Annotated in this window: 57 protein-coding genes, 1 tRNA gene and 1 pseudogene (1 of these 59 cut by a window edge); 32 read left to right on the top strand and 27 right to left on the bottom strand. The window is 59.5% G+C overall.

Annotated elements, in window-relative coordinates:
- Positions 1-913: the 3' portion of a thymidine phosphorylase gene (deoA, locus tag JNB91_RS10670; protein ID WP_220325491.1), read on the top strand. 398 nt of this gene lie to the left of the window's left edge; 913 of the gene's 1,311 nt are visible here — the last part of the coding sequence; its start codon lies off the left edge, out of view; the stop codon is at positions 911-913.
- Positions 914-922: 9 nt separating this feature from the next.
- Here deoA and JNB91_RS10665 read toward each other — a convergent pair whose 3' ends face one another.
- The 7 genes from JNB91_RS10665 to JNB91_RS10635 form a co-directional block, all read right to left on the bottom strand.
- Entirely contained in the window at positions 923-1,456 is a 534-nt protein-coding gene (locus JNB91_RS10665; protein WP_220325490.1) for a TIGR02281 family clan AA aspartic protease, read from the bottom strand.
- Positions 1,457-1,572: 116 nt separating this feature from the next.
- Entirely contained in the window at positions 1,573-2,202 is a 630-nt protein-coding gene (upp, locus tag JNB91_RS10660) for a uracil phosphoribosyltransferase (RefSeq protein WP_220325489.1), read from the bottom strand.
- A 100-nt stretch (positions 2,203-2,302) separates the two neighbouring features.
- Complete coding sequence (locus JNB91_RS10655; protein ID WP_220325488.1) at positions 2,303-3,283, bottom strand: adenosine deaminase; 981 nt, start codon at positions 3,281-3,283, stop codon at positions 2,303-2,305.
- Positions 3,280-4,500, bottom strand: coding sequence for a phosphopentomutase (locus tag JNB91_RS10650; RefSeq protein WP_220325487.1), 1,221 nt, complete (start codon positions 4,498-4,500; stop codon positions 3,280-3,282). Before JNB91_RS10650 ends, JNB91_RS10655 begins: the two co-directional genes overlap by 4 nt.
- 134 nt (positions 4,501-4,634) lie before the next feature.
- Positions 4,635-5,228: a TadE/TadG family type IV pilus assembly protein gene (locus tag JNB91_RS10645; protein ID WP_223218136.1), complete on the bottom strand. Its 594-nt coding sequence runs from the start codon at positions 5,226-5,228 to the stop codon at positions 4,635-4,637.
- Entirely contained in the window at positions 5,225-5,821 is a 597-nt protein-coding gene (locus JNB91_RS10640; protein WP_223218145.1) for a TadE/TadG family type IV pilus assembly protein, read from the bottom strand. Before JNB91_RS10640 ends, JNB91_RS10645 begins: the two co-directional genes overlap by 4 nt.
- Before the next feature lie 122 nt (positions 5,822-5,943).
- Positions 5,944-6,351 carry a pilus assembly protein N-terminal domain-containing protein gene (locus JNB91_RS10635; RefSeq protein WP_220325486.1) on the bottom strand — a complete coding sequence of 136 codons (408 nt, stop codon included), beginning with the start codon at positions 6,349-6,351 and terminating at the stop codon, positions 5,944-5,946.
- A gap of 396 nt (positions 6,352-6,747) precedes the next feature.
- Here JNB91_RS10635 and JNB91_RS10630 point away from each other — a divergent pair, with 396 nt between their 5' ends.
- The 10 genes from JNB91_RS10630 to JNB91_RS10585 all read left to right on the top strand — a co-directional run bounded on the left by JNB91_RS10630 (position 6,748) and on the right by JNB91_RS10585 (position 16,081).
- The gene (locus JNB91_RS10630) at positions 6,748-6,936 is read left to right on the top strand and encodes a Flp family type IVb pilin (protein ID WP_220325485.1); all 189 of its coding nucleotides are present in this window, start codon (positions 6,748-6,750) and stop codon (positions 6,934-6,936) included.
- A 97-nt stretch (positions 6,937-7,033) separates the two neighbouring features.
- Entirely contained in the window at positions 7,034-7,555 is a 522-nt protein-coding gene (locus JNB91_RS10625; RefSeq protein ID WP_220325484.1) for an A24 family peptidase, read from the top strand.
- A gap of 119 nt (positions 7,556-7,674) precedes the next feature.
- The gene (gene cpaB, locus JNB91_RS10620; RefSeq protein ID WP_220325483.1) at positions 7,675-8,475 is read left to right on the top strand and encodes a Flp pilus assembly protein CpaB; all 801 of its coding nucleotides are present in this window, start codon (positions 7,675-7,677) and stop codon (positions 8,473-8,475) included.
- Between the two features lie 8 nt (positions 8,476-8,483).
- Positions 8,484-9,983 carry a type II and III secretion system protein family protein gene (locus JNB91_RS10615; RefSeq protein WP_220325482.1) on the top strand — a complete coding sequence of 500 codons (1,500 nt, stop codon included), beginning with the start codon at positions 8,484-8,486 and terminating at the stop codon, positions 9,981-9,983.
- A gap of 59 nt (positions 9,984-10,042) precedes the next feature.
- Positions 10,043-10,729 (top strand): CpaD family pilus assembly protein, encoded by a 687-nt coding sequence (locus tag JNB91_RS10610; protein ID WP_220325664.1) that lies wholly within the window; start codon positions 10,043-10,045, stop codon positions 10,727-10,729.
- A gap of 30 nt (positions 10,730-10,759) precedes the next feature.
- Positions 10,760-12,052, top strand: a complete 1,293-nt coding sequence (locus tag JNB91_RS10605) for a CpaE/TadZ family protein (RefSeq protein WP_222857504.1) — start codon at positions 10,760-10,762, stop codon at positions 12,050-12,052.
- 33 nt (positions 12,053-12,085) lie between these two features.
- Positions 12,086-13,579, top strand: a complete 1,494-nt coding sequence (locus JNB91_RS10600; protein WP_220325481.1) for a TadA family conjugal transfer-associated ATPase — start codon at positions 12,086-12,088, stop codon at positions 13,577-13,579.
- 21 nt (positions 13,580-13,600) lie between these two features.
- Positions 13,601-14,614, top strand: coding sequence for a type II secretion system F family protein (locus tag JNB91_RS10595; RefSeq protein ID WP_220325480.1), 1,014 nt, complete (start codon positions 13,601-13,603; stop codon positions 14,612-14,614).
- A gap of 46 nt (positions 14,615-14,660) precedes the next feature.
- Positions 14,661-15,599 (top strand): type II secretion system F family protein, encoded by a 939-nt coding sequence (locus tag JNB91_RS10590; RefSeq protein ID WP_220325662.1) that lies wholly within the window; start codon positions 14,661-14,663, stop codon positions 15,597-15,599.
- Between the two features lie 50 nt (positions 15,600-15,649).
- Positions 15,650-16,081 (top strand): GFA family protein, encoded by a 432-nt coding sequence (locus JNB91_RS10585; RefSeq protein WP_430736265.1) that lies wholly within the window; start codon positions 15,650-15,652, stop codon positions 16,079-16,081.
- Positions 16,082-16,084: 3 nt separating this feature from the next.
- Here the strand turns inward: JNB91_RS10585 and JNB91_RS10580 are convergent, their stop codons facing one another.
- Complete coding sequence (locus JNB91_RS10580; RefSeq protein WP_223218135.1) at positions 16,085-16,930, bottom strand: tetratricopeptide repeat protein; 846 nt, start codon at positions 16,928-16,930, stop codon at positions 16,085-16,087.
- A gap of 132 nt (positions 16,931-17,062) precedes the next feature.
- On the opposite strand from JNB91_RS10580, the gene JNB91_RS10575 reads away from it, so the two are divergent.
- The 4 genes from JNB91_RS10575 to JNB91_RS10560 all read left to right on the top strand — a co-directional run bounded on the left by JNB91_RS10575 (position 17,063) and on the right by JNB91_RS10560 (position 20,328).
- Positions 17,063-18,463, top strand: coding sequence for a leucyl aminopeptidase family protein (locus tag JNB91_RS10575; RefSeq protein WP_220325478.1), 1,401 nt, complete (start codon positions 17,063-17,065; stop codon positions 18,461-18,463).
- A gap of 54 nt (positions 18,464-18,517) precedes the next feature.
- Positions 18,518-18,868 carry a MarR family transcriptional regulator gene (locus JNB91_RS10570; protein WP_220325477.1) on the top strand — a complete coding sequence of 117 codons (351 nt, stop codon included), beginning with the start codon at positions 18,518-18,520 and terminating at the stop codon, positions 18,866-18,868.
- Positions 18,869-18,879: 11 nt separating this feature from the next.
- Positions 18,880-19,725: a C40 family peptidase gene (locus JNB91_RS10565; protein WP_220325476.1), complete on the top strand. Its 846-nt coding sequence runs from the start codon at positions 18,880-18,882 to the stop codon at positions 19,723-19,725.
- Between the two features lie 234 nt (positions 19,726-19,959).
- On the top strand, positions 19,960-20,328 hold the full coding sequence (locus tag JNB91_RS10560) for a hypothetical protein (RefSeq protein ID WP_220325475.1): 369 nt from the start codon (positions 19,960-19,962) through the stop codon (positions 20,326-20,328).
- Between the two features lie 136 nt (positions 20,329-20,464).
- Here the strand turns inward: JNB91_RS10560 and JNB91_RS10555 are convergent.
- The 3 genes and pseudogenes from JNB91_RS10555 to JNB91_RS10545 form a co-directional block, all read right to left on the bottom strand.
- Positions 20,465-20,551, bottom strand: a tRNA-Leu gene (locus tag JNB91_RS10555).
- Positions 20,552-20,643: 92 nt separating this feature from the next.
- Entirely contained in the window at positions 20,644-20,976 is a 333-nt protein-coding gene (locus tag JNB91_RS10550; protein ID WP_220325660.1) for an Rdx family protein, read from the bottom strand.
- A 39-nt stretch (positions 20,977-21,015) separates the two neighbouring features.
- Positions 21,016-21,846 (bottom strand): annotated as a pseudogene (locus JNB91_RS10545) (NAD(P)-dependent oxidoreductase); the annotation flags it as partial.
- A 252-nt stretch (positions 21,847-22,098) separates the two neighbouring features.
- On the opposite strand from JNB91_RS10545, the gene JNB91_RS10540 reads away from it, so the two are divergent.
- Positions 22,099-22,407, top strand: coding sequence for a hypothetical protein (locus tag JNB91_RS10540; protein WP_220325474.1), 309 nt, complete (start codon positions 22,099-22,101; stop codon positions 22,405-22,407).
- Between the two features lie 95 nt (positions 22,408-22,502).
- Here the strand turns inward: JNB91_RS10540 and JNB91_RS10535 are convergent, their stop codons facing one another.
- A complete protein-coding gene (locus tag JNB91_RS10535) occupies positions 22,503-24,281 on the bottom strand; it encodes a methyl-accepting chemotaxis protein (RefSeq protein ID WP_220325473.1) in 1,779 nt (592 codons plus the stop codon).
- A 246-nt stretch (positions 24,282-24,527) separates the two neighbouring features.
- On the opposite strand from JNB91_RS10535, the gene JNB91_RS10530 reads away from it, so the two are divergent.
- Positions 24,528-24,767, top strand: a complete 240-nt coding sequence (locus JNB91_RS10530) for a hypothetical protein (RefSeq protein ID WP_220325472.1) — start codon at positions 24,528-24,530, stop codon at positions 24,765-24,767.
- 60 nt (positions 24,768-24,827) lie between these two features.
- Here JNB91_RS10530 and JNB91_RS10525 read toward each other — a convergent pair whose 3' ends face one another.
- Together JNB91_RS10525 and JNB91_RS10520 are read right to left on the bottom strand one after the other, a co-directional pair.
- Positions 24,828-27,764 (bottom strand): PAS domain-containing protein, encoded by a 2,937-nt coding sequence (locus JNB91_RS10525; RefSeq protein ID WP_220325471.1) that lies wholly within the window; start codon positions 27,762-27,764, stop codon positions 24,828-24,830.
- 761 nt (positions 27,765-28,525) lie between these two features.
- Positions 28,526-29,872, bottom strand: a complete 1,347-nt coding sequence (locus JNB91_RS10520; protein WP_220325470.1) for an NAD(P)/FAD-dependent oxidoreductase — start codon at positions 29,870-29,872, stop codon at positions 28,526-28,528.
- A 348-nt stretch (positions 29,873-30,220) separates the two neighbouring features.
- Here JNB91_RS10520 and JNB91_RS10515 point away from each other — a divergent pair, with 348 nt between their 5' ends.
- Positions 30,221-30,784 carry a hypothetical protein gene (locus JNB91_RS10515; protein ID WP_220325469.1) on the top strand — a complete coding sequence of 188 codons (564 nt, stop codon included), beginning with the start codon at positions 30,221-30,223 and terminating at the stop codon, positions 30,782-30,784.
- A 66-nt stretch (positions 30,785-30,850) separates the two neighbouring features.
- On the opposite strand, the gene lepA is transcribed toward JNB91_RS10515, so the two are convergent.
- Positions 30,851-32,671 carry a translation elongation factor 4 gene (gene lepA / locus JNB91_RS10510; protein WP_220325468.1) on the bottom strand — a complete coding sequence of 607 codons (1,821 nt, stop codon included), beginning with the start codon at positions 32,669-32,671 and terminating at the stop codon, positions 30,851-30,853.
- Positions 32,672-32,743: 72 nt separating this feature from the next.
- Entirely contained in the window at positions 32,744-34,015 is a 1,272-nt protein-coding gene (locus JNB91_RS10505) for an MFS transporter (protein ID WP_220325467.1), read from the bottom strand.
- Positions 34,016-34,171: 156 nt separating this feature from the next.
- Between JNB91_RS10505 and JNB91_RS10500 the strand changes: the two genes are divergently transcribed.
- Together JNB91_RS10500 and JNB91_RS10495 are read left to right on the top strand one after the other, a co-directional pair.
- On the top strand, positions 34,172-34,747 hold the full coding sequence (locus JNB91_RS10500; RefSeq protein ID WP_220325466.1) for a helix-turn-helix domain-containing protein: 576 nt from the start codon (positions 34,172-34,174) through the stop codon (positions 34,745-34,747).
- Positions 34,748-34,766: 19 nt separating this feature from the next.
- Positions 34,767-35,288, top strand: a complete 522-nt coding sequence (locus JNB91_RS10495) for a GNAT family N-acetyltransferase (protein WP_220325465.1) — start codon at positions 34,767-34,769, stop codon at positions 35,286-35,288.
- 35 nt (positions 35,289-35,323) lie between these two features.
- On the opposite strand, the gene JNB91_RS10490 is transcribed toward JNB91_RS10495, so the two are convergent.
- From JNB91_RS10490 to JNB91_RS10480, 3 genes are all read right to left on the bottom strand, one after another.
- Complete coding sequence (locus JNB91_RS10490; protein WP_220325464.1) at positions 35,324-36,391, bottom strand: alpha/beta hydrolase family protein; 1,068 nt, start codon at positions 36,389-36,391, stop codon at positions 35,324-35,326.
- A gap of 138 nt (positions 36,392-36,529) precedes the next feature.
- Positions 36,530-37,765, bottom strand: a complete 1,236-nt coding sequence (locus tag JNB91_RS10485; RefSeq protein ID WP_220325463.1) for an MFS transporter — start codon at positions 37,763-37,765, stop codon at positions 36,530-36,532.
- A 31-nt stretch (positions 37,766-37,796) separates the two neighbouring features.
- A complete protein-coding gene (locus tag JNB91_RS10480; RefSeq protein WP_220325462.1) occupies positions 37,797-38,414 on the bottom strand; it encodes a TetR/AcrR family transcriptional regulator in 618 nt (205 codons plus the stop codon).
- 153 nt (positions 38,415-38,567) lie between these two features.
- Here JNB91_RS10480 and JNB91_RS10475 point away from each other — a divergent pair, with 153 nt between their 5' ends.
- Both JNB91_RS10475 and JNB91_RS10470 read left to right on the top strand, forming a co-directional pair.
- A complete protein-coding gene (locus JNB91_RS10475) occupies positions 38,568-38,735 on the top strand; it encodes a hypothetical protein (protein ID WP_220325461.1) in 168 nt (55 codons plus the stop codon).
- A gap of 171 nt (positions 38,736-38,906) precedes the next feature.
- Positions 38,907-40,118, top strand: a complete 1,212-nt coding sequence (locus tag JNB91_RS10470) for an MFS transporter (protein WP_220325460.1) — start codon at positions 38,907-38,909, stop codon at positions 40,116-40,118.
- Between the two features lie 45 nt (positions 40,119-40,163).
- On the opposite strand, the gene JNB91_RS10465 is transcribed toward JNB91_RS10470, so the two are convergent.
- Together JNB91_RS10465 and rpsU are read right to left on the bottom strand one after the other, a co-directional pair.
- Positions 40,164-40,382: a hypothetical protein gene (locus JNB91_RS10465; RefSeq protein ID WP_220325459.1), complete on the bottom strand. Its 219-nt coding sequence runs from the start codon at positions 40,380-40,382 to the stop codon at positions 40,164-40,166.
- A gap of 60 nt (positions 40,383-40,442) precedes the next feature.
- Positions 40,443-40,679, bottom strand: coding sequence for a 30S ribosomal protein S21 (rpsU, locus tag JNB91_RS10460; RefSeq protein WP_220325458.1), 237 nt, complete (start codon positions 40,677-40,679; stop codon positions 40,443-40,445).
- Positions 40,680-40,816: 137 nt separating this feature from the next.
- Between rpsU and JNB91_RS31130 the strand changes: the two genes are divergently transcribed.
- Positions 40,817-40,942: a hypothetical protein gene (locus JNB91_RS31130; protein WP_262928002.1), complete on the top strand. Its 126-nt coding sequence runs from the start codon at positions 40,817-40,819 to the stop codon at positions 40,940-40,942.
- A gap of 82 nt (positions 40,943-41,024) precedes the next feature.
- Here JNB91_RS31130 and JNB91_RS10455 read toward each other — a convergent pair whose 3' ends face one another.
- Together JNB91_RS10455 and JNB91_RS10450 are read right to left on the bottom strand one after the other, a co-directional pair.
- Positions 41,025-42,128, bottom strand: a complete 1,104-nt coding sequence (locus tag JNB91_RS10455; RefSeq protein ID WP_220325457.1) for a TRAP transporter substrate-binding protein — start codon at positions 42,126-42,128, stop codon at positions 41,025-41,027.
- Between the two features lie 172 nt (positions 42,129-42,300).
- On the bottom strand, positions 42,301-43,407 hold the full coding sequence (locus JNB91_RS10450; protein ID WP_220325456.1) for a TRAP transporter substrate-binding protein: 1,107 nt from the start codon (positions 43,405-43,407) through the stop codon (positions 42,301-42,303).
- A 251-nt stretch (positions 43,408-43,658) separates the two neighbouring features.
- On the opposite strand from JNB91_RS10450, the gene mbfA reads away from it, so the two are divergent.
- A complete protein-coding gene (mbfA, locus tag JNB91_RS10445) occupies positions 43,659-44,645 on the top strand; it encodes an iron exporter MbfA (protein ID WP_220325455.1) in 987 nt (328 codons plus the stop codon).
- A gap of 6 nt (positions 44,646-44,651) precedes the next feature.
- Here mbfA and JNB91_RS31410 read toward each other — a convergent pair whose 3' ends face one another.
- From JNB91_RS31410 to JNB91_RS10430, 3 genes are all read right to left on the bottom strand, one after another.
- A complete protein-coding gene (locus JNB91_RS31410) occupies positions 44,652-46,214 on the bottom strand; it encodes a sensor histidine kinase (protein ID WP_220325454.1) in 1,563 nt (520 codons plus the stop codon).
- Positions 46,215-46,355: 141 nt separating this feature from the next.
- Positions 46,356-46,970, bottom strand: coding sequence for a transglutaminase-like cysteine peptidase (locus JNB91_RS10435; protein ID WP_223218134.1), 615 nt, complete (start codon positions 46,968-46,970; stop codon positions 46,356-46,358).
- Positions 46,971-47,090: 120 nt separating this feature from the next.
- Positions 47,091-47,906, bottom strand: coding sequence for an alpha/beta hydrolase (locus JNB91_RS10430; protein ID WP_220325453.1), 816 nt, complete (start codon positions 47,904-47,906; stop codon positions 47,091-47,093).
- A 182-nt stretch (positions 47,907-48,088) separates the two neighbouring features.
- Between JNB91_RS10430 and infC the strand changes: the two genes are divergently transcribed.
- The 8 genes from infC (at position 48,089) to pheT (ending at position 54,503) form a co-directional block, all read left to right on the top strand.
- Positions 48,089-48,625: a translation initiation factor IF-3 gene (infC, locus tag JNB91_RS10425; protein ID WP_220325658.1), complete on the top strand. Its 537-nt coding sequence runs from the start codon at positions 48,089-48,091 to the stop codon at positions 48,623-48,625.
- A gap of 209 nt (positions 48,626-48,834) precedes the next feature.
- The gene (gene rpmI / locus JNB91_RS10420; protein WP_112454548.1) at positions 48,835-49,038 is read left to right on the top strand and encodes a 50S ribosomal protein L35; all 204 of its coding nucleotides are present in this window, start codon (positions 48,835-48,837) and stop codon (positions 49,036-49,038) included.
- 40 nt (positions 49,039-49,078) lie between these two features.
- Entirely contained in the window at positions 49,079-49,483 is a 405-nt protein-coding gene (gene rplT, locus JNB91_RS10415) for a 50S ribosomal protein L20 (RefSeq protein ID WP_148146077.1), read from the top strand.
- Between the two features lie 120 nt (positions 49,484-49,603).
- Entirely contained in the window at positions 49,604-50,428 is an 825-nt protein-coding gene (locus JNB91_RS10410; protein ID WP_220325452.1) for a BUD32 family EKC/KEOPS complex subunit, read from the top strand.
- 22 nt (positions 50,429-50,450) lie between these two features.
- Positions 50,451-51,533, top strand: coding sequence for a phenylalanine--tRNA ligase subunit alpha (gene pheS / locus JNB91_RS10405; RefSeq protein ID WP_220325451.1), 1,083 nt, complete (start codon positions 50,451-50,453; stop codon positions 51,531-51,533).
- 4 nt (positions 51,534-51,537) lie between these two features.
- Positions 51,538-51,774 carry a DUF4160 domain-containing protein gene (locus tag JNB91_RS10400; RefSeq protein WP_220325450.1) on the top strand — a complete coding sequence of 79 codons (237 nt, stop codon included), beginning with the start codon at positions 51,538-51,540 and terminating at the stop codon, positions 51,772-51,774.
- Positions 51,755-52,030: a DUF2442 domain-containing protein gene (locus JNB91_RS10395; protein ID WP_223218133.1), complete on the top strand. Its 276-nt coding sequence runs from the start codon at positions 51,755-51,757 to the stop codon at positions 52,028-52,030. The genes JNB91_RS10400 and JNB91_RS10395 overlap by 20 nt, the downstream gene beginning before the upstream one ends.
- A 37-nt stretch (positions 52,031-52,067) precedes the next feature.
- Positions 52,068-54,503, top strand: coding sequence for a phenylalanine--tRNA ligase subunit beta (gene pheT / locus JNB91_RS10390; protein WP_220325449.1), 2,436 nt, complete (start codon positions 52,068-52,070; stop codon positions 54,501-54,503).
- Here pheT and JNB91_RS10385 read toward each other — a convergent pair.
- Complete coding sequence (locus JNB91_RS10385; RefSeq protein ID WP_220325448.1) at positions 54,500-54,895, bottom strand: tautomerase family protein; 396 nt, start codon at positions 54,893-54,895, stop codon at positions 54,500-54,502. The two genes, pheT and JNB91_RS10385, sit on opposite strands and share 4 nt — an antisense overlap.
- Positions 54,896-55,096 lie beyond the last annotated feature (201 nt).

Below are 55,096 nucleotides of genomic sequence, written 5' to 3'. Positions count from 1 at the left end.
GCCGGATCAGGCGCGTTTTTACAAGGTCGTGCAGCAAGTCGGCTGTGCGATCGTCGGCCAGACATCGGATCTGGCACCCGCCGACCGCCGGCTCTACGCTATCCGCGATGTCACCGCGACGGTCGAATCCGTGCCGCTGATCACCGCCTCGATCCTGTCGAAAAAGCTTGCCGCCGGCCTGCAGACGCTACTGATGGATGTGAAGGTCGGCTCGGGCGCCTTCATGCAGGATATCGGCGAGGCCCGGATTCTGGCCCGCTCGCTGGTCGATGTGGCAAACGGCGCGGGCGTGCCAACCGTTGCACTCATCACCGATATGAACCAACCGCTGGCCGATGCTATGGGCAATGCGCTGGAAGTGATGAACTGCGTGGATTTTCTCGCCGGCCGCAAGGCAGGGACACGACTTGAGACGATCGTCATGGCTGAAGTCGCCGAGATGCTGGTGCAGTCGTCCCTCGCATCAACTGTGGAAGAGGGCAGGGACATGGCGCGCTCGGCTCTCTCCTCCGGCCGGGCGATGGAAATTTTTGCCCACATGGTTCATGCGCTCGGCGGTCCTGCCGATCTCTGCGAGCATCCGGAAGCTTTTCTGCCGAAAGCACCCGTCATTCTGGACGTGCTTGCCCCGGCCACCGGTTATCTTGCCGCCTGTGATGGTCGCGCCCTCGGGCTTGCCGTGGTGGATATGGGCGGCGGCCGCCGCAAGACAACCGACACGATCGACCACAGCGTCGGCTTCGATCACATCCTGCCGCTGGGGTCTGCTGTCGAAAAAGGGCAACCGATCGCACGCGTTCACGCATCATCCCGCGAACAGGCGAAACGCGCAGGCGAGGCTTTTCTCGCAAGCTACACGATCTCGGAAAGCGGACCGGAACCGTCGCCGATCATCATCGAGCGGATCGGTTGATCGCCGGCCTCAATTGGCAAGCGTCAGGCTGCCACCCTTGACCTGGTAGGATTTCAGCTTGGTCAGAAAACTCATGCCGACCAAAGTGGTGCTCAGCGCTTCGTCGCGCAGCACCATGGCATCGACGTCACGTACTCGCACATTACCGATCTCCACGCGGTCGAGCACGACATGCGCGGCTAACGTCTGCCCGTTCGCCGTCTGCATCGGGTAGCGGAAGTCGAGGCTGTTGGCACCATAACCCAGCGTCCGGGCCGTGCGTTCATTGATCGCCACCACCGAAGCGCCGGTATCCACCAGGCCGGTAACGGATTTGCCGTTCAGCCGGAACGTGCCGATGAAGTGGCCGCGCCCATCGGCGTTGAGAACCATCGTCCCCGGCGTAAGCGATGGGGCCTGCGGAGTTGCCACAGTCTGCGGAGCTTGAGAGGGAGCCTGTACCACCGGCTCCTGCTGTGCCGGGCCTGTGTGTTCGAGCAGGGCAGGGATCTGCGTCGCCACGACGATGGCGACGGCTGCGAACATGGCGGTGCGAATAAGCATGGGTCGATCCCTTACATTCAGGCAAAACATGCTAGGCCGCAATGGTTACGAAAAAGCGGCCTGACCCTTTCGGATCGGCCGCCTTCTTCATCATTGGTTAGGAAACCCTGAAAACCTTATTTCGTACCGTACATGCGGTCGCCGGCATCGCCGAGACCCGGCACGATATAGCCCTTCTCGTTCAGGTGGCTGTCGATCGACGCCGTATAGATCTTCACGTCAGGATGCGCTTCCTGGAAATTCTTGATGCCTTCCGGTGCCGCCAGCAGGCAGAGGAAGCGGATATTCGTCGCACCGCGCTCCTTGAGCTTCTGGATCGCGGCGATTGCCGAATTGCCGGTCGCCAGCATCGGATCGACGACGATCAGCAGGCGCTCGTCGAGGCCATCGGGAGCCTTGAAGTAATATTCCACCGGCTGCAGCGTATCGTGGTCGCGGTAAAGACCGATGTGGGAAACGCGGGCCGAAGGTACCAGCTCCAGCATGCCTTCCAGAAGACCGTTGCCGGCGCGCAGGATTGAAACGAAGACCAGCTTCTTGCCTTCCACGATCGGCGACTGCATTTCGGTGATCGGCGTTTCGATCGTCTCCATGGTGAGGTCGAGATCGCGGGTCACTTCATAGCAGAGCAGCATCGAGATTTCCCGCAGCAGCCTGCGGAAACCGGCGGTCGACGTCTCCTTTTTGCGCATGATCGTCAGCTTGTGCTGCACCAGCGGATGATTGATGACTGTGACGCCGTCCATGACCTTTTATCCTTTTCGTTGCTTGTCTCTTCTTTTTCGAAAAACGTCCTGTTCTGCAAGGGGCGAGATCATGCTCTCCGCACCATCCCCAGCCTGAACCTCAAGTTTGCGCGTCGAAACGCTGCAGCAATCCCGCTTTCGTGCCGTCGTCCACGAATGCCGCCTCAAGCGCCGTGCGGGTCATCTGGTTGATCTCCGCATCTCTCATCCCCGTCACCTGCGCGGCGATCTCGTATTCGCGGGCAAGCGACGTGTCGAAGAAGGGCGGATCGTCGGAATTGATGCAGACCCTCACTCCAGCGTCCTTCAGCCGTTTCAGGGGGTGGCTGTCGAAATCGGCAAACACGCCAAGCGCGATATTCGAACCGGGGCAGACTTCGAGCACGGTGCCGAGTTCCGCCAGCCGTGCCACCAGCGCTTCGTCTTCGACAGCCCTGACACCGTGGCCGATACGGGCTGGCTTTACCAGATCCAGTGCATCGATAACGCTGAATGGCCCGCACACTTCTCCTGCATGGATGGTGAGCCCCAGTCCCGCATCGCGGGCGATGTCGAAGGCGCGGGCATAATCGGCCACCCGCCCCATCCGCTCTTCGCCGGCCATGTTGAAACCGGTAACCAGAGGATTTTTCGCTCGCGCCGCATATTCGGCTGCCGAAATGACCCGATCAGGCCCGAAATGCCGCTCGCCCGTGACGATGATCCGCGCCTCTATGCCGGTCTTCTCTTTCGCGGCAAGAATTCCGTCGCAGATACCGGCGAGATAGGCATCCGCGCCAAGCCCGATCCGGTCGCCATGGTCCGGCGAAACGATGATCTCGCTATAGATCGTGTTGATTGCGGCGAGTTCTGACAGATAGGTCTCGGTCAGAAGCGCATAGTCCTCTTCCGTTCTGAAAAGAGCAGCAACCGCGTCATAGGCGATCAGGAATTCAGAAAAATCGCGCCATTGATACGCGCCGTCCCGCAGGAATGCGCTGGTGTCTACGCCATATTTGCGTGCCTGCTTTTCCGTCACGCTCGGCGGCGCGGCACCTTCGATATGGCAATGGATTTCGGCCTTCAGAAGATGCTGCGTCACAGGAAACTCCATCCATGCCGCCCGGCGGGAATGCTAAGATGCGCCGCGATCGTTTCGCCGATATCGGCATAGGACGACCGAACCCCGATCGAGCGGGTGCGGATGCCGGGGCCGAAGGCCATGATCGGCACGCGCTCGCGGGTATGGTCGGTGCCGCGCCAAGTCGGATCGCAGCCATGGTCGGCGGTCAGAATTACCAGATCACCCGGTTTCAGCCTGCGGTGAAAATCCGGCAGGCTCAGGTCGAAGGCTTCGAGCGCTGCGGCATAACCCGGCACATCGCGCCGATGACCATAGATCATGTCGAAATCGACGAAATTGGTGAAGACCAGATCGCCATCCGCGGCCTCGTCCATGGCGGCAAGCGTCGCGGAAGTCAGCGCCGCATTGCCGTTTGCCTTGATCACGCGCGAAACGCCCTGATGCGCAAAGATATCGCCCACCTTGCCAACGGCGTGAACGCTGCGGCCGGCCTCCACCAGCCGGTCGAGCAATGTCGGCTCCGGCGGCAGCACGGAGAAATCGCGCCGGTTGCCGGTCCGTTCGAAAGTCTCCGCCGTCTCGCCGGTAAAGGGGCGCGCGATCACGCGGCCTATATTGAGCGGATCGAGCAGGCCGCGCACCACCTGGCAAAGCTTGATCAGCCGCTCCAGCCCGAAATGCGTCTCATGTGCGGCGATCTGGAAGACGCTGTCGCTCGACGTGTAGCAGATCGGTTTTCCGCTTCTGATATGCTCCTCGCCAAGCCTTTCGATGATTTCCGTTCCCGAAGCGTGGCAGTTGCCGAGAATACCGGGGATTTCGCCATCCTGGCAGATCGCCTCCACCAGTTCCGGCGAAAACGCATCGCCTTCAGTCGGGAAATAGCCCCAGTTGAACATGACGGGCGTGCCGGCAATCTCCCAATGCCCCGAGGGCGTATCCTTGCCGTTCGATTGTTCGCTCGCCGCGCCATACAGCCCGAACAGCCGTTCGGGCAGCGGCATCCCCGCCGGGTAATTACCGCTCGCCATCTTGGCGATATCCATCAGCCCGAGCGACGTCATGTTGGGAAGTTTCAGCGGTCCTTGCCGCAGGCCTGCCCGGTCGGCGGCGCCTGCAGCGCAGAATTCAGCGATATGGCCAAGTGTGTTGGATCCCAGATCGCCATAATCAGCTGCGTCACGCGCGCCACCAACGCCGAAGGAATCCAGTACAAAGAGAAAGGCCCGCGCCATCTGTCACCAGTGATTTGATTGCCATTTTGTCCGGCCTCGTGACCGGACTGAATCGACGAACATATAGTTCGTGGATGCGGTTGGCAAAGACCTCGGTCAGTTGGAGAGAGGGCTGGCGTCGTGGACTTGAAGCCTCAGCACCCGTCGCAGGTGATGCTCGTCCCTACACGCTGGCGATAGTAGAATTCGCGGTTCAGCGTAATTGTCTGCAGGTTGCTCGGCATCAGCCCCGGCATGAACATCAGAAGTTGATGCGTGACGGAAACCTCAGCCCGAACCAGAAACGTGCTGGGAGCACGCATGTCGGTTGGTACATTGACCGAAGAGCCGTTGGAATAGGGCCGCATCCCATCCTGCGCCCAGGACCAGGCGACGGTCGGGTTGCTGGAGGCGTCGAGCGTTACGCCGGTAATCTTCACCTTCAGGTTTTGAGGCTTGTAGGGCGTGAAGATCGCGTTGGCGACGCTGGTCATCTGCTGCAGGTCGCTTGTGGTTACCTTTGACTGTTGTGTCACCAGGTCCGCGACCGTGCTGGCCGTTCGGGTCACGCGTTTCGATACGCTAAGCCCGATCGTCAATTCGAAAGACGTGATGTAGAGGAAAAGCAGAAGCGGTGCGATGAGCGCGAATTCCACGCCGCCTATCCCCCGGACATCTTTGGTGAAGCGCCGCATCTGGTCAGTCAGCGGCAGGCTTGAGAGAATTTCTCGCAATCTCGCCTGCATCATGGATAATCCTCGTTCTTGAAGGCTGAGGTTTCCACGATTAGGAAATATTTGGAGCCGCCTGTCGGACCGACATTGGCAATATAGGGACGAAGCAGGTCGGTCGTCACGTCCCATTTGTAATAGGCGCGCAGCATGTTCCTGGTGCCTGAGCCGCCCGGTGCAAAACTGAGGCCCGTCGTATTCAGGTCCCCGTTTGCCATCGGGATCGTCGTCGGCATGTCGGAGAAGTTGGTATAGGGTTTTGCGTCCAGCCAGAGTTTGTTGGGGGTCGCGATCTCCGCTTCGCTGCACTGGATCAGGATCGAGATTTCAGCACAGAAGGCACGACGGAACTGGGTTTGGTTCATGTAAGTGGTTGCAGCCGAACTGGTCACTGTAATGTTGCCGGTCCGCAGCTTACGGCCCATCGTATCGACGCCATTGGCTACCAGCTGCTCGGCCGTATAGGCGACGAATGTCTCGATGATGGCGAAAACGATCAGGAAATAAGGGATGGCGAGAAGAGCGAATTCGATCGCCGCCGCCCCGTCTTTCGAGCGGAATAGCTTTTTCAAGCCGGATTTTTTTGACTTCGGCGCAGTCGAGCCGGCCATTGGCGAATGATCCTGATGCATCTCTTCCTGTCCACTTGCGCGGCGGAAGTGATTACGGACCATAATCAACGATTATTGAAAATCCGTTTCCCGACTGATGCAAATTGGTGCATTCTTGGGTGTCAGGGCGTCTTGCTGGTTGTGTCGAATTCGGCGTGCTGTTCGCAGTTCGGCGTGCAGGAAAGCACGGTGCGTTCCGTCTGCTTGAACACCCGCACGGTATTTCCCTCATCGATGGAAACCAGAACACGCTCGTCGGCAATCGCATTGCCGTCCTGGTCGAGAAGCACGAGATTGGTGGTACCGAAGCTGCGTCCGGTCAGGACGATCGTCGTTGAATCCGCAACCGTCGCATCCGCCACTTCCGAATTGCCGACGATGACCTTGGCAACCGGCCGGTCAAGCTTCAGCACGCGCGCCTGATTCATGAAGACGCGCAGGATATCTTGCCCGTTATCGGCAGCATATGCGCCGCCGGCAATAAGGCTGGAAGCAAGCGTGAAGGCGGCTAGTACGAGACGCAGCGCCATTTTAATGGTCCTCAGGCGGATTTCGATGTGAACAGAAGATGACGCTGATTGGTGAATGAAGCCTTAAGCGGCCGCGAAAGCTCCACTTGTCTCATATTGACCTTCGTCAACCACCGGCAAAGCGGTTGCAACAGGCGTCCGGAAAACAATTAACTCACTGAATTATATGTACTTAGAAAGCCGGTGTCGGCATGTTGCCGATACTGGAAAAAACACTGCATTTCCGTCAGGATCTATTTACCACAGTGCTCGTAACTGCCCCGTTTAATAATCCGGTAACGCTCCTCTTTAAGTGGTTGGCAATCGTCCGCCTGTAATTTCCACATCAACCGAGCAACGGAAAAACAAGTTGTCGGTCAAGTGCTGAACAACAATTGTGTGGAGTAGGAGAGTCACATGTCCAAGATTTTCGCTCGTTTCCGTGAAGATGAATCCGGCGCAACTGCCATCGAATATGGCCTGATCGCCGCCCTTATCTCTGTTGCTATCATTGCTGGCGCTTCGACGCTCGGCAATTCGCTGAACAGCCAGTTCGCCAACATTTCGACCAAGCTGAGATGCGGTGCCGGCACGACTTCTTGCTGAACCTAGTAGCTGCATTCGGGTAGCACTTATGACAACGGTTGAAGCCGTCCGGTGTCGGGCGGCTTAAACCTTTTTCAGCGATATCGGAAAAAGCTCAATGCTGAATGACATTGTCGCCATATCTGTGCTTGCAGCCTTTCCCGCCGCTCTTGCCGCTGCGGCGATGAGCGACTTTCTGACGATGAAAATATCAAACCGGCTATCGCTCGCTCTGGTTGCCGCGTTTTTCGTCCTGGCTCCGCTTGTCGGTTTGCCATGGGCTGATCTGGGCATGAGCCTCGGAGCGGCCCTCGTCGTTTTTGCCGTATGCTTTGCGCTCTTCGCCGCCAATGTCATGGGTGGCGGCGACGCCAAGCTCTTGACCGCGGCCAGCCTCTGGTTCGGATTTGACCAGTCGCTTGTCACCTTCCTCGTTCTGGTTGCCTATGCAGGCGGCGGGGTGACGCTGCTCTTTCTGCTTTTGCGTGCCCGTGCTGACCTTGTGATGTCGATCGGCATCCCGCTTCCCGTCTCGGTTGTCGGCACCAAAAAGATCCCTTATGGCATCGCCATCGCGCTGGGGGGCTTGATCGCCTTCGGAGCATCGCCCGTCGCAATACTGGCGCTCAAGGCGTTCTGAAGCTGCTGATCACTATCGCAACCTTGCGTTAACCAGCATTGTAAGCTTCTCATTAACTATAATTACACCATTGCCGCCCATTCTGTCGGGAAGATCAAAGATTCTTCTGGGACATGGCAATGAAGCCCGCTCGCATCATCATCCTGACGGTGGCCGTCGTGGCAGCAGGCCTCGCTGGCCTCTTGGCCATGAACATGTCTGGCCCTCAGGCACCGCAGCTGGTGGAAACGGTCGTCAAGGAGCCGACGGTCGGCGTTCTGGTGTCAGCCGATAATCTGCCTGTCGGCAGTCGTTTGAATGACAAGTCGGTCGAATGGCTGGACTGGCCGCGCGGTGCTGTCGCCGAAGGCCTTATTACCAACGAGGCGCGGCCAGATGCGATCAAGGAGTTTGAAGGCTCCGTCGTCCGCCTGCCGATTTTCAAGGGTGAGCCTTTGAGGGCTGAAAAAGTGGCGGACTCTTCCAGCCGCATCATGTCCTCGCTTCTGCCGTCGGGCAAGCGCGCGGTCGCCACCGAAATCTCGGTTGCGACGGGTGCTGGCGGCTTTGTCCTGCCCAATGACCGGGTCGATGTCATCATGGTTCGCCAGAACAAGGATGCCGGTGGCGGTTATGTCACCGAAAACGTCCTGAACAACGTCCGCGTCCTGGCCATCGACCAGAACATCCAGGAAGCGCCGGATGGCAGCAAGGCCGTCGTCGGCACGACCGCAACCCTTGAGCTTACGCCGGATCAGGCAAAGGTCATCGCGGTGGCCCAGCAGATGGCGGAGCGACTGACGCTCGCCCTGCGGTCCGTGGCGGATGCGCAGGAAGCAGATACCGATGCCGCCGACTACCTTCTGCATGGAGGTGGCAAGGCGGATATCCAGGTCATTAAGTCGGGGTCGATCATCACCGGCTCGACGCAGGCCAATTGAACGGAGCGATGAGGTTTATGATTTTGAAACGCAAGACCCGCGCAACCGTATCGACCGGCCTGGCAGTCTGCCTGGCCTTTGCCGGTATTCCGGAAAGCTTCGCTCCATCCTTCTTCGGTGTTACGGCCGCGGCCGCCGCCGATGGCGGCGTTATCCGCATCGCACAGGGCGGTGTCGGAGCCAAGCGCCGCCTGACGATCGGCCTGAACAAGGCTCTTGTCATCGACCTGCCGTCCGATGCCCATGACATTCTGGTCGCCGACCCATCGATGGCCGATGCTGTTACTCGCACGTCGCGGCGCATCTATCTGTTTGGCAAGACGGTCGGTCAGACGAACATTTTCGTCTTCGGCCCGGGCGGCGAGGAGATCGTCACCCTCGACGTGGAGATCGAGCGCGATATTTCCGGCCTCGAGGCAAATCTGCGTCGCTTCCTGCCCGATTCAAATATCAAGGTCGAAATCGTTTCGGACAATATCGTGCTCTCCGGTTCGGTACGCACGCCGCAGGATTCGGCCAAGGCAGCCCAACTCGCCACCGCTTTCCTCAAGGGCGGTGAGGCGACCACGCGAGAGATTACGGCGACGAGCGGCAATAACGGCGGCGATTCCGCAATTTACGCCGAAGGCCGTCAGACCTCCCAGGTCGTCAACCTTCTGTCGATCGAAGGCGAGGATCAGGTAACCGTGAAGGTCACGGTGGCTGAAGTCCGCCGCGAGATCATCAAGCAACTCGGCTTTGATAACATCTTCCGACGTAATGCTTCTGGCTCGGGATCAGGCTTATCCGTGCTTCGTGCTGACACCGGTAGCGACGGTATTGTGGGCCAATTGGCGGGTAACCTCGGCAAATTTAACTTTGACATGGTCATGAACGCTTTAGAACAGGCCGACGCGGTACGAACCTTGGCGGAGCCGACGCTTACGGCAATCTCTGGCCAGTCGGCCACGTTCAATTCTGGTGGTGAAAAACTTTATACGACGACTGGCGTTGATGGCGTAACGACCGTTACGCCTTATCAATACGGCGTATCACTCGGTTTCACGCCGACCGTACTGTCTTCTGGACGCATCAGCCTTCGTATCCAGACCAAGGTGTCTGAGCCCATTGCGAACGCTACTGGCATAGTCGATGAGTATCGCAAACGCGACGCGGAAACGGTTGTGGAACTACCATCGGGTGGTTCCATAGGCCTGGCAGGCCTTCTTCAGGATGAAATCCAGCAAAACATGGACGGAACCCCGGTCGCGTCGAAGGTTCCCTTGCTTGGCGCGATGTTCAGAAACAAGCGTTACGAGCGCAACGAGACCGAACTGGTCATCATTGCGACGCCTTATCTCGTCCGTCCGGTCAATCGTAACGAGCTCTCGCGTCCCGACGACAATTTCCAGCCCGCCAGCGATGCAGAAAGCGTGTTCTTCGGCCGGGTCAACAAGATCTACGGTCGCAAGGAGGCGTCTCCGCCGCCGGCGCCTTATCAGGGCAATGTCGGGTTCATCTACAAATGACCAGAAAAGCTCAGCTCAAAAACCTCGGCGGCAGCCGTTCGCAGGAAAGGCATCCATCCATGGATCCGAGAAAGACAACGCGATATTCGACGGGCCGCCTTTCGGCTGCGCTCGTACTCGGCGCGGCCGCGCTGCTGTCTTCCTGCGCCGGCAAGGACAGCATGACGACCGGTTCGCTGCCGGATGATTACCGTACACGCCATCCGATCGTCGTCGGTGAAGCCGAAAAGAAGATTGATATCCCGGTCGCGGCTGGTGATACCGGCCTCACGAATGGCCAGTCGGAAGTCATCGCCGGTTTCGTTGCGGAATATCGCCGCTCTTCATCCGGCATCATCCAGATTGTCACCCCGCGCGGTTCCGCCAACGAGGGTGCCGCCGCGTCGGCCGCTGCTGCCACGCGCAAGCTGATGGTGAAAATGGGGGTTCCAGCCCAAAAAATTCTGCTGTCCGGTTTTCCATCGGAATTTGGTGAATCGGCGCCGATCCGCCTGACCTATGTGGCGATTGCGGCGAAGACCGATCAATGCGGAACCTGGCCGGCCGACATGACGCTGAATACGTTCTCCAATAAGAATTACTACAATTTCGGCTGCGCCACCCAAAGCAATCTCGCCGCCCAGATCGCCAACCCGAACGATCTTCTCGGGCCCCGCCGCATGACGCCGCCGGACGGCGAGCAGCGCGGAGAAGTGATCGAGCGCTATCGCGGGGCGTTTACTGAGCTCAAGGACATGGACGAATGATGAAGCGTAAAGGTTTCAGGGCCTGATCCGATGATAAGCACCGTTCAATACGACGTAAATGGACAGCCGTCGAAAGCCGATGACGCCGAGGAGCAGTCCTCGGGTGTCGAACTCGAATCCGTCCGGCCGCTGCCGCGTATCTCGATCCATGCTTTCTGCGAAAGCGAAAGCGTCCAGCGCATGGTCGACAAGCTGTCCCGCGACCGGCGCATGGCGAAGGTCAACCTGCGTGTGACGAGTGGCAGTGTCGATGCGGCCGCCAACATGTATGCGTCCGCGCCGACGCCGAACCTGATCGTGCTGGAAACGGCGGCCGAACCGCGCAATCTTTTGGCCGAGCTCGCGCCTCTGGCCGAAGTCTGCGATCCGTCCACCCGTGTCATTGTCATCGGCCGCTACAACGATATCGCGCTTTACCGCGAGTTGGTGCGCAACGGTATTTCCGAATATCTGGTTGCCCCCGTGCCGATGGTCGACATGATGGCGGCGATCTCCGCCATTTTCGTTGATCCGGATGCAGAGCCGCTGGGAAAATCGATCGCCTTTATCGGCGCAAAGGGCGGCGTCGGCGCTTCGACAATCGCCCATAACTGCGCCTTCGGCATTTCGACCCTGTTCTCGACGGAAACCATTCTGGCCGATCTCGACCTGCCTTTCGGCACGGCCAATATCGATTTCGATCAGGATCCGATGCAGGGCATTTCCGAAGCCGTTTTCGCCCCCGAGCGCCTCGATGAAGTGTTTCTCGATCGTCTTCTGACCAAATGCTCGGATCATCTTTCGCTTCTGGCAGCCCCGTCTGCGCTCGATCGCTCCTATGATTTCGATGGCCGTGCCTTCCAGCCGGTTGTCGAAATCCTGCAGCGCAGCGCGCCGATCGCGGTTCTCGATATCCCGCACGCATGGAACGAGTGGACCACGTCGGTCCTGTCCGATGCCGATGAGGTCGTCATCTGCGCCGCCCCCGATCTCGCCAACCTGCGCAATACCAAGAACATTCTGGATGCGCTTAAGAAGCTGAGGCCGAATGACCGCGCCCCGCATCTCATCCTCAATCAGGTGGGAATGCCCAAGCGCCCGGAGATCAGCCCGTCGGACTTCACCGAGCCGCTGGAAATCTCGCCGATCGCCATTCTGCCGTTTGATTCCTCCCTGTTCGGCAACGCTGCCAATAGCGGACGGATGATTGCGGAAGTTGATGCCAAATCTCCGATTGCCGAGACCTTCTCGCAGATCGCCCATGTCGTCACCGGCCGTATCGCCGTCAAGAAGGCAAAGAAGGGCGGTCTCGGCAAGATGCTTGGCATGCTGGGACGGAAATAAGTCGCGGAACCGGATAGTTAGGTCTTAAGAAGCATGTTTGGAAAACGCGGAAACGACGGGTTTGGCAAGGGAGGCGCGATCGCATCGCCGCCGGCACCGCAATTTACGCCCGCGCCTGCCGCACCCGCCCGGCCGGAGGCGGCTGCCCGGCCCGACGTTTCGGCAGAAAACTCTGCTCCTCGCCAGCCGGTTGCACCGCCGCCACTTGCGCCTGCCGCGCCGGCGCGCAAACGCCCGGCACGCACCGAACAGTATTACGATACCAAGAGCCAGGTCTTCTCCGCGCTCATCGACACGATCGACCTGTCGCAGCTCGCCAAGCTCGACAATGAGAGCGCTCGTGAGGAAATCCGCGATATCGTCAACGATATCATCACCATCAAGAACTTCGCCATGTCGATCTCCGAGCAGGAAGAGCTGCTCGACGACATCTGCAACGACGTTCTGGGCTACGGCCCGCTGGAGCCGCTGCTTGCCCGCGACGATATCGCGGACATCATGGTCAACGGCGCCGGCCAGACCTTTATCGAAGTCGCCGGCAAGACGATCGAATCGGAAATCCGCTTCCGCGACAACGCCCAGCTTCTCTCCATCTGCCAGCGCATCGTCAGCCAGGTGGGCCGGCGTGTGGACGAAAGCTCGCCGATCTGCGACGCGCGTCTGCCGGACGGATCACGTGTCAACGTCATCGCGCCGCCGCTGTCGCTCGATGGTCCGGCCCTCACGATCCGAAAATTCAAGAAGGACAAGCTGACCCTCGACCAACTGGTCAAGTTCGGCGCGATCACGCCGGAAGGCGCCGTCCTGTTGCAGATCATCGGCCGCGTCCGCTGCAATATCGTCATCTCCGGCGGTACCGGATCGGGCAAGACGACGCTTCTCAACTGCCTGACCAACTATATTGATCGGGATGAGCGCGTCATCACCTGCGAAGATACGGCCGAACTGCAGCTGCAGCAGCCGCATGTCGTGCGTCTCGAAACCCGCCCGCCGAATATCGAAGGCGAGGGCGAGATCACCATGCGTGATCTGGTCAAGAACTGCCTGCGTATGCGCCCCGAACGTATCATCGTCGGTGAAGTGCGCGGACCGGAAGTCTTCGACCTCCTGCAGGCGATGAACACCGGTCACGACGGTTCCATGGGCACGATCCACTCCAACACACCGCGCGAATGCCTGAGCCGTATGGAATCGATGATCGCCATGGGTGGCTATACGCTGCCGGCCAAGACGGTGCGCGAGATCATTTCCGGATCGGTCGATGTCATCGTCCAGGCTGCGCGCCTTCGCGACGGCTCGCGCCGCATCACCCAGATCACCGAGGTGATCGGCATGGAAGGCGACGTCATCATCACCCAGGATCTGATGCGCTACGATATTCAGGGCGAAGATGCCACCGGGCGCATTATCGGCCGGCATATCTCGACCGGCATCGTCAAACCGAATTTCTGGGATCGTGTCCGTTATTTCGGCGAGGAGCGCCGCCTCGCGGCCGCACTCGACGCCATGGAAACGGAAAAGGATTGAGAAGGCTGAAGGGCAGTTCGAATGTTCGGGCTTGATTTGACCATGCTGTTGATCGTGCTGCTGGCCGCCGTTTCGGCAGCCGCGGTCGCCTATGCCTTTTTGTATTCGCGCCTGGAAACCGAGAAGAAGGCCGGTGCGCGACTGACCCGCGTGAAAGCTGCCGAAAGCGACACGAACAAGGCGAAGGCTGCACGCGACCGCGTTCAGGAACTCTCAAAACGCCGAAAATCCCTGCAGGATTCTTTGAAGGATCTGGAGAAGAAGCAGCAGGAAAAGAACAAATATATCGCCGACACGAGCTTGAAATCGCGTGTGGCGCAGACCGGCCTGTCGCTGACGATGGGTCGTTTCTACATGTTTTCCGCCGCCCTTGGTTTCTTCGCCTTCCTTGGAGCGCTGATCATCGGCATGCCGTTGCTGGCTTCGCTGGGGGCGGGCTTCGTCTTTGCTCTGGGCCTGCCACGATGGATCGTCGGGTTTCTAGTCAAGCGTCGCCGCGACAAGTTTCTCGAGGAGTTCCCCAACGCGCTGGACGTCATGGTCCGTTCGATCAAGTCGGGCCTGCCGCTTAACGATGCGATCCGGCTGATCGCTTCCGATGGCAAGGAGCCGGTGAAGCGGGAATTCCAGCGCGTCATCGAGGCCCAGAAGATAGGTCTGAGCATACCCGAGGCCTGCGAACGCATGCTGCAGACGATGCCGCTTTCGGAAGTGAGCTTTTTCTCGATCGTCATCGCCATCCAGAGCCAGGCCGGCGGTAACCTTTCCGAAGCGCTGGGCAATCTCGCCAAGGTTCTGCGTGAACGCCGCAAGATGAAGGCCAAGGTGAGCGCGTTGTCGATGGAAGCCAAGGCCTCCGCAGTCATCATCGGCGCACTGCCTTTCATCGTCGCAACGCTCGTCTACCTCACCTCGCCGCAATACATGATGATCCTGTTCACCGATCCGCGCGGCCACATCATCATGCTTGTCTCTGGTGTCTGGATGTCGATCGGCATCGTGGTGATGCGCAACATGGTCAACTTCGAGATATGAGGAACGCCCGGTGAAAGATCTCGCTGCAGCCATCACCGAGCCAACCATGCTCTTCGCCGCCCTGGTGGCGCTTGCCGTTTTCGCAACGCTCTATTCGCTGGCAGCGCCCTTTTTGGAACGTGGTGATCTCGACAAGCGGATGAAAGCCGTTTCCACGGAACGGGAGCAGATGCGGGCTCGCGAGAGAGCACGTATGAACGGTGAGGGCAGGGCAAGCCTTCGCACGCAGAACAACCAGTCGGTCCGCCAGATCGTTGAACGCTTCAACCTGCGTGAAGCACTGGTCGATGAAGGCACGATCAACAAGCTTCGCGCCGCGGGCTTGAGATCGCAGAACGCGCTGAACGTGTTCCTTGTCGCGCGTTTCCTTCTGCCCTTCCTGTTTCTGCTGCTTGCAACCGTCTGGGTCTTCGTTCTCGGCAATCTTGAGTCCAGACCTATGGGGCTGCGGATTCTGGCGGTTGTCGGCTTTGCCTATATCGGCTTCTATGCACCGAACATCTATGTCTCGAACAGGGTCGGCAAACGTCAGAAGTCGATCAAGAAGGCCTGGCCCGATGCGCTCGACTTGATGCTGATCTGCGTCGAATCCGGCAATTCCATCGAGGCGGCCATGCGCCGCGCGGCAGAGGAAATCGGTACGTCTTCGCCCGAATTGGCCGAAGAACTGGCGCTGACCACGGCGGAACTGTCTTTCCTGCCGGATCGCAAGACCGCGCTCGAAAATCTCGGAAACCGCACACAGCTGGATATCGTTCGCTCGGTCGTGCAGGCGCTCATCCAGGCGGATCGTTACGGCACGCCGGTCTCGCAGGCATTGCGCGTTCTGGCGCAGGAGAGCCGCGACGAACGCATGAACGAAGCGGAAAAGAAGGCCGCTGCCCTGCCGCCGAAGCTGACCGTCCCGATGATCCTGTTCTTCCTCCCGGTTCTCGTCGCCGTTATCCTCGGCCCTGCAGGCATCCAGGTCTCCGACAGGTTCTAATTCCCTGCGCATTCCGTTATGGATTGATCCTCGCTGTTGGAGGATGCGTGATGCTGGACGAGAATATCGATGAAATTGACGGCGCCTGCCATTGCGGCACCGTGCGTTTTCACGTCAGGCTGTCAGATGGCCTGCGCAGCGCCCGGCGCTGTACCTGCTCCTACTGCAGGATGCGCGGCGCGATCGCAGTCTCGGCAAATCTGGATGATATCAACATCGTCTCTGGCGAAGAGGCACTGACCCTCTATCAATTCAACACGAACACCGCGAAACACTATTTCTGCTCGGTCTGCGGTATCTACACACATCACCAGCGCCGTTCGAACCCGAACCAGTATGGCGTCAACGTGGCATGTCTCGAAGGCATCAGCCCTTTCGACTTCCCGTCCGTCATCGTCAATGACGGCGTGTCGCATCCCTCGGACGGGGGAATTCCCGGCAAGTCGGGTCGCGCCGGGATACTGAAATTCGTCGCGGAATAGGGATCAGTTCACGGCCGATTTCGCCGGCTTGTCCTTGTCGGCAAGCTTCGCCCAGGAATTCTGTTGGGAAAGCATCGAGCGCAGATAGGTGACGTTCGTGTTCGCCTGGCTCTGGGAAAGTTCCTTGCGCGCGATAGTCTCTGCTTCGGAGAAGCGTCCCTGCAGGCCGACGACAAGCGCCAGGTTCTGCCGCACGCGGCTGTCGGCCGCCGGCTGCTGGGCGGCATTGCGCATATAGGTCTCCGCCGTCTTCAGGTCGCCTGAAAGAACGTAGGACATGCCCAGATTGGACATGATGCTCGGCTCGTTCGGCTGCGTCTGCAGCGCCATGCGATATTTCTGCCGGGCCTCATCCGAGCGCCCCATCTGGTCCAGCACGGCGCCTTCGGCCGACATCAGCCGCCAGTCCGGGTGGTCCGGTGTCTGGGCGCGGCCGATCGTGGTGAGCGCCTGTTCGAGCTGGCCTGCTGCCGCCTGTGCCTTGCCATAGGCCGCAAGCACCTGCCGGTCATTGGGATTGGCAATAACCACCTGCTGCATCACCGCAAGCGCCTGGTCATGCTTGCCCGTCATGCCGAGCACTGTGGCATAACGTAGCCCCACATCCCGGTTTTTCGGATCCTTGACATAGGCTCCGCCGATCGAGCGTTCCGTCTCTGCGAGCTCGCCTGCATTCATGCCATCCAGTGGCGCGGAAGAGGTCTTGGGTATGGAGCCGGTCGCCATCCTGTCGGGCTTCGTGGTGTTGCAGCCGGTGACTGCCATCGCCATGAAGATCAGGATTGCCGCGTGGGCCACGGACGAGCGTGAAAGGGATGAACGCTTGGAGGATGTCTTTGCTGCAATCATCATGGTCTCGTCGATCCGATGCCTCGATGGATGTCAAGGCAATGAGAAGTGGCGCATTTCCCATGAAGCAATAAACTGTTAACCCTAATGAATTGTTAAGACCAATGATTCCCGAAGGTTATCAAAGCCGCCATGACGCCTTTCCAGCATATTCATCGCCCCTCGTTTTTCGCACCTGCCGGTGCTGTGACCAAGCCGGTAACGGCCGTCACTCCGGCCGATCTGGACGGCGCAACGCTGCCGCCCGATGTCGTCGCCTGGGCGAAGGCTGCGGGTTTCAAGGCAGATAGCGGCTCCGTCCTGGCCGTTCCCGGCGAGGGTGGTATCGTCTCCCGCGTGCTGTTCGGCCTCGGCAGCGATCCGGCCGAACAGCCCTTCCTCACCGGCAAGCTGGCAAAGCTTCTACCGCCCGGTGACTGGTCGATTGAGGCGCAAGGTATCGCCTCTGATCATCTGGCCCTCGGTTTCGGCCTCGGCGGCTATTCCTTCACCAAATACAAGTCGGAAAAGGCGAAAGATGCCCGGCTCGCCATTTCCGGCGATGCCGATGCCGCGGATATCGAACGGCAACTCGCCGGCATTCTGCTCGCCCGTGACCTCATCAACACGCCGACCAACGATATGGGGCCGGATGATCTGGAAGCCGCTTTCCGCGCGCTGGCTGATCATTATGGCGCAACCGTCACCTCCATCGTCGGTGATGAGCTTCTGGAAAACAACTTTCCGCTGATCCACACGGTCGGTCGCGCAAGCGCCGTTGCGCCGCGCCTGCTTGAAATGCGCTGGGGCAAAAAGGGCAATCCGCGTGTCACGCTGGTTGGCAAGGGCGTCTGCTTCGATACGGGTGGCCTCGATCTCAAGACCGCAACCGGCATGGCGCTGATGAAGAAGGACATGGGCGGTGCCGCCAATGTCATGGGCCTTGCACTGATGATCATGGATGCAGGTCTCCCCGTAGACCTGACCGTGCTGGTCCCGGCGGTCGAGAACTCTGTCTCGTCCAACGCTTTCCGTCCGGGCGATATCTACAAGAGCCGCAAGGGCATCACCGTCCAGATCGACAATACCGATGCCGAAGGCCGTCTGGTTCTGGCAGACGCGCTCGCTTATGCCGACGAAACCCCGCCGGATCTTCTGATCGACATGGCAACGCTGACCGGTGCCGCCCGCGTGGCGCTCGGGCCGGAACTGGCGCCTTTCTTCACCGATGATGAGGCCCTTGCAGGCAAGCTGTCGCTGGCGGCGAAAGAGACGGCCGATCCCGTCTGGCGCATGCCGCTCTGGATGGGCTACGACAAGGATCTGCGCACGCGCGCGGCCGACATCACCAATTCGCCTTCCGGCGGCATGGCCGGCTCGATCAACGCGGCGCTTTTCCTCAAGCGCTTTGTCACGGCCTCGCCGAGCTGGGTCCATCTCGACATCTACGGCTGGAACCCTTCCGAGAAGCCGCATTCGCCGGTCGGCGGCGAAGCCTTCGCCATCCGTGCGCTCTATCGCGTGATCCGCGATATGGCGGAAGCCGGAAAATGAAAAACAGACCGGTAACGGTTTGACGTTACGATCGGCATCCGTTGGAGATATCGGATGCCGATCGAATTGACCGCAACGGAGGCGCTTGGCCTGTGGCACCGCGTTTCACTGGAAGAGGTGAGGGGCGAAGCGTCTGACCTGACGCTCAGGCAGATGGCGATCCTGTTGCAGATCTATCTGGTGCCGCCGCCGCACACCGTGCGGGGTCTTGCCGAAACGCTCGGCGTGACCAAACCCGTGATCACCCGCGCGCTAGACAGGATGGGTGAACTGGGCTTGGTCGATCGTGTGCGGGATGATCGCGATCGCCGCAATGTCGTGATAAAACGAACCATCGGCGGCGCTCTCTATCTGGAAAAACTCGGCGACCTGATCATTCTGGAAGCCAAACGATCCGCCTCGTAAAGGACAAGACCATGGAACTGGACAGACGTCTCAATGCCTTCCGGCCGGACCTCGCAGCAGAGGCGCTGAAAGGCCAGGTCGAGGCGGCCCGCTTCGTCAGGGGCGAACCCGCCTGCGTCGTGACGCCTGTCGCAGCCCTGAGGCCCTTTCCGGATCTCGGACGCGGCATAGATACCGAACTCCTCCATGGCGAGAGTGTCCGCGTTTTCGATCGCGCAAACGGTTTTGCTTGGGTGCAGGCCGATGCGGACGGTTATGTCGGTTATCTGCCGGAAGAGATGATCGGTCCTGCCGTAGAGCCCACGCACCGGATTACGGCCGTACGGACCTTCGTTTATCCGGAAGCGGAATTGCGCAAGTCGCCCCTCAGAGCACTTTCGATGGGCAGCCTTGTCACCATCATCGGCGATGCTGAAACGCGCGGTACGCGTTATTTCCTTTTGGCCGAAGGCGGGGCCGTCATTGCCGCCCACTGCCTGCCGGTCGGTGAGCCGATGGCGCAAGACTATGTGTCCGTCGCCACAAAATTCGTTGAGACACCTTATCTCTGGGGCGGGCGTTCGGGTTTCGGCATCGATTGCTCCGGTCTTGTCCAGCTGGCGCTGATGATGGTCGGCAAAAAGGCTCCGCGCGATTCCGACATGCAGGCATCCTTCGGCAATCCGATCAGCCGTGAAGACCTCAGCCGCGGCGATCTCGTTTTCTGGAAAGGCCATGTCGGCATCATGGAAGACGAAGAGACGCTTCTGCACGCGAATGGCCACACGATGACTGCGGCAAGAGAGAATTTCGAAGCGGCAGTAAAGCGTATCGGCTGGCTGTATGAGCAGCCGACCGGCTATCGCCGCATCCCGTGATGCGGCAAAATTATACGTTTGCGGCCATAGTTCCGTCATCACGACAATGTTGGCTTGGCCTTGATGGCATGAGAGACCGCTTGCACCTATCTTTACAGTATGTCTCCCGAAAGTGGTCATCGGTTTCGGGATAAGGACATGTGAAAAGCAAGGCGCTGAAGGACGGCGAGCGAATCTGAAAGATCGCGGCGTGCTTTGGCTTAAACAGCAGTCCGAGGTATGGAGTTTTCACCGATGCTCAAAGGTGCATGGATATTGCCGGCAACGATGCTGGTCGTGCTCATCCTCGCGGCCGTGCCTTCGGTGGTCTTCGCGGCAGACGGAGACGCATTCGGCCCGTCGATGAAGACCTATTTCAAGGATCTCCCCGGCGTCGTTCCGGAGGAAGAGCGGGTGAAGGCCGAGATCTCCGACGGTTATCGCTGCACCACCGGCGTCGGTTACACATCTGAGCCACGCCGCAGGTTCCGGGGTAGCATTCTGGATGATCTTCCCGTTCAGGTCTATCGCTGTGAAACGCCGAGCGGGGTCACCTATACGGGAACGAATCTACCCAATAACCAATGGGTCCCCGGCCTCAATCCGCGCCATCTCCCCGAATGAAATAGGCCCGCGATGGCGGGCCGGCGGGGCTTGGAAACAACCCGATCCTGCACGCCGAAAGGCCGCGCTGGAACGCAAAATCCAAAAATAGTAAAGGCCCGCAAGCGGGCCAATTACTAAGCATAATCAATGGGAATGGTGCCCAGAAGAGGACTCGAACCTCCACATCCTTTCGGATACCAGCACCTGAAGCTGGCGCGTCTACCAATTCCGCCATCTGGGCGACGAGGAGCGATGTACGGGGGTGGCACCTTCCTGTCAACCGGCTTTTTGAAGTTTCTGTGTCAGCTGCCAAAAAAGTTTTTGAGAACAGCCTCAGGTCGGGTTTTCGGCCCCGGTTTTGGCGGAATGGCGATCCAGGTGGCCGAGGTCCCGATCGGGATCGATGACATTGCGAACACGCTGCTTCAGCTCTTTCGGGCCGGGAAAGCCGCCATCGCGTTTGCGCTCCCAGATGAGAGTGCCGTCGATCCTTATCTCGAACACGCCGCCGGTGCCGGGAATGAGGCCGACCTCTCCGAGCGAATCACCAAAAGTCTGCAACAGCTCCTGCGCCATCCAGCCCGCTCTCAGCAGCCAGTTGCATTGGGTGCAATAGAGAATGGTGATATGCGCCTTACTGTTTGAACCCGTTGCCGGGCTCGGCATGGTGCCTTCCATCGCCTCCTGCAAGGCAAGCTTCACCATCGTGGCTAGGTCGGCGTCGGCAAAACCGGCTTTAGCTGTACTCTGAAAGCTTGCCAGCGCCGCATGCATCGCCGGGATGGCCACATCGAGATGCGCGGCGTAATCGCGCACCACGCTGACATCCTTGATCACGCCTGAAACAGGAAAGCCGACATGATCCGTTTCGCCCAGGACGACAGGCAGGCGGCCCTTCATGGCGGGGCTGGCCGCTGGACTGCCGGAGAGGACCTCGATCATCTTCTCGCGCGAAAGGCCTGCCCGGGCGCCGAGTTGCAGGGCTTCCTTAAGGCTTTCCCAAAGTCCCGTCAGCATCATGTTGTTGATCAGCTTCGAGGCCGCGCCGTGGCCGAGTGCTCCGACATGGTGGATACGATCGGAAAGCGCCTCTGCGACCGGCAGGAAGCGGCGATAATCGTCCTCGCCCCCTCCGATATAAAAGCCTGCCTTTCCGGCAAGCAACGTTTCGGGCCCGCCCGAAATGGGGGCATCCAGCAGGCTGCCACCCTTTTTCTCGATTGCGGCCTGGTGGCTGCGAAGTGTCAGCGGGCTCACCGTACTGGTGTCGATGATAAGCTTGCCGGAAAGGTCCATTAAAGCGAGGCTTCCGGCCATGGCATCGACGGCCGCGTCGTCAAGAAGCGCGAGGATGATGATGTCGGACATCTCGGCAAGGTGAGGGATGTCGGCGCAGGCGGATGCCGCTTTGGAAAAATCCGCCGGAATGCCGCTGCGGCTCCAGCCAGCCACTGCAAAGCCGTTTGAAGCAAGCCGCGTTGCCATGGCGCGCCCCATGCGTCCCAGTCCGATAATGCCGATACGAGGTTTTGTCATGCGAATCCTCCCGTCTTCTCTGGCTGAAGAAACGTCCTACAGCATGTCTCCCGAAAGTGGTCACCGGTTTCGGGATAAAGACATGCGCAAAAACAAAGAGCTAAAGCACGGCGAGCGAATCTGAAAGATCGCGACGTGCGTTAGCCGGTCTGTTTCGCAAATGCCATTTCCGAGCAGTCTGCCGAGAAATGCCCCGCTACGGAACAAATTGCGGTAACGCGCATTTTATTGGCTGGAATAGGAGGAAACGAAATGGCTTATGATCCCAATCCGAATGACAACCGCCCTGATCTGCGCACGCCGACGCCTGCCCCCCGCAGTAGTTCGTCGTGGATGGGCTGGGTTGCTGTGCTTGCCGTGATCGTCGTGGGCGCATTCGTCTGGTCGCAAATGGGTAGCGCGCCCACCGATGCGACGACGACGTCCTCGACGACCCAGCCGGCAGCACCTGCGGCCCCGGCTCCCGCTACGCCTGCTCCGGCCACGCCGGCGCCTGATGCAACACCCGCTCCGGCAACACCGGCTCCGGCAGCCCCGGCAGGTGGCGGCAATGGCGGCTAACATAGGTTAGCAGCTATCCCGTAAACGATAAAAACCGTCCGCTCATAGAGCGGGCGGTTTTTTCGTTTCACACCGGACACAAGGCCGGTAACGGTTCAAAAATTCCCCCAGCCGGGATCGACGGCAAGCGCGGCAGATCCGGCCGTGCGGAACTGTGGTGCCGGGCGGCCCGACTTTGATACCGATCGTATGGCCGGTGCTGCTGCCGGTACGGGAGTTACTGCGCGCCCACTTGCCTGGCCGAAGCGGAACTGCTCGAGCAGTGCAAACAGCGCCTGTGATTCATTGGCCAGACTGCGGCTTGCGGCGGTCTGTTGTTCGACCATCGCCGCATTCTGCTGCGTGCCCTGATCCACTTCGTTGATCGCGTGGTTGATATTGCCAAGCGCCAGCGATTGCTCGCGGGAAGCGTCGATGATGGCCATGATGTCGGAATTGATGTGATGCACCTGTCCGCCGATTTCCTGCAGCGCGGTTCCTGCCTTGCTGACGAGATCGACCCCGCTTGCCACATGATTGCCGGACGTGGTGATCAGGGCCTTGATTTCCTTGGCGGCTCCGGCGGAACGCTGTGCCAGTTCACGCACTTCCTGAGCCACCACGGCAAAGCCCTTGCCCGCTTCACCGGCTCGCGCTGCCTCGACACCGGCGTTGAGAGCGAGAAGGTTGGTCTGGAAGGCAATCTCGTCGATGACGCCGATAATGTTGGAAATCTCGCGTGACGAGTGGTCGATCGAATCCATGGCACGGATTGCTTCGCGAACGATCTCGCCCGAACGTTCGGCATCCGCCTTGGCGCGATTGACCAGCGCACCGGATTCTTCCGCACGCTTGCTGGAATCCTTGACGGTTGTGGTGATTTCTTCGAGAGCGGCCGCAGTCTCTTCCACGGAGCCGGCCTGGCGCTCCGTCCGCTGCGCCAGATCGTCGGCTGCGACGCGCACTTCGCTGGAACTTGCAGCGATAGCGCGGGCATTATCCGCAATCGTCGCCATGGCGTCACGCAGCTTGGCGGATGCAGTGTTGAAATCGATGCGCAACTTTTCCAGCGAAGCGATAAAAGGTGTATCGATCTTTTGGGAAAGGTCACCTTCCGCCATGTTGGTCAGGCAGGAGGCCAGTTTTTCGACATTTTCCACCCGCTGCGTCACGTCGGTTGCGAATTTGACGACCTTGATGACATGGCCGGCGTCATCGAAGACAGGATTGTAGGACGCCTGGATGAAGACATTGCGTCCGCCCTTGGCAATGCGCGTAAATTCGCCAGCAACGAATTCGCCCGACAGAAGCCGCTCCCAGAAACGTGCGTAATCAGCGGACGCGGCATATGCCTGATCGATGAATATCCGGTGATGCTGTCCGACGATTTCGTTGAGGTTATAACCGAGCGTAGACAGGAAATTTTCGTTGGCACCAATGATCGTGCCATCCGTATTGAATTCGATCGTTGCCTGGGCACGGGAGATGGCGTTGATCTTCGCGGCCGTGTCGAGCGCGTGTAATTTCGACTCGGTGATGTCATTGGCAAACTTGACGACCTTGATCACCTTGCCGTTGCTATTCGTGACCGGATTATAGTTGCCGCGAATGAAGACTTCCCGGCCGCCTTTCGCGATCCGCTTGAAATCGCTCGCGAAGAACTGGCCTTTTCGCAATGCGTTCCAGAAGGTCGTATAGTCCGGCGACTTTGCGTAATTGGTTTCGACAAACAGGCTGTGATGTTGGCCGATTATTTCCTGCGGGTGGTAGCCCATCAGGTCGCAGAAATTCTTGTTGGCCTTGATAATTCGCCCTTCCAAGTCAAATTCGATGATCGCCATCGACAGATCGAGAGCGTTGAGAACTTGGTCTGAATTGGATTGGAACGGAAACATGTTTGATTACCCTCAAGGCAAAACGGGGACACTGCGATAATTATATTAATAATGGCAGTATTTCTGTTAAATTACTGATAATACAGCAAGTTATTGTTTGCCATGCAGGGTTTTGCTGAGTATTGCTCCTGCACGCGATAAGTGTTTTTGGGGTTGGGTTTTAACTATTCGTTAACCTTGTTGCTGGAGTCTCTTCGCCAGTCGCCGTTATGGCGTTCGGTTGAACTCATCGGCAAGGAGAAGAGCATGACGCTCCAGACACTGCCCGGAAAGATCCTCGACAATGCGCATCATACACTGCTTCTGATGCGCGAGGACGCAGCATGCCACGCTGTTTGCGTGGTGAATGACAGCCGCATCGGAAATGTCCGCTCGAAACTCGGCCTTATCGAGACGATTGCAAGCCGCAAGCTCGACCATGGCGAAGTGGCCTTCGACGGGCGGGTATGGATTACCCTGTCGGACCTGCCGCGCCCCTGCCATTAAAGCGCTTAAAACAAATCCGAAGGATCACGACAGGCTTCTGTCGTGATCGCTTTCCGGGCTTCATTGCCTGGTCATGACACTTTCGATGACCTTGGCGATGTCCTTCTCGTTATAGGGTTTGCGCAGCAGCCCTGCTTGCGGGGGAGCGCCATCCGGCCGGTGATTTTCGCCGGTCGCAAAAATGACGGCGAGACCCGGACTCGTGACGAGTGCGCGCTGCACCAATTCCCCGCCGCTGAAATCCGGCAAGCCGATATCGGTCAACAGAAGATCGATATCCTCGTTCGCCAGTTCTGCGAGAGCTTCGTGTCCACTCGCGGCCTCGATCACATCATGCCCGAGTTCCATCAGTATTTCGGCTGTGTTGCTGCGGATGAGAAAGTCGTCCTCGACCAACAATATTTTCAGCGCAGCCGAGGAGGTTTGCACGTCCGATCCTGATGCTGCGGTTCTTGGCGCCGATGCCTGCTCCACCTGCTTCTGGTTGCCGATCACATGGCGGATGCGACGCGCCAGCGCCTCGCGTGTATAGGGTTTTGACAGAAGCTCGACACCGACATCGAGAATGCCGCCATGGACGATCGAGTTTTCCGTGTAGCCCGAGGTGAACAGCACCGCGAGATTGGGTAGCCGCTCCTTGGCGCGGCGTGCCATCTCCCGGCTCTTCAGCGGACCAGGCATGACGACGTCGGTGAAGATCACGTCGATAGGGATGCCGCTCTCGACGACATTAAGGCCTGCCTGGGCGTCCTTGGCGGAAAGTACCCGATAACCGAGATCGGTCAGCGTCTCGATAACGGTGGTACGCACCTCCTCGTCGTCCTCGACCACAAGCACGGTCTCCGTACCGCCGACGACAGGTCCCGCCTGGATCGTGACCTCGCGATCCTCGTCGGCAACCGAGCGGGGAAGATAGACTTTTACCGTCGTGCCCTGTCCGACCTCGCTATAGATCTTCACATGGCCCCCGGATTGCTTGACGAAACCATAGACCATGGAAAGGCCGAGACCGGTTCCCTTGCCTTCCGGCTTTGTTGAGAAAAACGGCTCGAACACTTTTTCCAATACTTCGGGCGTCATGCCGGAACCGGTATCGGTCACGGCGAGCAGCACATATTGGCCGGCCGCCACTTCCGCATGAGCGCGGGCATAATCCTGGTCGAGAAAGGCATTGCCCACCTCGATCGTCAGCTTGCCCGATCCTTCCATCGCGTCGCGGGCATTGATGGCGAGATTGAGCAGTGCGTTTTCAACCTGTGTCGGGTCGGCATAGGTGTTCCACAGCCCGCCGCTGGCGATGACTTCCACCTCGACTGCCTCGCCAAGCGAGCGTCGCAGAAGATCATCCATGCCGGCGATGAAACGGCCGATATTGATCACACGCGGTTCCAGCGCCTGGCGGCGACCGAAGGCGAGCAACTGGCTGGCGAGCTTGGCACCGCGATTGACGCCTGCAAGCGCGTTGGCGACACGCCGCTCGGCAGTCTCGTTGCCGGATATATCCTTGGCCAGAAGCTGGAGATTGCCGGCAACGACCTGCAGCAGATTGTTGAAGTCATGCGCCACGCCGCCGGTCAGCTGGCCGATCGATTCCATCTTCTGAGCCTGTTGCAGTGCCCGCTCCGTCAGCCGGCGTTCTGCGATCTCCGCTTCCACTCTGGCTTCCAGACTTTCGTTCAGTTGCTTGAGCTGTTCCTCGGCGCGCATCCGGTGGCGGACCTGCCGCTCCAGATTGCTGGCATGTTCCTGCAGGCTTGCTTCTGCGGCGCGCTGCTCCGTGATGTCGGTATGGACGCCGACCCATTCCTCGATCTCGCCGTCTGCGTCTATGATCGGTACGCCTCGGATCGAGAACGTTCGGTAAATCCCGTCATGCCGGCGGACCCGATGTTCCCATATATAGGTCGATTTGGACGCGACGGCGGCCTGCCAGCTGGCGACCGAACCGGCGCGGTCATCCGGATGCACCGCGTCCGACCAGCCGTAATTCTGATATTGCTCGAAGCTCTGGCCAGTGAGCGAGGCCCAGCCGGCCTGCTCGCCCAGCATGCGGCCGTCTGCCGTATTGGTCCACAGCACGCCATGAATGGCATTGACGGCAGCCCGGAAGCGATCATTGCTGCGGCGAAGGGCATTTTCGGATTGCTTGCGGGCTTCGACATCGATGATCAGCACATAGATGCCGTCGATTTCGCCCTGGGATGTATGCCGCGGCACATAGCGGACTTCCGCTGTCCGGCTTTCTCCATCGGGCCTGCGGATCACCGCGTCGTTGATGATTGCTTCGCCTGAGAAAGCCTTGTTTATGAATGGGATGCGGGTTTTGTAATAATCCTGGCCGACAATGTCGGCCACATGTTTGCCGATCACGTCGGCGGCGGGAAGGCCGAACCAATCGCGATATCCTTCATTGGCAAAGCGATAGATGCCGTCGCGGTCGATGAAACCGACCAGAATGGGGAGCGCATTGGTAAGTCGTGCAAGTTCCTCGCGACTTTCCGCCAGCGCCTTGACGGCCTTCACCCTGTCGGTGTTCTCAAGAACGGTACAGAGCACGCCGTCGACCTTGCCGCTTTCGGCATAGATCGGCGTATAGAACAGGTCGAAGATAACGTCTTCCGGAACGCCGTGGCGGTGAAGCACCAGCACCTGGTCGCGGAAGGATTGCACCTCGCCGCGAAAACCGGCTTCGAGGATTTTTCTGTTCCAGTCCCAGATTTCCGGCCAGATGCCGGGAACGGTTCCGCCGAGCGCGCGGGGATGGTAGCTGCCGGCGATCTCGATATAGCCGTCATTATAGATCATCACATGGTCGTCGCCCCACATCAGCACCTGCGGGATAGGCGAATTGACCATCGAATTGACCTTGATCCGCAGATGCTGCGGCCACTCGGCAATCGGGCCGAGCGAGGTTTTCGACCAGTCGAATGCGCGTACGAGTTCCCCCGCTTCGCCTCCGCCAATCGGCCAATGGGCGGATACGACCTGATAGTTCATGAAGTCACCGAGCATATGAGGGTGGAATAAACCGCGGTTATATGGAGCGTTATGCGGCTCTTCCAAGTGTCCAAAGCATAAATATGTGCTGATTTTCAGTATTTTGCATGATGCTTCGCGATATTCTCCGCGGTTCCTTCTCCAGCACGGAATCCGCCCTTGGTGCGGTTGGCTTTTTTCGTTTCGGCCGGGACACGTCGGGTGCCTCGAATTGAATTTTTATATGTGACACTCGGCGTGTCCCGTTCGGTGTGTTTTTCCGCGCAACTCCGGTCCGTCTGCGGCGGATCGGATGCCTTGCGGCGCGATCCGGTTTGTGTGCGGCACACGCACGCCCCCTGCGATCAGGAGAGGCAGACCATTTTCTGCGCAGCTCCGGACGGTCCGCCTGCATAAGGGCGGCTCACCCGATCACCGGTCCCGCCTCGCCGGTTATGCGGACCGGTGTAGCCGAAGCGGAACGGGGGTATTGTAGGCATGGGGCGCGAAGGTGGGGATGAAGTTATGTGATTTTTTTGGGGTGATCTTGGTTGGCCCCCCTCACCAACAAAATCTAAGACTTAGCTTAGCTAAGATCCTGATTGTGTAACCTCTCCCAGAAGGGGAGAGGTAGAGCGCCGAGGTTGCCTCACCGGCATCTCTCCCCTTGTGGGAGAGAAAGCGATTTCAACATCTTAGCGCAGCTAAGTGTTAGAAATCGCAAGTGAGGGGATTAACTTTACCCGCACTGCCTCACCGACATTCTCGATGCCCGACAAAGCCTAAAGCGCCGGGCCGAGCTTGATCGGGCTTCCATCCGAAAAGCGCGAGAGCCGGAAGCGGGTGAGGTCGTGCCCGGCGGCATTGCCCTGAATGAGATCGGCAACCACGCGGCCGACCCCGGGCCCGATGCCGAAGCCATGACCGCTCATTCCCGTTGCCACGAACAGGCCATCGATCGACTGTGCCCGGTCAACGATCGGAACGACATCCGGCATGGCGTCGATCATGCCTGCCCATGCCGTCTTCAATCGAACGGGGCCAAGCGTCGGGAACAGTTGCTCGAATTCGTGTTTCAGCGAACGCAGGCCCTTTTGCGACGGGGCAGGGTTGAGGACACGCATACGCTCGAACGGGCTCTGCCTGTCCGCGTCCCAGTTTCGCGCCGTCGTCCATCCGTCGGGAAAGCCTTTCGGAGCGATGGGCAGGTAACCGATACCGAACGGCTTGTTGATGAGGGCGGGCAGATATTTGAACGCGTGGCGAAACGCATCCGGCCCGATAAAAAGTGCGCTGCCGCCACCCGGAGCAAGGGTATAGCCGCCATCCTGCCGCCGCCGGAAGGCGACATTTTCATCGACCGCTGCACCCGCATGTACCTCCGGCATGGCCTCGGTCGCGGCAACCGTTGATCGGACGCTAAGCTGCGGGATGGAAATGCCGTGCTTGTTCAGGAGGAGCGAGGACCACGCTCCGCCGGCGACGAGAACGGTGGAGGCTTCGATGCGGCCGGATTCGGTGATCACGCCGCTGATCTTGCCGGCGGCGATGTCGAGTGCGCGGGCGGCGCAGTTTTCCACGATCACCACGCCCTTGCGGGTGGCAAGCCGCGCAAGCGCCGGAACCGCGAGCCATGGTTCTGCCCGCATATCCGACGGTGTCCTCATCGCCCCTTGAAAGCGGCGCGCCATGCCGGGAATGAGCTTTGCCGTTTCCGCAGCGGCAAGCAGATGCGTGTCGATCGCGTGGGGAGCGGCGATCTTCATGAACGCCTCGAAATCGACCATGTCTTTCTCGGAATTCGCCAGGTAGGTGACGCCGGTTTGGCTAAGGCCGATATCCTCGCCGCACTCCGCCGCCAGTTGCTCCCACAGCCGGCAGGCCTCGATGACGATCGGCAACTCGTCCGCATCACGCCCCTGCTTGCGGATCCAGCCCCAGTTGCGCGATGATTGCTCCGCCGCGATCCGCCCCTTTTCGACAAGCGTGACCGCCACGCCCTTTTCCGCCAGATAAATTGCCGTGGTGACGCCGATCACGCCCCCGCCAATGATCACCACATCCGAGCGTTCCGGCAGCGGGCCGTGAAACTGGATCGGATCGGCTTCGGAAAAGGGAAAGGTCGGCACGGCTTATGTCCTGAAATATATCCTATCACCCAGTCGTAGCCAGTCGAGGAGTGGCGGGCAAGGAGGAAAGCTTGCCGAAGCGATCGGCCGGAACAGCGGCAATTTCGCGCAGGAAACAGGGCCTGTGTAATGGGATGGCATACCGGAGAAGCGGTGCATTAAACACACGGATAGTGTCGAAAACCCCATGTATGATTGAGCTTCAGATGGCCGGATGAGAGCCTTTGATCCGAGCGGAACAACGCGTTTCTCTCGTATGAAAACTTTCGCCATCGGCCCCCTCCCGTTTGCTGCAACGCGCAGGAGCGGATCTCGGAGCCGGCGGAAACCAGATCAGAGGATATGACAATGAAAGTTCTGACCGACAAGCTCCTTTCCCGGTCCGCCTATTCCCACGAGATCGATGTGCCTCTCGACCAGATCGACATCGCCGACTGGCTGTTCAATCTTCCCGAAGCCGAATACCAGCGCTGCTGCCCGCCCGACCATATTGCTGCCGGAGCGACCTTCACCGATGACGGGCGCCGCATGTCGATCAATGTCGAGATGATCGGCACGGGCCTGGTCGTGCAGCATTACGTCGCCGATGAAGCAACGCCCTCCTATTGCCGGATGAATTCGATCTCGGACGTGTTTACGCCAACAGGCGAACGCACCCAGGTCAACGTCATCTGGGAGCTGATCGCCGAAGCGATCGACGGCAACCGCACCCGCTACACCAACCGCGTCACCTGCCATCCGACGGATGTGTTCATGGACTTCATCGCCAGGCACGGCCAGACATTCGATGAAGCCGCTGCCGCCCGCCAGGCCGCAGGCGGCGACCATAACCACCGCGAAACCCCGCTTTTCGCCGAAAGCATTGCACGCAAGGCGCGCGCGCGGGCAGCAATCAGGGCGGCAGCTGAGTGAAGATGCCGTGCTTCCAATAAAAAACGCCGCCCTCGGGGGCGGCGTTTTTTGAAAGTCGAGATGTGATCAATCGTCCTTCATCTTCAGGGCGGCGATAAACGCTTCCTGCGGGATGTCGACCTTGCCGAACTGGCGCATGCGCTTCTTGCCTTCCTTCTGCTTTTCCAGAAGTTTGCGCTTGCGCGTGGCGTCGCCGCCGTAACACTTGGCGGTCACGTCCTTGCGCATCGCCGAGATCGTTTCGCGGGCGATCACGTTGCCGCCGATTGCGGCCTGGATCGGGATCTTGAACATGTGCCGCGGGATCAGGTCCTTCAGCTTTTCCACCATGTCGCGGCCACGCTTTTCGGCGGCCGAGCGGTGAACCAGCATCGAGAGCGCGTCCACGGGCTCGCCATTGACCATGATCGACATCTTTACGAGGTTGCCCTCGCGATAGGTATCGAGATGGTAGTCGAACGAGGCATAGCCCTTCGAGATCGACTTCAGGCGGTCGTAGAAGTCGAACACCACTTCGTTGAGCGGCAGCTCGTAAGAGAGCATGGCGCGCTTGCCGACATAGGTAAGTTCGGTCTGGATGCCGCGACGATCCTGGCAGAGCTTGAGGATGCCGCCGAGATAGTCATCCGGCGTCAGGATCGTTGCCTTGATCCACGGCTCGCGGATTTCGGCGATCTTGACGACGTCCGGCATGTCGGCCGGGTTATGCAGCTCGCGTTCCGAACCGTCGGTCATCGTCAGCTGATAGACGACCGAAGGGGCCGTTGCGATCAGGTCGAGGTCGAATTCGCGTTCCAGGCGCTCCTGGATGATTTCGAGATGCAGCAAGCCGAGGAAGCCGCAGCGGAAACCGAAGCCGAGAGCGGCAGACGATTCCATTTCAAACGAGAAGGACGCATCGTTGAGGCGAAGCTTGCCCATCGCCGCGCGCAGATCTTCGAAATCGGCGGCATCGACCGGGAAGAGACCGCAGAAAACGACAGGCTGGGCCGGCTTGAAGCCCGGCAGCGCCTTGGCCGTCGGCTTCTTGTCTTCGGTAATCGTATCGCCGACGCGGGTATCCGCCACTTCTTTGATCGAGGCAGTGATGAAACCGATCTCGCCCGGACCGAGCGAATCCACCGTCAGCATTTTCGGGGTCAGCACGCCGACGCGTTCGACCTGGTATTTCGCATCGGTGCCCATCATGCGGATGGTCATGCCCTTGGAAAGCACGCCATCGAGAATGCGCACGAGAACCATGACGCCGAGATAGGTGTCGTACCAGCTATCGACCAAGAGGGCCTTCAGCGGGCCCTTTTCGCCGACTTCGCTCTTCGGCGGCGGCAGCTGGTGGACGATGGCTTCGAGAACATCGGGAATGCCGAGGCCGGTCTTGGCCGAAATCAGCACGGCCTGGCTCGCATCGATGCCGATCACTTCCTCGATCTGTTCCTTGATCCGGTCGGGTTCTGCCGCCGGCAGATCGACCTTGTTCAAAACCGTGACCAGTTCGTGGTTATTGTCGATCGCCTGATAGACATTGGCGAGCGTCTGGGCTTCCACGCCTTGGCTAGCATCGACAACCAGAAGCGAACCTTCGCAGGCCGAAAGCGAGCGCGAGACTTCATAGGCAAAGTCCACGTGGCCGGGCGTGTCGATGAGGTTCAGGACATAGGTCTCGCCATTGTTCGCCTTGTAGTGCAGGCGCACCGTCTGGGCCTTGATGGTGATGCCGCGCTCGCGCTCGATATCCATCGAGTCGAGAACCTGTTCCGACATCTCGCGCTCGGCAAGGCCGCCTGTCGTCTGGATCAGACGGTCGGCGAGTGTCGACTTGCCATGGTCGATATGTGCGACGATGGAGAAATTGCGGATATGGTCGAGGGGCGTGCGATCGGTGCTCATGGTTCGCGCATATATCAGCGGCCCGGCTCGCCGCAAAGTGGAAAGATAAGGCTTTGTTGACGATAAAGGCTCTTAAGTCTGAGCTTTTGCTTCCGCCTGCGCCTCTGCAGCCCCCGGTTCCGTCATGATTGCCGCATTCGGCATCTGCGCGCTACGCACTTCATGGGTCTCGCGCTCGTCTTCCGGCGCTGGTCCGCGCTCCTTCAATCGGAAGACGATATAGATGCCATAAGCCGTCGCCACGAGTATGATCGCGTAGATAAAAGTCTGCTGGCCAAGCATCGGCGCGAGGAAGGTGATTGAGAGCGGCACGATCGTCGCCGCCGTCGACCATGCAACGAGAAGGGTGGAGGACAAGGGCACGAAATCGCCCGGATCGGCGCGGTCATTGGCATGTGCATTGGCGACCGAATAGACGGTTTCGACAGCCCCGCCGAAAACGAGGAAGACGATCATCAGGAGCACGAACGTGGTGAACGACACCATAAGCGCCGCAAAACCCGCAACCACGATCAACCCGCAGGTGAAGAGCAGCACGACGCGGCGGTCGAGCCGGTCGGAAATGATGCCGAGAGGATATTGCACGAACAGAAGTCCCGTCTGCATGACCAGCATCAACAGCGCCACCTCGCCCTGCGTCACGCCATTGAGCGTCGCATAGATCGGAGTAAATCCCTGCACGACCATCGAAAGCCCACCCGAGGCGAGCACGCCGACGAGACCGACCGGCGAGATCTTCCACGCCATCCTGACATTGACGCTGACGCTCGCCGGTGCCGGCGGGTTGGGCAGGCGGGTCAGCCCGATCGGCAGGATGGAGAGCGCGGTGACGAAGACGACGATGAGCGGCGCAAGATTGCTGTCGGCCGGCACCTGTCCGAACAGCCATGCGCCGCCGCCGAGCGCAAGCACGAAAGCCATGTAGAAGAAGGACATCGCCCTTCCGCGCCATTCGTTGGATGCGGCGTGGTTGAGCCAGCTCTGGGCGATGATGAAATTGACGTTGGAAGCCGCGCCATAGATCGCCCGTGCGAGAATCCACCATGCGGCCGGCAGATCGGCGGCGACCAGAACCGCGCCGATGATGACCATTGCCATCGAGCAGGCGAAAAGTCGCGCATGGCCGACGCGCCGGATCAGCGGTCCGGCAAGCACGCAGCCGAGCAGGCCGCCGAAGGCAAGTGCGGGCACGGCAAGACGCGCCGCCCATGTCTCGCCGCTCTGGGTCAGCACGAAGGGGACGTAAGTGGCCATGATGCCGCTGCCGATGGCGGCGATCGTCATCGAGAGGATGATGCTCGCGATGGAGAGGGGCGAAACTCTGACCTGCGCCTGAGCCGTCATGCAAATTCTCCAAAAGCCGCTGCTTTAAGCCACCTGTTTTGTCTGCTTATCCTATCGCGCAGTGGTTTCGCTATCGTACAAACGCCACCGCGGCGAATTTTCCGACGGATCATCAAAATCATTGACTCCACGATAAGAGAGTGAAATTCTCTGATAATGGAAAATTCGGATAGTGAACTGGAAATCGCAATCGGCGAACGGCTGAAAAGCCTGCGCACCGGCTCAGGGCTGACGCTCGATCAATTGGCGGATCGCTCCGGTGTCAGCCGTGCGATGATCTCCCGTATCGAGCGCGCCGAGGCAAGCCCGACCGCGGCTCTTCTGGCGCGGCTCTGTGAGGGGCTGGGCCTAACGCTTTCGGCTTTCTTCGCACCGGAAGAACCCTCATCTTCGCCCCTGTCGAGACGCGGGCAGCAGCGGCTGTGGCGTGATCCGACGACGGGCTATCTGCGCCGCTCGGTTTCGCCGCCGGGCATGCCAAGCCCGGTCGATATCGTCGAGATCGAGTTTCCGGCCGGTGCCAGGGTCAGTTTTCCGCCGCGGGAGGAAAGCCGGGTCATGACCCAGCATGTCTGGCTGTTCGAAGGCATGCTCGACATGGTGCTGGCAGACGCCACCCATCGGCTGCAGCCGGGCGACTGCCTGTTCATGGATATCGGCGACGCCTTCGATTTCTACAACCCATCCGACAAGCCTGCCCGTTACGCGGTGATCCTCAACCGTGGACGCTGAGAGAACAAAGGGAACATCAATGACTGCCACGATCCGCATCCTCGATGCGACAGGCGCGCGCGCCGCCATTCCGGACCTCTGCGAAGTGCTCTCCGACTGCATTAATGGCGGCGCCTCGTTGGGCTTCATGCTGCCGTTTCAGCCGCAGGATGGTGAGGCCTATTGGAGTGATATCGCCAAAGAGGTGGAGAAGGACGGCATTATCCTCGGCGTGGCTGAAATAGACGGACGGGTGATCGGCACGGTTCAGATCGGGCTCGCCTCCAAGCCCAACCAGCCGCATCGCGGCGACCTGATGAAACTGCTCGTGCATCGCTCCGGCCGCGGGCTTGGCCTGTCGCGCAGGCTGATGGCTGCGGTGGAGGAAGAGGCCGCCCGCCGCGGCCGCACGCTTCTGGTTCTCGACACGGCGACCGGCAGCGAGGCGGAACAAATCTATCCACGCTTCGGCTGGCAGCGAGTCGGCGTCATTCCCGATTATGCGCTGTGGCCGCAGGGCGGCTTTTGCGACACGACGATTTTTTACAAGCGGATCGGATGAAGGAAGGCCGGTGATCCCGGCCTTCCTTCGCTTCCTCAATTGCCGGCCTGCAGCGTCTTGCCGAAAGCCTCGATGATGAGCCGGCTAAGTTCGGTATGGATGTCGGCGCGTGGGCGCTTTGTTTCTTCGCAGATCGGGTCGTTTTCGCCGACCGACTTGAGGAAGTCCGCCGCGCCCGGCCTGCAGACCGGCAGGAAGCTGAAGTGATCGGCATCCGCTACCTGAAGATAAGACGCGCCGGGAATATCCTTTGCCAGCTGGTCGGAAAGTACGGCCATCGGTACCTGGCCAGGGTTGCCGAGATTGATCAGCGTCACCGGCACGTCGATGCCTCCAAGACTTTTCTTCTGGAACGTGGTGGCAAGGCCGGGATCGACTGCAATAACGGAAGTGATCCGCGCATCGCGGTTCTGCTGTTCGAAACGTGCCTTGTCGATCTCGGCAAGCTTGAGAGGCGCAACTTCCACCTGCTCGCCGCCGGCATAGCCGCGACCGTCGGCAAACCACGTGCAATCCATCATGCCGGGGTTTTCGTCGCAGTAACGGGTGTAGGCGGAAAGATCGCCTCTGGCTCCGGCCAGTTCCATCGCCGTCGAGCCGCCGAGCGAAAATCCGAGAATGCCGATGCGCTTCTGATCTATGGAAGCCTGCCAGCGGGCATCTGTCGTCAGCGCGCCGATCAGAACCGAAATATCCTGAGCGCGTTCCCAGATCTTCGGCGTGGCAGCCGGCGTGGAATCGCCGCTTGTCGTGCCGGGATGGTTAGGTCCGGCGACGATATAGCCGGCCTTGGCCAATTCGGTGGCGATCCAGCCCATGCCTTCGGCGCGCGAACCTGAGCCATGCGACAAAAGCACGAGCGGAAAGCGGCCTTCGCGGATCGTCGCATTTGCGGCGGCGGAACCCGTATCGAAAATCCTGTCGTAATTCGGCTTGTCCACCTGTCCGTCACCTTTCGACGGGTACCAGACGGTGACCGCAAGCGGTCGCGGATAATCCTGGGTGACGACACTGATCTTGCGAACGCCGACCGGTTCGGCGGCAATGGCAGCGGTTGCTGCCGTGCACAGGGAAAGGGCGATGAGGAGAGATTTCAGTCTCATTGGGTAACCTCGCTAGTTGAAGAACGGGGTTACCGATGAGCGATCCTCGCCGGAGGTTCGACCTTGAACATGATCGAGGTCGTTTCTGCTGATTGCTTCTATGGCCCGCCGACAGGCGAGCCATAGAAACGTGCGGCATCAGGCCTTGGGATGCGGATTGTGGTGATGCGGCTTCCGCTCGGTCAGGAAGTAAACGAAGGCGACGACCGAAAGCGAAACGCCGATTGTCGAGGCGAGCAGCCAGCCGCCCTCGGCAAAGGCCCAGGCGCCGATGGCGGAACCGAGCGCACCGCCGACGAAGAAGGTGGCCATAAACAGGCCGTTGAGCCGCGAACGCAGATCGGCGCCGAGTGTGTAGATCGCCCGCTGGCTGATGACGAGCGTCATCGCAACACCGAAATCGAGCAGGATCGCAGCAACCGTCAAGAGCGCGAGTGCTGCTGTCGTACCCTCCGCAAACAGATGGGTGATCAGGAAGGCGACACCGACCGAAAGGATGCCAAGCGCGGTGGCAGGACGGCTCAAATCCCTGTCAGCAAGACGGCCGGCGATCGGCGAGGCAATGGCACCGGCAACGCCGACAAGCGCGAAGAGGGCGATGCCAGTCTGGCTGAGCTTGAAGGCGGAGCTTGCCAGAACCAGCGGCGTCACCGTCCAGAACAGGCTGAAGGCGGCGAACTGGCAGAACTGGTAGAAGGCGCGGCGGCGCAGGATCGGCTGTGTGGCGTAAAGCGTGCCGAGCGAGGCAAGCAGACCGCCATAGGAAAGCTGTGTGCGCGGCGTGCGCTTGGGCAGGCGCGTAGCCAGGATAAAGCCAAGCACGACCATGACGGCAGCAGAAGCGAAGAAGATTACATGCCAGTTGGTGAGGCCGGTGACGAAGCTTGCGACCGGTCGCGCCATCATGATGCCGATCATCAGGCCGCTGACGACATTACCGACAACCCGGCCGCGATGTTCTTCCGGCGTCAGGCTTGCGGCAAAAGGCACGATCATCTGCACCGCAGAGGAGGTGAGCCCGATGGCAAGCGATGCCACGAGGAAGGGGAGGGCGGCGCTCGAAAGCCCGGCACCGATGAGCGAGATCGCCGTTGCCGCGATCATGATCAGGATCAGGCGGCGGTTTTCGAGAAGATCGCCCAACGGCACGATGAACAACAAGCCGAGGCCGTAACCGATCTGGGTCAGTGTCACGATCAGGCCGGTCAGATGCGGCGGAAGGCCGATTGCTGCGGCGATCGGGCCGGCAAGCGGCTGGGCGTAGTAGAGATTTGCGACGATCAGGCCGCAGGCTGCGGCCATGACGAAGGTAAGGCCGGCGGTCATTCGGCCATGATGTGCCGGCGTTTCGATCGCCGCGGACGTGCTGGTCATTGGGGTATCCTTGAACAGTCTCTTGTATTTTTCAGTCGAGCAGCTTCATCGCCACATCGACTACGGAAAAGGTTTGCTCGCGGCTCGGGCTGGTCTTGCCCAGAACGCGAAGCCCCTGGACGACGGACAGAAGCAGCCGCGCCGTCGCATTGGGGTTGATCGAGCGATTGATGGAGCCATCCTCCTGGCCCCTTCGGATCAGCGCCTCGAACGTGGTCTCGAAACGATCCATCGAGCGCTCGACACGCCGTGCCGCCTCGTCGTCGAAGATCGCCAGTTCGACGGCTGTCCCGACAGCCAGGCAGCCGCGTCGACCACCTTCGCCATGGGCACCCTCGGCATAAAAGGCAAGCATGCGGTAAACGCCGTCCCGCCCGTTGTTAGCTTTCTCCAGCTCCTCGTCGAGAAGCGCATTGCGCACCTGCTTGTAGCGGTCGAAGCTTGCAAGAAAGATCGCATGCTTGTCCTTGAATGCCTTGTACAAACTTCCGGCCGTCAGCCCCATCGCATCGCGCAGGTCCGAGATCGAGGTGCCGTGATAACCCTTTTCGCTGAACACGGTGATCGCCTTGTCGAGCGCCTCGTCGATATCGAATTCGCGCGGCCGACCGGCTGAACGGCCGGGATTGGGGCTGATGTCGATGCTCATGACGAAATCCCATTAGGAAATGATCGTTTCCAAATATGCGCGAAGCACCTGATCGTCAAGCGGCCTGTTCATCGTCGACGATAAAATCTCGGAACGGTTTTGCATCTGAAGGGTTGGCTCTCTGTCACCAACCCCAAAAGCTGGAGGACAGACATGAGCAAAAGTGACGTACAACAGGCCATCAAGCGCGCCAAACGGCAGGTCGAAAACACCAGTGCCGGCGGCCACCTTGGCGGTACCTATTACGGGCAAGGCCCGGACGGCAAGACATCGTCGATGAACCACAATGTGGGCAGCAACCGCACCAATAGCGGCAGCTGACGTCACCGCAGCACATGATCAGGAAGGCCCCGCCGAGTGCGGGGCCTTTTTTCTCGGGCGCGACATGTTCCCGAAAATAATAGAACCTTCCTGTCGGCTGCCTCACCACCCGCACGTCCTTGGTGTATCGTGGCGCGTTCACGCGCCGGAGAACTTCGACAGGAGGGCAGGATGAAAAGCAGCCATTATCGGTGGGTCATCGTGTTTGCCGGCGGCCTGATGGGCTGCGTGGCGGTGGGCGTGATGTTTTCGCTCGCAGTGTTCCTGGAGCCGATCGCCCGTCAGACCGGCTGGTCGCATGCAGCGATCTCGAGCGCTATGACTGTAAATTTCATCGTCATGGGATTGGGCAGTTTCATGTGGGGTGCGGCCAGCGACCGGTTCGGAGCGCGCATCGTCGTGATGATCGGCTCGGTTCTTGCCGGGCTGGCTCTGGTTCTCGCCAGCCGCGCAGAGAGCCTTTTCGCCTTCCAGATCGTCTATGGCTGCCTCGTCGGCCTCTCCGCCAGCGCCTTCATGGCGCCGATGATTTCGCTCACCATGCGCTGGTTCGATGACCACCGCAGCCTTGCGGTCTCGCTCGTCTCCGCCGGCATGGGCATGGCGCCGATGACGATTTCACCGCTCGCCCGGTTCCTGATCGACGAATTCGGCGACTGGCGTACGGCCATGCTGGTGATCGGCATCGGCGCCTGGGTGATCCTCCTGCCAACCGTGCTTCTAGTCCGCAATCCGCCGGACGAGGCGGCGGTTGCGGACGCGCCGCAGGCGGAAGGTGCAGGGCAGCCGATTGCAAAAGTCTTTCGCTCGCCGCAATTCCTGGTTCTGGCTTTCACCTTCTTCGCCTGCTGCACCGCCCATTCAGGGCCGATCTTCCACATGGTCAGCTATGCGATGTATTGCGGTGTGGCGCCGATGGCGGCGGTGTCGATCTACAGCGTAGAGGGGGCGGCGGGTCTCGGCGGGCGCATCGTCTATGGTCTTGCGGCTGACAGGTTCGGCGTCAAGCCGGTGCTGATCATCGGCCTTCTCATCCAGGCTCTGGTGATCGCCGCCTATACAATGGCGACCGATCTCGTGCAGTTCTATGCGCTGGCGATCATTTTCGGCGGCACCTATGGCGGTGTCATGCCGCTTTATGCGGTGCTGGCGCAGGATTATTTTGGCGCAAAAATCCTTGGCACGGTACTCGGCGCGGCTTCGATGCTATCGAGCATCGGCATGGCCTTCGGGCCGCTGGCCGGCGGCTGGGCCTTCGATGCCTTCAACAATTACAACTGGCTGTTCTTCGGATCCGCCCTTGTCGGGCTTGCGGCGGTGCTGATCGCGCTTGCCTTTCCGCCCCTGCCGGGCCGCGAGGAGGAGAAGTTGCAGCCGGCGTGACGACAAAAGCAAAGGCCCGGAAATTCCGGGCCCTTGGCAGTTGGATCAGTGGTCTTTCTTGGCTCCCACCTTGCGCTTGGCAGGTGCTGCTTTTGTCTCCGCAGCTTCCCGCTGGAGGCGAAGCAGACGCAATCTTTCGGTCTTCTCTTCCCGTGACGATATTTCGGCAGCGATGATCGCACGCGCCGTCTCGTCCGTCACGGCGGCCTTTTCCCGAGCGGAAAGCTTGGTTGGGGTCGACATTTCTTCCTTGATCGCGGTCATGGAAATCATCCTTCCTGATATCTTGAATATGGTGTCTTAGGCTTTCCGAAGACGGAAAGATCAGCGCGTCCGCGCAACCTTTTTCGGCACGGGCAGAAGCCCCTCGCGCTGCATCTTCTTGCGAGCCAGCTTGCGATAACGACGAACCGCCTCGGCCTTTTCGCGAGCACGCTTTTCCGACGGCTTCTCGTATGAGCTGCGGGCCTTCATTTCGCGGAAAACACCTTCGCGCTGCATCTTTTTCTTCAGGACGCGCAGTGCCTGTTCGACATTGTTATCTCTGACAAGAACCTGCAAATTATATCCTTTCCGATTTTAGTGATGCCTCGCCGCGACTTTGCGTAAGGCAAAACAAAAAAGGCCGGGCTTGCCCGACCTTTCCAGGACCACGTGCCAAATCTCGCTGCCGGTACATCCGCGGTCAGGAGAGGCAAATGGCATCCATCGAAACCAACGCATATCTTCGCCCAAGAATGGCGCTGCAGCGTCAGCACGATTTGGATTTCGATATCGCTGATATGGGGTCTCGCGCAGAAAAATCAATGAAACCGGGGAATTAATTCCGCCGCACTGGATACGAGACCCGCAAACGCAAAAGCCCGGAGCGATACCCCGGGCTTTTGCTTCTAAGTCCTGGAAAGCTCAGAGAGCGCCGTTTCGCTGCTGCATCATCATGAATGTGTCGTAGCTGTATTCGGCCACTTGCGCCCAGAGATAGGAATCCTTCTTGAACGCCTGCTGGTGGTCATAGATCTTCTTGAAGGCAGGGCTTTTTTCGGAAAGGTCGGCATAGACTTCCATTGCCGCCTTGAAGCAGGTTTCCATGATTTCCTTGCTGAACGGCTTCAAAACAGCACCTTCGGCCACAAGCTTGCGCAAGGCGATGGCGTTATGCGCGTCGTAATTGGCAAGCATGCTGGTATTGGCCGAAGCGCAGGCGGTCTTAAGGATCGCCTGATAGCTCTTCGGCAGCGCACTGAACTTTTCCAGATTGAAGAAGGCGTGCATGGCGGGGCCGCCCTCCCACCATGCTGGGTAGTAGTAGTATTTCGCGACCTTGACGAAGCCGAGCTTCTGGTCGTCATAAGGACCAACGAATTCGGTGGCGTCGATCGTGCCCTTTTCGAGCGCGGCATAGACGTCGCCGCCGGCGATCTGCTGCGGCGTCACGCCGACCTTCGTCATGACTTGGCCGGCAAGCCCGGCAATCCGCATCTTCAGTCCCTTGAGATCGTCGATCGTGACGATTTCCTTGCGGAACCAGCCGCCCATCTGCGTGCCGCTATTGCCGGCGGGCAGGGCGTAGAGCCCCCGAGGAGCGAGAAACTCGTTGATCAGATCATTGCCGCCATTGGCGAACCAGGCATTGGTCATGCGGGCGTTAAGGCCGAAGGGAATGGCGGTTCCGAGCGCAAACGCCGGATCCTGGCCGATGTAATAGTAGGAGCAGGTATGCGCCATCTCGACCGTGCCGTTGGCGACCGCATCGGCAGCCTGCAGGCCGGGTACCAGTTCGCCGGCAGCATAGGTCTGGATGTTGAAATTGCCGTCGGTCGCATCGCGAACGATCTGGGCCAGCTCGTTGCCCGCGCCAAAAATGATGTCGAGGCTCTTCGGGAAGGAAGATGTCATGCGCCAGGTGATCTTCGGGCTCTCCTGAGCAATCGCAGGTGCCGCCAGTGTCGTCGCTGCTGCCGCACCGATACCGGCTGCTGTCGCCTTCTTGAAGAAATGCCTGCGATCCATCGAATTCATCCTCCCGCGTCAGCGCGCGTCTCGTGGTTGTAGGGCTCGTGTTAAGCGCATTGATTTGGCAAGAACAAGCCGAGCCACCCCATAACCGATGATTTCTTGTTTTTCGTAAATGCGAAGAAGCCCGGCGCATGTCCGGGCTTCGGTTTCGATCATGTCTGAAAACTTACAGCGTACCCTTGCGCTGCTGTGTCATCATGAACGTGTCGTAGCTGTATTCGGCGATCTGGTTCCACAGATAGCCGTCCTTCTTAAAGGCCTGCTGGCTGTCATAGATCTTCTTGAAGGCGGCATTCTTGGCGTTGAGGTCGGCATAGACTTCCTGCGCCGCCTTATAGCTCGCCTCAAGGATTTCCTGGGTGAACGGCTTCAGCACCGCGCCTTCGGCAACCAGCTGCCGCAGCGCCTTTGCGTTATGCGCATCGTAGCGGGCCAGCATGTTCTGGTTGGCGTTGGCGCAGGCGTCATGCAGCATGCGCTGGTAGCTCTTCGGCAAGGCGTTGAACTTTTCCAGGTTGAAGAAGGCGTGGACGGCCGGGCCGCCTTCCCACCATGCCGGATAGTAGTAATACTTGGCGACCTTGACGAAGCCGAGCTTCTGGTCGTCATACGGGCCGACGAATTCGGTGGCGTCGATCGTGCCTTTTTCGAGCGCTGCATAGACATCGCCGCCGGCGATCTGCTGCGGGGTCACGCCGAGCTTCTGCATCACCTGTCCGGCGAGACCGGCGATACGCATCTTCAACCCGTTCAGGTCGGCGACCGTATTGATTTCCTTGCGGTACCAGCCGCCCATCTGCGCGCCGGTATTGCCGGCCGGAAGGGCGTACAGACCATGGCCGGCGAGGAATTCGTTCAAAAGCTCGTTGCCGCCGCCGATCGAAAACCAGGAATTGGTCTGGCGGGCGTTGAGGCCGAAGGGAACGGCAGTGCCGAGCGCGAATGTCGGATCCTTGCCGATGTAATAATAGCAGCAGGTATGCGCCATCTCGACGGTGCCGTTGGAAACCGCATCGGCAGCCTGGAGACCGGGTACGATTTCACCGGCTGCAAAGGTGTTGATGGTAAAATTGCCGTCCGAAGCTTCCTTCACGCTGGCGGCGATATCAGTGCTGGCAGCCCAGAGAATGTCCGTGTTCTTCGTAAAGGAAGACGTCATACGCCAGGTGATTTTCGGGCTCTCCTGGGCAATCGCGGGAGCCGCCAAGGCGGTTGCGGCAACGGCACCAGCGCCGGCGGTGGCGGCTTGACGGAAGAAATGTCTGCGGTTCATGAAAAAGAAAGCCTCCCAAATGGTCCGGTACACCCACGTTTTTATGTGTACCAAGTCGCTCATAAGCTGTTTGTTTCGCGGCGAGCAAGAAGTATTTTTCAGATATTACGCTGCAGTGCAGCAATGCTTTTCAGAAATTACGAAGCGTAGTGCTTCCGCCATGGCGATGATGCGCTCCGGAAGAGCCGCGAACCTGCTTGCATCTTCAAGCCTAAAGGCATAGTTTAGAATTATTCTAAATGGAGTTTTCAATGCTGACCCGCCTTTTGCCGTCCTCCCGCCGGCCATTTTCATCATTATCCGAAGAAGAAATCCTCGCGCTGGCGATCGCCTCCGAAGAAGAGGATGCCCGCATCTATCTTGGTTATGCGGATGGCCTGAGGGATCAGTATCCGGCATCGGCAAAAGTATTCGAGGACATGGCCGAGGTCGAACAGACCCACAAGAACGCGCTGATCGCAATCTTTCGCACCCGTTTCGGCGAGCGCATTCCGCTGATCCGTCGCGAACATGTCCAGGGTTTTTATGCCCGCAAGCCCGACTGGCTGCGGAAGAACCTGCCGCTTGAGACGGCGCGGACGGAAGCCGAGGTGATGGAGCAGCAGGCCGCACGCTTCTATCGCGAAGCAACCAAGCGCGTGTCGGATGCCTCGACCCGCCAACTCCTCGGCGACTTGGCGCTTGCCGAGGAGGGGCACGAAGACATTGCCCGCATGCTGACGGAAAAGCATGTTTCGGAAGAGGCGAAAGGCGAAGAGGATGAGAATGCCCGCCGCCAGTTCATCCTGACCTATGTACAGCCCGGCCTTGCGGGCCTGATGGATGGATCGGTCTCGACGCTTGCGCCGATCTTTGCCGCAGCCTTTGCCACGGGCGATACCTGGTCGACCTTCCTGATCGGCCTCTCGGCCTCAGTCGGCGCAGGCATTTCGATGGGCTTCACGGAAGCCGCGCATGACGATGGCAAGCTCTCCGGTCGAGGGTCGCCACTGAAACGCGGCCTCGCTTCCGGCATCATGACGGCCCTCGGTGGCCTTGGTCATGCACTGCCTTACCTCATTCCGCATTTCTGGACCGCAACCATCGTCGCCGCCATCGTCGTCTTCTTTGAGCTCTGGGCAATTGCCTTCATCCAGAACCGCTACATGGAAACGCCCTTCATGCGCGCCGTCTTCCAGGTCGTATTCGGCGGTTCACTGGTTCTGGCTGCCGGTATCTTTATCGGCAATGCCGGATAGGCCGGTTCAGGCAGCTTCCGCTGCCTCTTCTACCATCGGAACGGTTAGCGTAAACACGGCGCCATTGTCGTTGTGAAGTTCCGATTGCCCGCCTAACTGGCGCACGAAGCTTGAAATAAGCTTCGTGCCCATGCCGGTCGTGCGCACATCTTGCGATATTCCGGGTCCGTCGTCCCGAATGACAAGCTTCAACGTGTCGCCGTCCTGAAACAGCCGGACGCTGAGCTTGCCTTCATGACGTCCGGCAAAGGCGTATTTGAAGGCGTTTGAAACCACTTCGTTGATGATCATGCCGAGCGGCAAGGCCTGGTCCCGGTCAAGCGCGATCGGCGCCAGATCGAGGTCGAGCTTCACCGGCATGTCGTAGCCTGAGGCGATGTCCGAGATCAGCCGGCTCGCATAGGGCGCAACCTCCACCTCCTCGAACTGGTCGGTATTATAGATCTGCTCATGTACGGCGATCATAGCACTGATCCGTCGCGCCATGTCGTCCCGTGCTTCCTGCGGCAGTCGCTGCAGCCGCACGAGCGCCAGCACGGCCTGCAGATTGTTCTTCACCCGGTGGTGGATCTCGCGCAACAGGAAACGATTGCGTTCGGCGGCGTGTTCCAGCTCCTCATTGCGCGCGGCAGTGCGGTAGAGCAGGGTGTAAATCCAGAACGATGCGCCGACGAGGATCGTCATCAACGGCACGACAAGCAACGCATCACCGAAAAGATTACGCCAGAATTGGTCGAGAACTTCCTGCCGCTCGATCGCCGCAAGTGCGATCAGCGGCCAGTCCTGCACCTTCCAGAAGGCAACGATACGGGCAAAGCCGTCGATCTGCGACACCGGATTGTGGTGAAAGCCGCTCGCCTTGTCGCGGGTCAGCGGATACCATTCCGTCGTGCTCAGATTGACCGGCTTCTGAGCGGAGGGTCGTCGTGCGACCAGCCAACCGTCGTCACGAATGACCGAGATCGTCGAGTTAGGCCCAAGATTCATCGAAGACCAGAACCGGTCGAGATTGTCGTTCGGTATGGTGATCGAGGCGACGCCGCCGAAGTCGCTGCCGATCCGTCTCGCAATGATGAAAGCCGGCTTTCCGGCCTGTTCGTTGTCGAGCAGCCGGCTGAATGTCAGCACCTCGCCCTCTTTAAGGCGTTTGAAATAGGCGCGCTCGGCGTGATTCGGCAGCGTATTGTCCGGCGCGCTCGAAAAGCGGGTCTGGCCGTCCTGGTCGAGAATGGCATATTCGAAACCGACCGGCAGTTCGCCCACGGCTCGTTCCAGATCGAGGATAAGTTCGGCCGAACTGTCGATCGGGCGTCCGCTGATCGCCGCCTCGATGCGGCGAAGCGCCAGATCGCTCGCTTCCATCATCCATTCCATGTGGGCTGCGACCACATGTGCGGAAGAAACGGCGCGCGCTTCGCCTTCGCGAAGGGCGTTGTTGTAGTTTTCGTAAACGGTAAGAGCGCCGAAAGCCAAGACGACGGCAGTGAGCACACCGGCAAGCCAGAGCGGTAGAGACGGTCGTGCGGATCCATGGGGGCGTATCAAGCCTGTCAACCGATCGTTACGCACCACAGGCCTCCATCGCAGAAAGATCCGCTCTGCCGGACAGGCGGCGGCGCGACCTTCTGATTCCCGAAAGAGTAGAGAGAACAACCCGCCGCTGCAAGCAGGGCGGGTTATATGCTTAATGACTTATGTTTGAGGCTTCGGTTACCGCAAGGCACCGACGAGCAGATCGCGACCGTTTTCGATTGTGACCCAGCGCCCGGTATTGAATGTCGCCTGACGCTTGAGGAACGTGTAGGGCGTCTGGTTCCAGGCGAGAACATCGTTGTCGAGGTTATCGAGGATGAAGTCACCGTCTGTGGTGCGCAGGGTCAATACGGCATGGCCTTCGCCATCCGGCTTGCGCACGACGGTGATCAAGAGATCGGACAGCGCGAAGCCGAGCTGGGCCAGTTCCTTGCGCTTCTGCAGGGCGTAGTCCTCGCAATCGGCAAAGACGGTCGGATAGGTCCAGTATTCCTCGACGCCGTAGGCCTCGAGATCCGTGCGGGCAATATAACGGGCATTGATGGCGCGGTTGACGTCGCGAACGACGTTCCAGGCATGGTCATCCATGCGCGCAGCAGGCGCGGACCGGCTTTTGACATTGCATTCTGCCGGGAGGCGCTGGCAGAATTCGTAATGACCGATCGGCTGCGACGTCACAGCACCGGTCACCATAGCCATTGGGGCTTGTGGCGCCGGTATTGCAGCGCCGGCGGATGCGAGCACAGCTGCGAGGATCACGGCTACATGCCGCACCTTCAGGGCTAAATTCATTGACCCGTCCCTTAAATTCCTAACAAAAAGTTAAGAGGTGTTAAGGGGCAGAGTCAATTGTTCAGCTTTTGTTAAGGTGCAGCTCTTTACGAATATGGTTAAGACTGCGGCTTTTCCGTCTCAGCCCAGTTTTTCATCATCGATTATTAGGGCGGCCACTGCCGCTTCCATCTTTTGCAGGTCCTGCGGCCGCGAAAGGCGATGGTCGCCGTCGCGGATCAGCGTCAGTACGACATCGTCGGCGGGCAGAAATTCCATCAGTTTCAGCGCATGTTGATACGGCACATCCGGGTCTGCCATTCCCTGCAGGATATGCACGGGGCAGCCGGTTTCGATAATGCCGGTAAGGACGCGATTCCGCTGTCCGTCTTCCATCAGTGCGCGCGTATAGATGTTCGGTTCGGGGCTGTATTCGGAAACCTCTTCAAAATAACCGCGCTCCGCCAGTGACTGCCGTTCCTTGTCCGTCAGTTCGGGCTCGATCAATTCACTGGTGAAGTCCGGAGCGGGTGCGATCAGCACGATCCCGGCAATCTTCGGTCCTTTTGCCCGCTTCCTGAGTTCCTGCACCAGCCGCAGGGCAATCCACCCGCCCATCGATGAACCAACGAGAATAACGTTTTTCGGTGACGCGGCATCTATCACCGCGATGGATTCTTCCAGCCAGCGTGAAATCGTTCCGTCGCGGAATTCACCGCCCGATGCGCCATGGCCGGAATAATCGAAACGGATGCAAGCCGAACCAAGTTTCTCCGCCAATGCATCGAGCACGACGGCCTTGGTGCCCGTCATGTCGGAGCGATATCCGCCAAGCCAGACGAGTGCCGGCTTCCCGGTTGTGGCCGCGGCGGCCCGGTGAATGATCGCGATCTCGCGGGCATCCGTTCCCGTTCCGACAGTAATGCTGGCAGTTCCGGTGGCGTTGATCGTGCTCATAGTCTTACTCCTGCGAATGGCGGAAGCTATAAATCAGAACTAAACCGGTTGTCAGGAGGTGATTTTTTCGTGCCGTCATGCTATTGACATCCACCCGGTAATCACGACATTCCGCTCGGCTCCCGGCCGCGCGCGAATTTCGTCGTTGCCTGTGCCCGAAAACGATCTAGGAGAATACGACCATTCGCAGACCATTCAAAGCCGATGCCCCCGTCAAGGAAGGCCCGCGCTCCAATAGGGAAATTCGCGTTCCCAAGGTCCAGCTTATCGATGCCGAAGGCCAGAATCTCGGTGCAGTACCGACCGACCAGGCCCTCAAGATGGCCGAGGAAGCAGGACTGGACCTGGTAGAAATCTCGCCGAACAATGATCCGCCGGTGTGCAAGATCCTCGACCTCGGCAAGCTGAAATACGCGAACCAGAAGAAGGCGGCTGAAGCGCGCAAGAAGCAGAAGGTTGTCGAAGTCAAAGAAATCAAGATGCGCCCGAACATCGACACACATGATTACGATGTGAAGATGAAGGCGATGAACCGTTTCTTTGAAGACGGCGACAAGGTGAAGGTGACGCTGAAGTTCCGCGGCCGTGAAATGGCCCACCAGGAACTCGGCATGAAGCTTCTTCTGCAAGTCAAGGAAGATACGCTGGAAATCGCCAAGGTTGAGGCTGAGCCCAAGCTTGAAGGTCGCCAGATGATGATGGTGCTGGCGCCGAAATAAGCGCCGCGCCGACCCGCCTCGAGGAAGCCGCAAGGCGGCGGGTGTGCCGGTTTCCGACCGGCTTCAAAGGAGGATTTCCCCCATTGCGCTTTTGACCGGCTGCGGTTATAAGCGCGCGTCCGAACGGTCCGGCAGGGCATGCCGTGGCCGTTCTAAATGCTTGAAGCAGACCTCTTCAGTCGGCTTCGATACAAAAACGGAGTAGCAAAATGCCCAAGATGAAGACGAAATCGTCTGCCAAGAAGCGGTTCAAAGTCACCGCCACCGGCAAGGTCGTTGCAGCTGCCGCCGGCAAGCGCCACGGCATGATCAAGCGTTCCAACAAGTTCATCCGCGACGCACGCGGCACGATGGTCCTCGCTGAGCCTGATGGCAAGAAGGTCATCAAGAACTACCTGCCCAACGGTCTCTGAGACTATTCGGCACTCTGGAACAGTTTAAGGAGATCATGACATGGCACGCGTAAAACGTGGCGTAACTTCCCGCGCCAAGCACACCAAGACCCTCAAGGCAGCCAAGGGCTTCTACGGCCGCCGCAAGAATACCATCCGCGCCGCAAAGGCTGCTGTTGACCGTTCGCGTCAGTTTGCAACCCGCGACCGTCGCGTCAAGAAGCGCAACTTCCGCGCTCTGTGGATCCAGCGTATCAACGCTGCTGTCCGCGAATCCGGCCTGACCTACGGCCGCTTCATCGACGGCCTGAACAAGGCTGGCATCGAAGTCGACCGCAAGGTTCTGTCCGACATGGCAATCCATGAGCCGGCAGCATTCGGCGCACTGGTTGAAGCTTCCAAGAAGGCTCTGGCCTATCTGAAGAACACCGGCAACGCCAACGAGTTCGAAGCCGCGGTCAAGTAAGCCCGCGTCCGTCTCTACGTTTGTAAAAGACCCGCGCGGCTCTGCTGGCGCGGGTCTTTTGTTTTCTGCCGTTTCATATTCCGATGAGACGGACTAATCACGGTATTCAGGAGCGCTGCGGTGCCAAATGATGTCGTTGACATAAGGAGTGGTCCATCGCTGCCGTCGGAAGACACGGCCACCTTGCTGGCTGCGCTGGTTTCCGATGCGAGACGGGTGCAGGTGGTGTCGCTCAGTTGCGGCAATGTCTGGATCAAGCGGCACGGCGACAAGGGCAGGCGCGCCATCGTTGCTGTTCAAAATGCCGTTGCGCGCTTGCTTCGGCTGCCTTTCATGCGACCGTCCCCTGCCGAGACGGCAGAAGGAATGGTGCAGCGCGACCTGCGAAAAATTGCGAAATACTCGCAGGCAGGCATACCGACTGCCGCTGTCATCTATTCTTCCGACAGCGCCATCGTTCTGAGCGATATTGCCCCGACGGTGCATGAACAGTTGAAGTCTTTGCGTAATGACGATCCGGCGGCGCATGACGAGCTTCTCGTCTTCTGTTCCAGCGAACTCGGAAGACTGCACGGCGCTGGCCTCTGCCACGGGCGCCCCTATCCGCGGGACATGTTCATCAGGGACGAAAGGGTTGGCTTCATCGATTTCGAGGAAGAGCCTGAAGCCGTTATGCCTATGGAAACGGCGCAGGCCCGCGATCTCTGGCTGCTGTTCCTGCAATTGAGTGTAAGGGCGACCGATCGCCGGAAAACGCAGGATCGCGCTTATGCGGCATGGGTTGCGGCCGCTCCGAAGGCGGCAATTGCCGAACTGCGCGAAATCACCCGTTCCATGGGCCGCTTTTTATGGCTTGCCCGGTTGATTGGCCGATTTCACATGGGTAGAGATTTGCGGCAATTCATCCTGGCTACCACCTATCTGACAACGATGTTCAACGGCTGAATTTGCCGCAAAGCAGGAAAAGATGACCGAACTCGAAACATTGAAGAGCGCGCTCCTGGCCGAGATCGCCGGCGCGGGCGACGAAGCGGCAATCGAGGCTGTCCGTGTCTCGGCTCTGGGCAAGAAGGGTTCGGTTTCCGAACTCCTGAAGACCTTGGGCTCGATGACGCCGGAAGAGCGCCAGACCCGCGGTGCGGCAATCAACGCGCTGAAGAACGAGATCACCGACGCAATCACCGAGCGTAGAACCGTGCTCAAGGACGCCGCGATCGATGCGCGTCTGAAGGCCGAAACGCTCGACGTGTCGCTGCCGGTCCGCTCCTCGCCGGCTGAACGCGGCCGCATCCATCCGATCAGCCAGATCATCGACGAAATCACCGCCGTCTTCGCCGACATGGGCTTCTCTATCGCCGAAGGCCCGGATGTCGAGACCGACTATTATAACTTCACCGCGCTGAATTTCCCCGAAGGCCACCCGGCCCGCGAAATGCACGACACCTTCTTCTTCCAGGCGGATGAAAAGGGTGAGCGCAAGGTGCTGCGCACCCACACTTCGCCGGTTCAGGTCCGCACCATGGAAGCGCAGGATCCGCCGATCCGCATCGTCATTCCGGGCAAGACCTATCGCCAGGATAGTGACGCCACCCATTCGCCGATGTTCCACCAGGTCGAAGGCCTCGTCATCGACAAGAAGTCGAATGTCGGCAACATGCGCTGGGTTCTGGAAGAATTCTGCAAGGCCTTCTTCGAAGTGCCGTCGGTGACCATGCGTTTCCGCCCGTCCTTCTTCCCCTTCACGGAACCGTCCTTCGAAGTCGATATCCAGTGCGACCGCTCCGGCCCGATCGTCAAGTTCGGCGAAGGCACCGACTGGATGGAAATCCTTGGCTGCGGCATGGTCCACCCGAATGTGCTGCGCTCGGGCGGGCTCGATCCGGACGAATATCAGGGCTTTGCCTGGGGCATGGGCCTCGACCGCATCGCCATGCTGAAATACGGCATGCCGGACCTGCGCGACTTCTTCAACGCCGATGTCCGCTGGATGAACCATTACGGCTTCCGCCCGCTCGACATGCCGACCCTGTTCGGCGGTCTGAGCCAGTAACGCGATGCCGACCCTGCTCATTTGGCACGGCTACAAATTCCGGTTCTACGCCCTTGATGTCGGAGAACCGCCTCATGTCCATATCGTCAAGGACGGCAAGTCCCTGAAGCTCTGGCTGAAGAATTTGGAAGTGGCCCATAACAGGGGCTATAGTGAGCAGGAAATAGGCAGGTTGCTGGAAGTGGCCGCGCAACACCGTGATCAATGGATAGGTGCTTGGGATGAGTTCTTTGGTCTTTGAAACCGACGAAATGCGACCCGTTCGGGCTTGGTGCGCTGGCGGCGAGGTTCACGTCGCGCTCGCCGACGGCCGGGCCATCTCAGCCCCTCTCTGGTGGTATCCCTTTCTGTCCGAGCTTAATGATGCCGAACTGAACGACATCGAACTGATGTATGAGGGGATCTGGTGGGCTGCCATCGACGAAGGAATTTCGGTCAAGAGCATGTTTCTGGGCATAAAGGCACCAGGTGCCAAAGCTCCGGAAAAGGCTGCCTGACCAACCGATTGATGATTTTGAGACGAGACAAAAGACAATGAAATTCACGCTTTCCTGGCTCAAGGATCATCTTGAGACCGACGCCACCCTCGACCAGATCTGCGAGCGCCTGACGGCGATCGGCCTCGAAGTCGAGGATGTCGATGATAAGGCGGCCTACAAGCCCTTCGTCATCGCCAAAATCCTGACGGCCGAACAGCATCCCGAGGCCGACCGCCTCCGGGTTCTCTCCGTCGATGCCGGCCCGGACGTCAATGGCGGCAAGCCGCTGCAGATCGTTTGCGGTGCGCCGAATGCCCGCGCCGGTCTCATCGGGGCCTTGGCGCGTCCGGGCGACTATGTTCCCGGCCTCGACGTGACGCTTGGCGTTGGCAAGATCCGCGGCGTTGAAAGCCATGGCATGATGTGTTCCGAGAAGGAACTCAACATGTCGGACGAGCATAATGGCATCATCGACCTGCCGGAAAACGCGCCGGTCGGCACCTCCTTCGCCGCCTATGCCGGTCTCGACGATCCGATGATCGAGATCAACCTGACGCCGAACCGCCCGGACTGCACCTCGATCTACGGCATCGCCCGCGATCTCGCAGCCTCCGGTCTCGGCACGCTGAAGGTTTCCTCTGCTCCGGCCCTGAAGCTCGAAGGCGAGACGACGGTCGGCCTGACCATCGATCTCGACGACGAAAAGCTTTGCCCGGGCTTCGGCCTGCGCCTCGTGCGCGGCGTCAAGAACGGCCCGAGCCCGGCATGGATGCAGACGCGTCTGAAGGCAATCGGCCTTCGTCCGATCAACGCGCTTGTCGACATCACCAATTACATGACCTTCGACCAAGGCCGCCCGATGCACGTCTTCGACGCTGCCAAGGTCAAGGGCGATCTGACCGTCCGTCGCGCCAAGGAAGGCGAGACGGTGCTGGCGCTCGATACCCGCGAATACAAGCTCGGTCCGAACAATGTCGTCATCGCGGATGAGAATGGCGTCGAGTCCATCGGCGGCATCATGGGCGGCGAACATTCCGGCTGTGACGAAAATACCGTCGACGTGCTGATAGAAAGCGCTCTGTGGGACCCGATCAACATCGCGAAGTCAGGCCGTACGCTCGGCATCATCACCGATGCGCGTTACCGCTTCGAACGTGGTGTCGATCCGGAATATATGGTTCCCGGCCTCGACCGGACGACGCAGCTGGTTCTCGATCTGTGCGGCGGCACGCCGGCAAAAGAAAAGATCGTCGGCTACAAGGGGTATGAAGCCAAAACCGTCGATTTCCCCTTCTCGGAAGTGAAGCGCCTGACCGGCCTTGAGGTTTCGATCGACGAAAGCCGCGAAATCCTCACCCGCCTCGGCTTCACCGTCGAAGGTTCCGGCGAGCGTGTCAGCGTAAAAATTCCGTCCTGGCGTCCGGACGTCGATGGCAAGGCCGATCTCGTTGAAGAGGTCATGCGCATCCATGGCGTCGACAACATCAAGCCGGAACCGCTGGAAAATCTCGGCACGGTGAACGGCAAGATCCTGACCACGCTGCAGATCCGCACCCGCACCGCCAAGCGCGCGCTGGCTTCCCGCGGCATGCTGGAAGCCGTCACCTGGTCCTTCATCCCGGAAGATCAGGCGAAGCTCTTCGGCGGTGGTTCGCCGGCGCTGAAGCTCGCCAACCCGATTGCAGCCGATATGTCGGATATGCGTCCGTCGCTTCTGCCGGGCCTGCTGACGGCTGCCCAGCGCAATGCCGACAAGGGCTTTGGCGATGTGGCAATCTTCGAAGTCTCGGGCACCTATGAGAACGACACGCCGGAAGGCCAGCGTCGCGTCGCTGGCGGCATCCGTCGCGGTACCGCTTCGATCAACGGCGCCGGCCGCATGTGGTCGAATGCAACGAAGGGCGGCGGCAAGCCGGTCGACGTCTATGACGCCAAGGCCGATGCGCTCGCCGTAATCGAGGCCTGCGGCTTGCCGATGGGCAATGTCCAGATCGAGCAGGGCGGTCCTTCCTGGTATCATCCGGGCCGTTCGGGCACGATCAAGATGGGTCCCAAGGTCATCCTTGGCACATTTGGCGAATTTCATCCGAAGACGATGGCAGCGCTCGATGTTTCCGGTGCCCTGGCAGGTTTCGAAATCTATCTCGACGCCATGCCGGAACCGAAGAAAAAGGCGACCCGCACCAAGCCGGGCCTCGATCTTTCTCCGTTCCAGGTGGTCAAGCGCGACTTCGCCTTTGTGGTCGGCTCGCAGGTGGAAGCCGGTGCCATCGTCAAGGCGGCAACCAGCGCCGATCGCAAGCTGATCACCGGCGTCAACGTCTTCGACGTCTTCGAGGGCGCCTCGCTTGGCGAAGGCAAGAAGTCGATCGCCATCGAAGTTCTCATCCAGCCGGTCGACAAGACCCTGACGGACGAGGATTTCGAAGCCCTGACCGGCAAGATCGTCGCCAATGTCGAAAAGACCACGGGTGGTGTTCTGCGCGCCTAGACGGCGCGCTGATATCGCCATTCCTGGGTTTTTCCGCCGTAGCCATAAGCTGCGGCGCGCACATCCTGGACATAGATGTAGCTTTCCTCGTGCAGATTGCCGAGGAGGCTTGCAAAGCCCTCAAAGGCCGCCTGGATATAGGCGGCCTTTTCGCTTTTCGTGTTGGTCTCATCGGTGATCTTGATATCGAAATAAACGCTCGACTTGCGCTGTTCGGCAAGTGTTCGTCCGCCGACGATCCAGTCACGCGGATCGACGTAATCGATGGCAATCGCCGTGACGGCTGGGTCCTTGCCAAGGATGCGCTGCGTCAGCTCGCTCAGCATGCTTGCTATGGCGTGGGTCATCTCGTCCGAGCGTTGGCCGCTGACTTTGACATTCAGAATAGGCATGTCGTTCTCCATTTGGTTAGCTATGCAACTATCTGGATTTCCTTCAACTTAGATGCCTGCCTATGGATCGCGCCTGACCTTGCCCCCAAGTTTTATCCAGTTTTGAGTTCGCTCCAGCGGTTTTGGGTTGCTGTATTTGGGGCGGTAGCGGCGGGTTGCGGTGCGGAGCCATTCCGGCTGCGCAGCACCGCATCACGTCGC

Origin of the sequence: Aliirhizobium wenxiniae, assembly GCF_019511445.1 — a bacterium.
Taxonomy (GTDB): domain Bacteria; phylum Pseudomonadota; class Alphaproteobacteria; order Rhizobiales; family Rhizobiaceae; genus Neorhizobium; species Neorhizobium wenxiniae_A.
Note: the sequence above shows the minus strand (reverse complement) of the source record. Positions and strands in the feature narration are given on the sequence as shown.

Excerpts from the sequence above, each read along its gene's own strand:
- upp (WP_220325489.1), bottom strand. The coding sequence starts at position 2,202 with ATGGACGGCGTCACAGTCATCAATCATCCGCTGGTGCAGCACAAGCTG.
- JNB91_RS10635 (WP_220325486.1), bottom strand. The coding sequence starts at position 6,351 with ATGGCGCTGCGTCTCGTACTAGCCGCCTTCACGCTTGCTTCCAGCCTT.
- JNB91_RS10605 (WP_222857504.1), top strand. The coding sequence starts at position 10,760 with ATGATAAGCACCGTTCAATACGACGTAAATGGACAGCCGTCGAAAGCC.
- rpmI (WP_112454548.1), top strand. The coding sequence starts at position 48,835 with ATGCCCAAGATGAAGACGAAATCGTCTGCCAAGAAGCGGTTCAAAGTC.
- JNB91_RS10600 (WP_220325481.1), top strand. The coding sequence starts at position 12,086 with ATGTTTGGAAAACGCGGAAACGACGGGTTTGGCAAGGGAGGCGCGATC.
- JNB91_RS10595 (WP_220325480.1), top strand. The coding sequence starts at position 13,601 with ATGTTCGGGCTTGATTTGACCATGCTGTTGATCGTGCTGCTGGCCGCC.
- JNB91_RS10560 (WP_220325475.1), top strand. The coding sequence starts at position 19,960 with ATGCTCAAAGGTGCATGGATATTGCCGGCAACGATGCTGGTCGTGCTC.
- JNB91_RS10565 (WP_220325476.1), top strand. The coding sequence starts at position 18,880 with ATGGAACTGGACAGACGTCTCAATGCCTTCCGGCCGGACCTCGCAGCA.
- JNB91_RS10450 (WP_220325456.1), bottom strand. The coding sequence starts at position 43,407 with ATGAACCGCAGACATTTCTTCCGTCAAGCCGCCACCGCCGGCGCTGGT.
- JNB91_RS10570 (WP_220325477.1), top strand. The coding sequence starts at position 18,518 with ATGCCGATCGAATTGACCGCAACGGAGGCGCTTGGCCTGTGGCACCGC.
- lepA (WP_220325468.1), bottom strand. The coding sequence starts at position 32,671 with ATGAGCACCGATCGCACGCCCCTCGACCATATCCGCAATTTCTCCATC.
- JNB91_RS10495 (WP_220325465.1), top strand. The coding sequence starts at position 34,767 with ATGACTGCCACGATCCGCATCCTCGATGCGACAGGCGCGCGCGCCGCC.
- JNB91_RS10485 (WP_220325463.1), bottom strand. The coding sequence starts at position 37,765 with ATGACCAGCACGTCCGCGGCGATCGAAACGCCGGCACATCATGGCCGA.
- JNB91_RS10505 (WP_220325467.1), bottom strand. The coding sequence starts at position 34,015 with ATGACGGCTCAGGCGCAGGTCAGAGTTTCGCCCCTCTCCATCGCGAGC.
- pheS (WP_220325451.1), top strand. The coding sequence starts at position 50,451 with ATGACCGAACTCGAAACATTGAAGAGCGCGCTCCTGGCCGAGATCGCC.
- JNB91_RS10615 (WP_220325482.1), top strand. The coding sequence starts at position 8,484 with ATGAGGTTTATGATTTTGAAACGCAAGACCCGCGCAACCGTATCGACC.
- JNB91_RS10580 (WP_223218135.1), bottom strand. The coding sequence starts at position 16,930 with ATGATTGCAGCAAAGACATCCTCCAAGCGTTCATCCCTTTCACGCTCG.
- mbfA (WP_220325455.1), top strand. The coding sequence starts at position 43,659 with ATGCTGACCCGCCTTTTGCCGTCCTCCCGCCGGCCATTTTCATCATTA.
- JNB91_RS31130 (WP_262928002.1), top strand. The coding sequence starts at position 40,817 with ATGGCATCCATCGAAACCAACGCATATCTTCGCCCAAGAATGGCGCTG.
- JNB91_RS10400 (WP_220325450.1), top strand. The coding sequence starts at position 51,538 with ATGCCGACCCTGCTCATTTGGCACGGCTACAAATTCCGGTTCTACGCC.
- JNB91_RS10480 (WP_220325462.1), bottom strand. The coding sequence starts at position 38,414 with ATGAGCATCGACATCAGCCCCAATCCCGGCCGTTCAGCCGGTCGGCCG.
- JNB91_RS10610 (WP_220325664.1), top strand. The coding sequence starts at position 10,043 with ATGGATCCGAGAAAGACAACGCGATATTCGACGGGCCGCCTTTCGGCT.
- JNB91_RS10550 (WP_220325660.1), bottom strand. The coding sequence starts at position 20,976 with ATGCCGAGCCCGGCAACGGGTTCAAACAGTAAGGCGCATATCACCATT.
- cpaB (WP_220325483.1), top strand. The coding sequence starts at position 7,675 with ATGAAGCCCGCTCGCATCATCATCCTGACGGTGGCCGTCGTGGCAGCA.
- JNB91_RS10435 (WP_223218134.1), bottom strand. The coding sequence starts at position 46,970 with ATGAATTTAGCCCTGAAGGTGCGGCATGTAGCCGTGATCCTCGCAGCT.
- JNB91_RS10540 (WP_220325474.1), top strand. The coding sequence starts at position 22,099 with ATGGCTTATGATCCCAATCCGAATGACAACCGCCCTGATCTGCGCACG.
- JNB91_RS10640 (WP_223218145.1), bottom strand. The coding sequence starts at position 5,821 with ATGGCCGGCTCGACTGCGCCGAAGTCAAAAAAATCCGGCTTGAAAAAG.
- JNB91_RS10625 (WP_220325484.1), top strand. The coding sequence starts at position 7,034 with ATGCTGAATGACATTGTCGCCATATCTGTGCTTGCAGCCTTTCCCGCC.
- JNB91_RS10535 (WP_220325473.1), bottom strand. The coding sequence starts at position 24,281 with ATGTTTCCGTTCCAATCCAATTCAGACCAAGTTCTCAACGCTCTCGAT.
- JNB91_RS10395 (WP_223218133.1), top strand. The coding sequence starts at position 51,755 with ATGAGTTCTTTGGTCTTTGAAACCGACGAAATGCGACCCGTTCGGGCT.
- JNB91_RS10490 (WP_220325464.1), bottom strand. The coding sequence starts at position 36,391 with ATGAGACTGAAATCTCTCCTCATCGCCCTTTCCCTGTGCACGGCAGCA.
- JNB91_RS10630 (WP_220325485.1), top strand. The coding sequence starts at position 6,748 with ATGTCCAAGATTTTCGCTCGTTTCCGTGAAGATGAATCCGGCGCAACT.
- JNB91_RS10665 (WP_220325490.1), bottom strand. The coding sequence starts at position 1,456 with ATGCTTATTCGCACCGCCATGTTCGCAGCCGTCGCCATCGTCGTGGCG.
- JNB91_RS10430 (WP_220325453.1), bottom strand. The coding sequence starts at position 47,906 with ATGAGCACGATCAACGCCACCGGAACTGCCAGCATTACTGTCGGAACG.
- JNB91_RS10530 (WP_220325472.1), top strand. The coding sequence starts at position 24,528 with ATGACGCTCCAGACACTGCCCGGAAAGATCCTCGACAATGCGCATCAT.
- JNB91_RS10470 (WP_220325460.1), top strand. The coding sequence starts at position 38,907 with ATGAAAAGCAGCCATTATCGGTGGGTCATCGTGTTTGCCGGCGGCCTG.
- JNB91_RS10515 (WP_220325469.1), top strand. The coding sequence starts at position 30,221 with ATGAAAGTTCTGACCGACAAGCTCCTTTCCCGGTCCGCCTATTCCCAC.
- rplT (WP_148146077.1), top strand. The coding sequence starts at position 49,079 with ATGGCACGCGTAAAACGTGGCGTAACTTCCCGCGCCAAGCACACCAAG.
- JNB91_RS10475 (WP_220325461.1), top strand. The coding sequence starts at position 38,568 with ATGAGCAAAAGTGACGTACAACAGGCCATCAAGCGCGCCAAACGGCAG.
- JNB91_RS10465 (WP_220325459.1), bottom strand. The coding sequence starts at position 40,382 with ATGACCGCGATCAAGGAAGAAATGTCGACCCCAACCAAGCTTTCCGCT.
- pheT (WP_220325449.1), top strand. The coding sequence starts at position 52,068 with ATGAAATTCACGCTTTCCTGGCTCAAGGATCATCTTGAGACCGACGCC.
- JNB91_RS10585 (WP_430736265.1), top strand. The coding sequence starts at position 15,650 with ATGCTGGACGAGAATATCGATGAAATTGACGGCGCCTGCCATTGCGGC.
- JNB91_RS10650 (WP_220325487.1), bottom strand. The coding sequence starts at position 4,500 with ATGGCGCGGGCCTTTCTCTTTGTACTGGATTCCTTCGGCGTTGGTGGC.
- JNB91_RS10500 (WP_220325466.1), top strand. The coding sequence starts at position 34,172 with ATGGAAAATTCGGATAGTGAACTGGAAATCGCAATCGGCGAACGGCTG.
- JNB91_RS10575 (WP_220325478.1), top strand. The coding sequence starts at position 17,063 with ATGACGCCTTTCCAGCATATTCATCGCCCCTCGTTTTTCGCACCTGCC.
- JNB91_RS10385 (WP_220325448.1), bottom strand. The coding sequence starts at position 54,895 with ATGCCTATTCTGAATGTCAAAGTCAGCGGCCAACGCTCGGACGAGATG.
- JNB91_RS10525 (WP_220325471.1), bottom strand. The coding sequence starts at position 27,764 with ATGAACTATCAGGTCGTATCCGCCCATTGGCCGATTGGCGGAGGCGAA.
- JNB91_RS10455 (WP_220325457.1), bottom strand. The coding sequence starts at position 42,128 with ATGGATCGCAGGCATTTCTTCAAGAAGGCGACAGCAGCCGGTATCGGT.
- JNB91_RS10590 (WP_220325662.1), top strand. The coding sequence starts at position 14,661 with ATGCTCTTCGCCGCCCTGGTGGCGCTTGCCGTTTTCGCAACGCTCTAT.
- JNB91_RS10645 (WP_223218136.1), bottom strand. The coding sequence starts at position 5,228 with ATGATGCAGGCGAGATTGCGAGAAATTCTCTCAAGCCTGCCGCTGACT.